This window comes from Thermobacillus sp. ZCTH02-B1, from assembly GCF_002159085.1.
Lineage (GTDB): Bacteria > Bacillota > Bacilli > Paenibacillales > Paenibacillaceae > Thermobacillus.
The window spans coordinates 1-57,671 of the sequence record NZ_LZRU01000021.1 but is presented as its reverse complement, the minus strand read 5'-3'; the positions used below and the strand labels follow the sequence as shown (position 1 = coordinate 57,671).

Below are 57,671 nucleotides of genomic sequence, written 5' to 3'. Positions count from 1 at the left end.
GGTATGCCTCCTTCCCGTTCAGCGCCGCCTCCAGAAACGCCGCGATGTAGCCGGCCGCCGCCTCGCGCTGCACTTCGCCGTCCAGCAGATCCCGGGTGTTGAGCAGCATGCCGGTCGGCATCGACAGGTCGAACCGGCCCCAGGTCGTGTTGAACTGTCCGTGGTTCGCGCCCTCGAGGTAGATTTCCGCTTTGAAGAGATCCGCCCGCCCGTCCAGCGCCGTCCGCACGTACTGCTGGTCGCCGTAAAAGTTCTGCAGGTCGGCGTCGCGGGAACCGTGGATCGTCAGGTAGCTGACGCCGCGGAGTTCGGCCCGCTTCCCGTCCACGCGCATGTCCGTCGGCGCGATCGCAACCACCGCGGCGATGCGGATCTCCTCCCCGATCGCCGCAAGCGACGGATCGTCCGCAAACCAGCGCGCATGGTCCGCCGCCATCGCCGCCGCCTGGCCGCCCCGCGAATGGCCGATGAGGGCGACCCTGCCGAGGTCGACGCGCGCGTGGAACGGATTGCCCGGCGTCCGGGCGAGTTCCGCGATCTCGGTCAGATGCCGCAGGAGCAGCCAGCTTCTCAGCTTCATGTCCGGCTTCGGAATGCCGCTCCAGACCGAATAGTTCAGGAAATTCTCGTCGACCGACACCGCGATGAAGCCGCGGCTCGCGAGCCGCTCGCCGAGATAGGCGTATCCCGCATCCGAGAAATCCTCCATGAGATGGTTGCCGTGCACGATCAGCACGAGCGGGAAAGGCCCGTCCCCCTCCGGCATCCACACCCGGCCGTTCAGCGGAAGCCGGTTCGTGCCGAACCCCCAGAACCGGGTGCGGATCGGCGACCATTTCGGATGGATCGACGTCGCGTCGGCCGGCCGGGTGATCACGTCCGCTTCCGCCCCGAATTCGGCGCGGTGCCGGTCCGTCCCGCTGCCATAGGTAAAGTACGCGTACCCGTACGGACCCGGCCCGGCCGAAAGCGCGCCCGGATCGGCGCCTTCGGCGGCTTCCTCCGCGTCGAAGACCCGGTCGTCCGCCGTGAGCACCGCGGCAGCCTCATCCTGCGCGAGCGGCGTGCCCGCCGCAAACAGCATCGCGGCGGCCGCCGCGGCCGCAAGAACCAGCAACGTCCGGACCGGCTTCCGCCTGAGTCCGGCCAACGCCCGGACGAGCCCGCCCGCTGCGGCGCCGATGCCCGTGACGATCGCGGCGACGACGGGCCCGGCCCAGCCCATCGCCGCATCCCGCAGCACGCATGCGATCCCGACCGTCGAGGTCACGTACATTCCGGCGAACAGCCGCGGAATCGGGAGCCCGAGCAACGAGAACAGATAGGCAAGCGCCGTTCCGCCCGCCCCGAGGCCGACAAGGGCGGCCGGGATGAGTAGCGCCGCATCGAAGCCGTAGCCCATCCCGGTCGGGATGCCGAGGACGCTTACCGCGGCGAGCGCCGTCCAGACGACGGTGATGCCGATGCTCGCCGCCCGCCAGATGCGCGTGTCGCGGCGGAACGCCCGTGCCGTACGGACCCGCGCGTAACGGGCCGCCCGTCTCAAGACGGCCGGTTTTCTCAATTCCATGCCTTCCCTCGTCCACCTCCTCGCCAGCCGGTCACATGATCGGGGACAGCAGCCTCGCCACCGATTCGCGCGCCTTGTGGACCAGCGGCCGGTTATGGTACAGGTCCGGCGTCAGCTCGACGCAATCCGCGAGATCGTCCTCGAACAGCGCCGCAAGCCGGCCCGCGACCTCCGAATCGAACAGGAACGCGTTCACCTCGAAGTTGAGCCGGAAGCTGCGGTTGTCGATGTTGGCGGTGCCGACGGTCGCGATTTTGCCGTCGGCGACGATCATTTTCGCATGCAGGAAGCCCTTCCGGTACAGATACACCTTCACGCCCGCCTTCAGCATCTCGTCCAGATGGGCGAACGTCGCGTAATGGACGATCCGGTGGTCGGGACGTTCCGGAATCATGAGCCGGACGTCAACGCCGGACAGCGACGCGATCCGGAGCGCGGTCAGGAAACTCTCGTCCGGCACGAAATACGGCGTCTGGATGTAGATGAACGACTCGGCATCGTGGATCATTTTGATGAAGCCGTGCTTGATCTGTTCCAGATCCTGGTCGGGACCGCTCGCGACGATCTGCATGCCGACGCGACCGGGGCCGGGCTCATCGGGAAAATACCGCTCGTCCGGAAGGAGCGGCTTGTCGGGCACGGCCAGATTCCAGTCATACAGAAAGCGCGCCTGCATCTGCCGCACGGCCGATCCCCGCACCCTGAGGTGCGTGTCGCGCCAGAAGCCCATCCTCGGATCGCGGCCGCGGTACTCGTCGCCGATGTTGAACCCGCCGATGTAGCCGATCCGGCCGTCGATGATCGCCAGCTTGCGGTGATTGCGATAGTTGATCCGCGGCGTGAGCTGGCCGAACCGGATCGGGAAAAAGAAGGCCGCCTGTCCGCCCGCCTCGATCAGCGGCCGGAAGAACCGGCGCGACAGCCGGTGCGAACCGACGTGATCGGCGAGAAAGCGGACTTCGACGCCGGACTTCGCCTTCCCGGCCAGCCGGTCCAGGAGCAGCCGGCCCAGCCCGTCGTCGCGGACGATGTAGTACATCAGGTGAATATGATCCCGCGCGGCATCGATGTCGGCCAGCAGCCGCTCGAATTTCGCCTCGCCGTCGCTGAAGATGTCGACTTCGTTGTCCTGCGTGTAGATCGCGTGCGCGCTCGACAGATTCATGTAGATGAAGTCGCGGTGCGGCTCCATCCGCGGATCGTTGAATGCGATCCGGTGCTGCGCAAAGACCTCACGCTGGCGGCTCACGATATTCCCGATCCGGTCCCGGTTGGCGGCGCGGATCCGGAGGAACCGGCGGCGGCGCAGGTTCTGCCCGAACACGAGGTACAGGATGAAGCCGAGGCCGGGCAGAAAAATGAGCACGAGAATCCAGGCCCAGGTCGCCGCCGCGTCGCGCCGTTCCAGGAAGACGATCGCCGCCGCGAACAGGAGGTTGCATGCGATCAGAAGCCATGAGACGTGCTGCAGGATCGTCATTGCCGCAAAACCTCCATCAGCAAAACAAGCCCTCCCGCCCGCGGGCGGGAAGGCAGCCGTTCACCGCATCAGGACCGGCCCCGCAGCGCCGCGAGACCCAGGGCGAGCGCCCCGCACAGGCCGGCGTTGTCGCCGAGGCCCGGGGGTACGATGTAGTCGTCGAGATGTTTCAGAATCGCGTCGTGCGCCACATACCCGTTCAGATTCCGCTTCACTTCTTCCCGGATCATGGGGAAGAGCTGCCGCTGGTGCATGACGCCGCCGCCGAGGATCACCTTCTTCGGCGAGAGCAGCACGATGGTCGACGCGAGGGCCTGTCCGATGTAGTACGCCTCGATCGGCCACGCCGGATGGTCCGGCGCAAGTTCGCTGCCCTTCACGCCCCAGCGCCGCTCGATCGCCGGGCCGGAGGCCATTCCTTCCAGACAGTCGCCGTGATACGGGCAGGATCCGGGGAAGGAATCGTCGGGATGGCGGCGGATCAGGACGTGGCCGCCTTCCGGGTGCACCAGGCCGTGCACGAGCCGGCCCTCCGCGAAGATGCCGACGCCGACGCCCGTGCCGAACGTGTAATAGACGCAGCTGTCGAGGCCCTTCGCCGCTCCCCACATCGCTTCGCCGTACGCCGCGGCGTTCACGTCGGTGTCCCAGCCGAACGGCACGTCGAACGCCCGCTTCATCGTGCCGAGGAAATCGAATCCCGACCAGCCGGGCTTCGGCGTCGTCGTCACATGGCCGTAGGTCGGGCTGTCCGGATCGATGTCGATCGGACCGAACGAACCGATGCCGATCGCCTCGACTTCCTTGTCCCGGAAATACGCGATGACCCGTTCCAGCGTCGGTTCGGGCTGTCCCGTCGGGAACGAGATGCGGTCGAGAATGTTGCCGTGTTCATCGCCGACGCCGCATACAAACTTCGTGCCGCCGGCTTCAATCGCTCCGATGCGCAATCGCGGTTCCCCCTCGCATGTCTCGTTCTGCTTGGTCTACAGCATTATAGCACAGCGTCCGCCTTTCCGGCACGATGGCCTCAACGGGATCGAAGGGGATATGACCGAAATGCGCCGCAGGGATGGCCCGGATGTCCGGTCCGGCGTCCCGACCCCTCCGGGGGCGGCGCGATGACCGGCACACGAACCGGCCGTCGCGGCAACATCACGGGGCGGAAGCGAAATATTCGCGCGCGCGCCGCGACCGGAGAAGGTACGCGATCCAGCCGGCGCCGGCCGCCGCTTCGGCCAGCGCGATCTCCCACCAGACGCTCTCCGGGCCGAACAGGAGCGCCTGCGCCGCGAGGACGGCAAGCACCGACGCCTCCCGGATCACGGCGGCCCACCGCGCGATCCGGACGCGGCGCCAGAACAGGATCAGCACGGCCAGGGACATCAGTTCCAGCAGCACCGACGTCCAAAAATGAAAGAGGAAATCGCCGCCTCCCGCCAAGATGCCGATATCGCCGGTCAGGACGAACCAGAGCGACAATCCCCGCAGCGCAAGCACCAGAATCGTGTAATCCACATAGGCGAGCAGCCAGCCGGCAAGCGCCGGTTTCGGCGTGGGCATGTCCCGTCTTCCCCCTTCGCTTTCGTCCGGTTGACCTCTGGTTCCTCTTCCCGCGCCCCGTCCGCCGCGCGTTTCCGCCCGACGGCCCGGGCACGGCGCCGGGAGGAGGCCTTGTCCGGGCGGCGCCTTGCAGCCGGATTCCCCGCGGACCATGCGAGTTCCTTCCCCGATTCCGGGACTTCGGATCAGCCTGACCAGCCTGACAACGGATGACCTTTTGATCGGTCAGCCAGCGCATTCAGCCAGCGCATTGATTCCATCTTGTAACAATCTTATAACAGCAGAAATGAAGCTCACAAGGGAACAACAACACAACCGAAGGTCAGGCGTCTTACAGGTTGACCGGAGAACAAAAAATCAGCGGGCCGCAGCCCGGGCGAACGCATCACGAGCCGGCCCGCCCGAAACGCCCGACCGTCTGCCGGAACGGCTTCCGATGCCGGCGAAGCGCTCCTTTCGCCGCTCAACCGGGTTGTGTTATGATGCCCGTAAGACGTGTCATGCGGGGGATTCGGATTTGGAGTATCGCCATGCATCGGATGAATCCCGGGCGCACTTCGCAAGCGGCCGGGTGCTCTACAACGCGAAGGGAGCCGCGCCGTTCCCGGTCCGGCTCGCGGACGAAATCGCGCAGCGTTGCTTCGCGCTGCTGGAAACACGGGGACAGCCCGGGCCGTACACGATCTATGATCCCTGCTGCGGCAGCGGATATCTGCTGACGGTCATCGGCCTTCTGCACGGGCCGCGGATCCGCGCCGTCCTCGCCTCCGACATCGATGAAGCGATGCTGGATGCGGCGCGGCGCAATCTGTCGCTGCTGACCGAACCGGGCATGCGGGCGCGCACGGAACAGCTGCGGGCACTGTACGCGAAATACGGCAAGCCGTCCCACCGGGAAGCGCTCGCGAGCGCGGCGGTCCTCGAGGGGTATCGCTCGCGCGGAGCCATCCATGCCATCGAGGTGTTTCCGGCGGACATTACGGCCGGCGCGCCGGATGCGGTCCGGGAAAGCGCCTTTCGTCCCGTCCATATCGTCATCGCCGATCTTCCCTACGGCAACCTGACCGGGTGGCGCTGCGAGGGCGGCGATCCGGCCGGCCGGATGCTGGACAGCCTCCTCCCCCTGATTCAGCCCGGCGCGTCGGTCGTCGCGCTGATCGCGGATAAATCGCTGAAGCTCCGGCACGGGGGCTATCGCCGCCTGGAGCTGCTCAACGCCGGCAAGCGGCGGATCGCCCTGCTGGAACCGCTGAAGGAGACCGGTCGGGGCTGACGGACCGCAACGGCATCTCCCGAATCGGACCGGTCTCGTCAAAAAGAAAGACTGCCGGACCGCGGGTGATGAACCGCACCCCGTCATGCTTGACGGGGTGCAGTGCAGACGGTCGACAGTCTGAACGTTACCCGATCACTCGTTCCAGAGCTTGATGCGCGCCCGGACGAGTTTCTCGTACTCGTCTTCCATCTTTTCGACGCCGGCCTTCAGCAGCTCCTGCTGATACTCGTCCCAGATGCGGTCGAAGTCTTCCGGCGGTGCCAGGATCGCTTCCGGAATCCGGCGCCACGTGATCTCCTTCATCCGCTCCTGCAGGACGGCCAGCTCGCTGTCGGCCGGAACCTGGATGTTCCACGCCGCGCCCCACGGCTTGACCGGGAACTCCTCCTCGCTCGGGAACAGGTCCTTCCAAGTCTTCGCGCCGTAGGCGGCCAGCACTTCCTTCTCGACGTCGTTGTAGGACGCGATGATCTGTTCCGGGAAGTTCGTCGTGTAATAGTTGCCCGTCGAGTCGAGCACGCCGTCGCCGTAGTGGGCGCCCAGGTTGTGGTACAGGCCGATGCCCGTCTCGCGCTGGAAGCCGGAAGGATCGTTCTTCCTGCGCTCCACGAGTTCGTCCGGAATGACGCGCTTGCCGTTCTCGTCATAGTAATAGTGCTCGCCCTCGATCCCCCAGTTGTCGAGGATCTGGCCTTCCTCGGAAGCGAGGAAGTCGAGGAATTTGATCGCGCGCACCGGATCCGGGCAGTCGACCGTGATGCCGACGCCCCAACCCGGGCTGAAGCCGACCGGCCAGAACGACGTCTCCTTGAACTCCTCCGTCAGCGTGACCGGATAGTGGCCGTAGCCGTATTCGAACTTGCCTTCCGCCTTGAGCGCGTTCTCGCCTTCCTGGAAGTCCCAGCGCTGGTCGATCAGGCCGAGCACGCGGCCGGATGCGATCTTCGCGAGGTACTGGTCGTACTTCTGCACGAAACTCTCCGGATCGAGCAGGCCTTCCGCGTTCATGTGGTTCAGCCAGCGGAAATATTCCTTCTCGATCGGACGGCGGAAGTGGTACGTGACCTCATAGGTGTCGATGTCGATGTAGTACTCCCCGTCGTCCGGAGCGCCCGTCGTGTAGAACGCCGGGTTCGTGACCGAGATGTACATGCGCCAGTCGTCCGCGTTGAGCGTCAGCCCGATGTTCGGGTTGCCGTTTTCATCCTTGGGATGCCGCTTCAGGTACTCCCGTATCGCGTTCTCGAAGTCCTTCACCGTCCGGATGCGAGGGAATCCGAGCTCCTTCACGACCCGGTGCTGGAGCTGGAAGCCGCCGCTCGCATCGAAGTACGTCTGGCCGACCTCCGCGTACGTCGGAATGACGTAGATCGACGGGTCTTCTTCGCTGTAGCGCAGCCGCTTGATCTGGTCGCCGAACAGCTTCTTGATGTTCGGCGCGTGCTGCTCGATCAGGTCCGTGAGATCCAGCATGGCGCCGGCCTCCACGAGCTTGCCGAGATCGCCCTTCGGGCTGATCAGGTGCGGATATTTGCCGGACGCCGCGATCAGCGCGATCTTCTGCGCCGGATCTCCGACCTCGAATTCCGCGTCGAGGATCACGCCCGTCGCCGCCGTGATCGCCTTGCCGACGGGATCCTGCATGTTCTGCCAGTTCGGATTCGGGTCCGCGCCGTAGAACGTGAAGGTGATCGGCTCGAGATCCCCGTCTCCGGCGTCCGTGGAACCGCTTCCGCCGCCGGTCGCGGATGACGCGCCGCCGGAATTGCCGCTTCCGTCGTTCTTCTTGCCGCCGCAGCCCGCGATCAGCCCGGCCAGCATGACGACGGCGAGCAGCAGGACCAGCCAATTTCTCTTGCGGTTCATGCTGTCTGATACCCCTCCCGTGATCGATGTGCAAGATGTATTGGTGATCGGGCCAGGGCCCGCCAATACCGATGCCGGATGTGGAACGTCAACGCCAACCATAGGTTTGTTCGGCGGTTTGTCCGGCGGAAGGCCCGGGCGGTCAGCTCTTGACCGCGCCGAGCGTCATGCCCTTCACGAAGTAGCGCTGCAGGAACGGATAGACGAACAGGATCGGCAGCGTGACGACCATCGTGATCGCCATTTTGACCGATTCCGGCGAAATGTGCGCCATCACCTCGTTCATGTTCCGAGCCCGGTAGTCGACGCTCGACTGCGTGCTCTGCAGCACTTTCATGAGCTCGTACTGCAGCGTCGTGAGATGCTCCGCCTGCGAGTTGAACAGGTACGTATCGAACCACGAGTTCCAGTGCCCCACCGCGACGAACAGCGCGATCGTCGCGAGCGCCGGCTTCGTGAGTGGCAGGATGATGCGCCAGTAGATCGTGAAATCGTTCGCGCCGTCGATCTTCGCCGATTCCTGCAGCGCGTAGGGCAGTCCGTCGATGAACGAGCGGACGACGAACACGTTGAAGGCGCTCACGATGCCCGGCAGGATGTAGACGGCGAACGTGTTGATCAGATTCAGCTCGCGGATCAGCAGGAAGAACGGAATGAGGCCGCCCGAGACGTACATCGTCAGGGCCAGGAAGACGGAGACGAACCGCCGTCCCTGGAAGTCCTTCCGGCTCAGCGTGTAGGCGAGCATCGACGAGCTGATGACGCCGAGCACCGTGCCGATCAGCGTGCGGAGCGCCGAATTGCGGAAGCCCGTCCCCAGATGCTGATAGGAAAAGATCATTTCATAATTCTTCAACGTGAACTTCCGCGGATAGATCGTGATGCCGCCCCGCACGGTATCGATCGAATCGTTGAGCGAGATGGCCGCGACATGCAGGAACGGATACAGCGTGATGACCAGGACGAACGCCGCGTAGGCGTACACGAACGCGTCGAACAGCCGGTCGGAGACGGTCGATGACCTGAGAAGCCTGTTTCCCATGCGCGCTCCTCCCTACATGATGCTTTCCCTGGTCACGCGCTTGAATATGCCGTTCGCCGTGAACAGCAGGATGACGCTGACGACCGAGTTGAAAATGTTGATCGCCGTCCCGAACGAGAACCGTCCCATGCCGAGGCCGTAGTTCAGCGCGTACAGATCGAGCACCTGCGAATATTCGCGCACGAGGTTGTTGCCGAGCAGGAACTGCTTCTCGAACCCGATGCTGATCAGGTGGCCGATCGACATGATGAGCAGGACGATGATCGTCGTCCGGATGCCCGGCAGCGTGATGTGCCACATCTGCTGGATGCGGTTCGCGCCGTCGACCCGCGCCGCCTCGTAGAGCTCGGGGCCGATCCCCGAGATCGCCGCGAGATAGATGATCGCGTTCCAGCCGGTCTCCTTCCAGACGTCGGCGAGCGTGACGATGATCCAGAACAGCTTGCCCTTCGCCATGAACGGGTACGGTTCGTCGAGGATGCCGAGCCCGACGAGCAGCTCGTTCACCGGGCCGCCGTCCGTCGACAGCATCTTCGTGACGATGCCGGCGACGACGACCCACGAGACGAAGTGCGGCAGATAGGACACCGTCTGCACGAAGCGCTTGTAGAACATCAGGCGGATCTCGTTCAGCATGAGCGCGAAGAAGATCGGCACGACGAAGCCCGCCACGAGCCCCATCACGCTCATCGCGAGCGTGTTGCGCAGCACCTGGTAGAACAGCTCATCCTGGAACAGCGCCCGGAAATGCTCGAGTCCGACCCACTCCTGCTCGAAGAACGGCCGGCCGGGTCGGTAGCGCTGGAACGCCATCGTCCACCCCCAGAGGGGCAGGTAGTGGAAAACGAACACCCACGCGACGAACGGCAGCGACATCGCGTACAGCCACCGGTTCCGGACCGCGTTGCGGAAGAACCGCACGGCCCGCTCCTTCCGCGTCATGTTTTTCTTGACCGTCCATGTTGCCGCTTCCATGCGACCCCTCCCGTCTTGACACCCCCATTCTATCGGAATCGCTTACACCGCAATACCCGACAGATCGGAGCGAAAATCCCTTCAAAATCCGACAGGCTGCCCCGGCGCCCTGCGGCGCCAGCGGCAGCCTGTTCCCCGTCAGCTTCCCCCCGCCCGTTTCCGGTAGGCGGCGGGTGACATCCCGACGTATTTGCGGAATTTCCCGTGAAAATAATCGACGTTCGCGTAGCCGACCCGCTCCGCCACCTCGTACACCTTCAAGCCCTGCGCCAGCAGCTTCTTCGCCTCTTCGATCCGCACCTTGTCGAGGTAGGTGTTGAAGTTCTCGCCCGTCGCCTGCTTGAACACCTTGCCGAGGTAGGCGCTGCTGTAGCCCAGCATCCCGGCGATCGTCTCGAGCTTCAGGTTCCGGTCGTAGTGGCGTTGGATGATGTCGATCATCTTCTTCACCTGCGTGGCGGGCCCGCCCTGCCCCGATTGCCGGGCGAAATCGGTCATCAGGCGCTTCATGCCCTCCATGAGCTGCGCGAAGCGGCACGCTCCGTACAGTTCGGCGAGGCCTGACCGGAGCAGGCCGTCCGCCGAACCGGGCCGCTGCGCCTCGAGGCGGGCGGCGACGGAGGAGACGAGCCGGGCGCAGGCCGCCTTGACCGCCTCCTCGCCGGCGTCCGAAGCGAGCAGGCGCGCGCCCGCTTCGCCGATCCATTCGCCGATCGAGTCTTCGCTCGCGACGTCGATCGCGATCGCGAGCCGGTCCGCCAGATCGGTGAGGTCCGGAGGCTCGGAGTCCGGCGCGGATTCCGCATCCCGCGGCCCGTCCTCCGGCGGATGGATGCGCCCCGGCTCGAGGAAGAAGGACCGGCGCAGCGTCGCCGCCGCCCGCGCGTGGGACAACGGAATGTCCGTCCAGCTCTCCGCGACGCCGCCGGAAGCGGCGGTGAACCCGGTTTCGAGGCCGTCCAGCGCTTCCCGGACCGCCCCGAGCAGCGCGCTCCGCTGCGCTTCACCCGCAAGGCCGCCCGCGACGAGCAGGCCGAGTTCGCCTTCGGCCGAGTAACAGATCCGTTCCGGCGAAGCGAGTCGGCCGGCCAACCGCCGTTCCGCTTCGGGCAGGATGTCTGCGCCGGCCCTGCCGTGGAGCCGGATCACCACCGCTTCCCAGGAGGAAGCGTCCAGTCCGACGGCGGCGGCCGGACCGGCCAGCGCGGCCGGAGGCGTGCCCGAGAGCAGCGCGCGGACGACCGTCTCCGCCGTCCAGCCGGCGGCGCGCTCCTGCTCCGCGGCCTCCCGGTCCAGCGTCTTCTTCAGCCGCTTCAGGTAATCGATCAGTTCGTCCTCGTCGACCGGCTTCAGCATGTACCCGTCGATCCGGTGCTTCATCGCCCGGCGCGCGTAATCGAACTCCGCATAGCCGCTCAGGATGAGCATGTGAAGCCGCCGGTCGCGGGTGCGCAGCCGCTCGATCGCCTCCAGGCCGTCGATGCCCGGCATCTTGATGTCGATGATCATCAGGTCGGGGCGGTGCAGCTCGTATTTCTGCAGCGCGTCCCGGCCGTTCACGGCCGTGTCGACGACCCGGTAGCCGAAGGACTCCCAGTCGACCAGCGTCCGCAGGCCTTCGCGGATCGTCGGCTCGTCATCCACCACCAGCACTTTGTACATGCAGTCGTTCACCTCCGGCCGGCAGCCGGAACGTGACGCGCGTGCCGGCGCCGGTCTTGCTCTCGATTTCCAGTCCGCTGGACCGTCCGTACATCAGAACCAGGCGTTGATGGACGTTGCGCAGGCCGATCCGGCGCTGCTCCTCTTCCTCCCGCTCGTCGAGCGACGCGGTGAGCGCGGCCAGCCGCTCTTCGTCCATGCCGATGCCGTCGTCGGCGATGTCCACCCGGACCGCGCCGCCTTCCCGGACGATGCGGACGGTGACGGTTCCGCCCTCTTCCTTGCCCTCGATGCCGTGGATGACCGCGTTCTCGACGATCGGCTGGATGATGAGCGGCGGCACGGGGAGGTGCTCCGTTCCCGGCTCGACGTCGATCCGGTAGTCCAGCCGCTCCTCGTAGCGGAATCGCTGAATGTCGAGATAGCAGCGCACGATGTCGATCTCGTCCTCAAGCCGCGCGAGCCGCCGGCTGATCTCGAGGCTCCTGCGCATCAGCTTGCCGAGCAGCCGGACGATCTGGGCGATCTCCTTCTCGCCCTTCAGGTGCGCCTTCATCCGGATCGACTCGAGCGCGTTGAACAGGAAGTGCGGGTTGATCTGGCTGGCCAGCATTTTGAGCCGGATCTCGTTCTGCTTCATCTCGAGCCGGTGTTTCTGCCGGTTCGATTCCTCGACTTCCCGCACGAGCTCCTGGATGCTCGCGACCATCGAATTGAACTGGCGGGCGAGCTGCCCGATCTCGTCCTGGCCGTCGATCTCCATGACGGTCGTGAGGTTCCCCGTCGCCACCTTCGTGATGTGCTTGCTGAGCCGGCTCATGCGCCGGGTCAGCATGCCGGAGAAGGCGTAGGTCAGCATGATGCCGAGCGCGAGCGCGGCGATGATCACGACGAGCGCCGTGAGCTGGATGCGGTCGACGTCGGCCGTGATCTCGTCGACCGCGAAGATCGTGATGATCCGGAGGCCGCTGACGCTCGCGTTCGGCGCCAGCGGCTCGATCAGGATGCGGTACGCCTCGCCGCCCATCTCCTGCTCGAACATGCCCTGCCGGGCTTCCGCGAGCTCCGGCGCGAACTCGATGTCGGCGAGCGTCCGGCCGATCCGGTCGGGCCGGTTCGCCGAGACGATCGTGCCGCTGTCGTCCACGATCATCGTCTCGAACGATTCCTGTTCGAGGATCGTCGCCAGCGTGTCCATGTTGACGTTCACGACGAGCACGCCGCTCGTCTTTGCGTTCGGAAAATAGACCCTGCGCACGAGGCTCAGGTAATGCCTGCGGTCCCGCTCGTCCTCCAGGTAGAACCAGCCCACGGTGCCGTTGTAGCTGTCCAGCGCCCACCGGTACCACCAGGAATGGCGGATCGTCTCGTCCGGCTGCATGAACTCCCAGTTGTTCAGCATCGTCGGGTTTTCCATGTAGAACCGGATGTTCGAGATCTCGTTGTACAGGTTGATGTACTGCCCGAAATCGGGATAGGACCGGTAGGCGGACACGACCTCCCAGGTCGTGTTGTACCTCCGGTTCGCGACCGTCTCCAGCCGGTCGTCGTTCGCGAGCCGATAGGCGATGTCGTTCGCCACGTTGATGACTTCCATCGTGCGCTGCTTGACGCGCTCCACGTTGGCGACCGTCTGCTCGACGGCGTTGTCGAGCGCCATGCTCCGGAGCTGGCCCGCGAGCAGCAATCCGACCGCCAGCACCGGGACGAACACGACGACGAGGAACGACAGCGCAAGCTTCGTCCTGAGCCGCAGGTTGTTCACGAATTGAAGCGCGGCCTGAAACACGGGGCGTTCACCCCCATCCGTTCGTGGCGCGGATGCATCCCGCTCCCGCTTCCCGGCGCGGGACGCCGCGCTCACGCTTCTTCGAGCAGCCGTACGCCCCTGCCGGGCACGACCGTCCGCCCCTCCGCCGCCTCGCCGGTCAGGAGATCCGTGTAGCGGCCTTCATGCAGCTCGACTTCCTTTGCTTCCGCATTGTGATTCAGCAGGAACAGGAAGCCGCGGCCGTCCTTCACCCGCCGCGAACATTCGACGCCCTCCGGCGCCGCCTTCACGAGCGGCCGGATTTTCTTCTCCGCGCACAGGGTGCCGAGGAACCGTTCGAGGAACTCCCCGTCCGGACTCGACGCGACGTACCACGCCCGGCCGGCCCCGAACCGGTTCACCGTCACGACCGGCATGCCCGCATAGAAATCGTCGCCGTAGACGGCGATCGTCTCCGCGCCTTCGGGATGGATCAGGTCGTAGAGCAGGCTGCATTCGTATTCGCCTTCCAGCTCGCCGTAAGGCTTCGTCATGACGATCCGGTTCTTCCGGTCCGGCGGCAGCGCGTCGATCTCCTCCGCCCAGATGCCGAGCAGGCGCCGCAGTTCTCCCGGATAGCCACCGGTCCGCACGATGTCGCGCTCGTCGACGATGCCGCTGAAGAACGTCGTGACGAACGTGCCGCCGCGCGCGACGAACGCCTCGAGCTTCGCCGCGTAACCCGTCTTCACCATGTAGAGCACCGGCGCAATGACGATGTCGTACCGGTCGAGGGGCTCGTCCACGCCGATCATGTCGACCTGGATGTTCCGCCTGTAAAGCGCGTCGTAATAGTTGTGCACTTCCTTCAGATAATCCAGCGCGATCGACGGCCCGCTCGAGAGGCTCACCGCCCACCGGTTCTCCCAATCGTACACAATCGCGACCTTCGCCTCGACGCGCGCGTCGAGGATGCGGTCGCCGAGCATCTTCAGTTCCCGGCCGAGCTCCGCCACCTCGCGGAACACGCGCGTATGCTCGTGGCCGACGTGTTCGATGACGGCGCCGTGGAACTTCTCGCAGGCTCCGACGGAGCGCCGGAGCTGGAAGAACATGACGGTGTCGGCGCCGCGCGCGACGGCCTGCCAGCTCCAGAGCCGCATGACGCCCGGCCGCTTCAGCGAGTTGTACGGCTGCCAGTTCTGCTGGCTCGGCGTCTGCTCCATCAGCATGAACGGCTGGCCGCTCTTCAGCCCGCGCATCAGATCGTGCGTCATCGCCGTGAAGCTGACCGGCGTGTCGATCGCCGGATAGTTGTCCCACGAGACGACGTCCATATGCTTCGCCCATTTGAAGTAGTCGAGTTCCGGATAGGTGCCCATCAGGTTCGTCGTGACGGGGATGTGCGGGGTGTGCTTTTTGATCGCGTCATATTCGAGCTTGAAGCATTCAAGCAGACTGTCGGACTGGAAGCGGCGGTAGTCGATCGAGATGCCCTGGAAGTTCGTGCGGTTGCCGTTCCATTCCTCGCTCAGCTCGTTCGGCGCGACGATCTCGTCCCAGTCGTAGAACGTGTGCCCCCAGAAGCGCGTGTTCCACGCCTTGTTCAGGTTCTCGAGGGTGCCGTAGCGCTTCTTCAGCCATTCGCGGAACGCCGCCTCGCACCGCTCGCAGTAGCAGTAGCCGCCGTACTCGTTCGAGACGTGCCACGCGACGATCGCCGGATGGTCCCGGTACCGCTCGGCCAGCTTCTCCGCGAGAAGCGGCGCGAACCTGCGGTAGGTCGGGCTGTTCGGGCACGAGTTGTGCCGGCCGCCGAATTTCCGCTTGCGTCCGTGATAATCCACGCGCAGGATGTCCGGATATTTCTTCGCCATCCAGGCGGGGTGCGCGCCCGTGGAGGTCGCAAGGCACGTGTGGATGCCGTTCTCGTACAGCCGGTTGATCGTGGCGTCGAGGAACTCGAAGTTGTACGTCGTCTCGTCCGGCTGGATCATCGCCCAGGAGAAGACGTTCAGGGTCGCCACATCGATGCCCGCCAGCTTGAACATGCGGATGTCTTCGTCCCAGATTCGCGGATCGTCCCACTGCTCCGGATTGTAATCGCCGCCATACCAGATTTTCGGAAGCTTGTCGCTCAGCACCGCGCGGAATCCTCCCGAGGTTGAAATATAAGATTTATCATCATTGTAAACGCTGTTATGCTCTCAAGAAATATAATATTATGGATGCAGAATATAAAAAAACGGAAATATAAGGAGCGGAACGGGATGAAGGTGCACCGGCGGATCGTGATGCCGTTCGAGCAGCTCCGGCGGCTGCCGCTCGCCGTCGAGAGCGTCGGGATCAATCCGGAGCAGGAACGGATCGTGCGGCCGGACGGCTATCCCTATTACCACTGGCTGCAGACGTTGTCCGGAAGCGGCCGGATCACGGCGGAAGGCAGGACCCGGACGCTACCGGCCGGCTCCGGCGTCCTGCTTTTCCCGGGCGTCAAGCATTCCTACGAGGCGGACGAGGGCGGCTGGGAGACGGCGTATCTGACGTTCGGCGGCGCCGCGGCGGAGAGCATCCTCGCGGCGGCCGGCGTGCACCGGTCGATGTTCTGCAGCTGGCCCCCGGAGGCCGAGGTCGGCCGCCTGATCACGGCAATGGTGGAACGGCTGGAGACGGGCGGCGACGTGTTCGGCATCGAGGCCTCTTCGGCCGCGTACCATTTTCTGCTCGCGCTGACCCGCTACGCCACAAATCAGCCCGGGAGAAAAAAAAGCGATCCGGACCGGCTGGAGAAGTTGCGGAAGGCCGTGGAATGGATGGAAAGCCGCATCTCCGATCCGACCGTCGGCGTGGAGCAGATCGCGGACGTCCTCCGGCTCTCCGGCCGGCGGGTGACCGGGCTGTTCCGCGAGGCGTTCGGCCAGCCGCCCTACGCCTACTTCATCCAGCTCCGGCTGCGCAAGGCGAAGGAGCTGCTGACCGGCTCTTCCCCGCTGTCCGTCCGGGAAGTCGCGCAGCGCGTGGGCTTCCGCGACGCCAGCCATTTCATCGCCACGTTCCGCCGCCACGTCGGGATGACGCCGGAACAGTTCAGGAGATTGCACTAGGGGAGGATGGCACCCGGGCGGAGGACGACGCATTCCGGAGGGATTTTTGTGCGGATTGTCGAGGTAGTCCCCGCGGACGCGGGATGATACAATGCCATGTAATCATGCATGAGAGCGCATACAAGGACGGGCGGAGAAGCCCGGACGCGAAAGGAGTACGATCATGACCGACAAACCCCGGTATCCGTTCCTCGATCCCGATCTTCCGCTCGAGACGCGGATGAACGATCTGATCGCGAGGCTGACGACCGACGAGAAGATCCGACTGATGGCCCAGTACCAGGACGGGGTGCCCCGGCTCGGCATCGCGCCGTACAAGCACGGCACCGAAGCGGCGCACGGCGTCGCCTGGCTGGGAAAATCGACGACGTTCCCGCAGCCGCAGGGGCTCGCCTGCACGTGGGACGTCGACCTGCTGCACCGCGTGGGAACCGTCATCGGCACGGAGGCGCGCGTCTGGCATCGCCGCAATCCGGCGGTGAACGGCCTCACGCTGTGGGCCCCGACGGTTGATCTCGAGCGCGACCCGCGCTGGGGACGCACCGAGGAGGCGTACGGCGAAGACCCGCATCTGGCCGGGAAACTCGCTTCCGCGCTGATCCGGGGCATCCAGGGCGACCATCCGTTCTATCTCCGGGCCGTCGCGACGCTGAAGCATTTCTTCGCCAACAACAACGAGGCCGGCCGCGCCGAGCGGTCGGTCAGCATCGATCCGCGCAACCTGCGGGAATATTACCTGAAAGTGTTCGAGACGGCGTTCCGGGAAGGCGGCGCGCTCTCGATGATGACGGCGTACAACGCGGTGAACGGCGTGCCCGCCAATCTGCTGCCGATGATCACGGATGTCGTGAAGCGCGAATGGGGGATGAACGGCTTCGTCGTGAGCGACGCGTTCGACGTGACCGGCACGGTGCGCGACCACCGCTACATGGACTCGCTGCCGGCGGCGGTCGCCGCGTCAATCCGCGCCGGCATCGACAGCATCACGGACGACGCGAAGGTCGTGCATCAGGCGATCCGCGACGCGCTGGCCGAAGGGCTGCTCCGGGAGCATGATCTGGACACCGCGCTTACGAACACGTTCCGCGTCCGCTTCCGGCTCGGCGAATTCGATCCGGCCGAGCGGAATCCGTACGCCGCGATCGACGAGTCGCACATGATGCGCCCGGAATACGAGGCGCTGTCGCTGGAGGCGGCGGTGAAGAGCGTCGTGCTGCTGAAGAACGAAGGCCTGCTGCCGTTCTCCGCGGAGCGGGTGCGCCGGATGGCGGTGATCGGACCGCTGGCGGACGTCGTGTACCGCGACTGGTACAGCGGCACGCTTCCCTACGCGGTCACGCCGCTCGCCGGCATCGCCGAGGAGCTGTCGGGCCGCGCAAAGCCGCACGGGCCGGCGGAGGCGGACGCCGTCGGGGCCGCCGGATCGCGGATCGTCCATGTCCGGGGCACCTCCCGGGTGCGGCTCAGGTCGGCCGCAACGGGCCTGTACGTGCGGATTGCGGACGGGGAAGATGCGCCGCTTGCCGCGGACGCGGGAAGTCCGGAAGAGGCGGAGCTGTTCGAACTGACCGACTGGGGCTGGGGCAGCGTGACGCTGAAGGCGGTGCGCACCGGCAAGTACGTCACGACGGACGACCGGCGCGTGCTCGCCTCGGCGGACGAGGTCTGGGGTTGGTTCACGAAGGAACTGTTCGCGATGGAGCGGTCGGCGGACGGCCTTGCGGCGCTCCGGATCTGGAACGGCCGGCCCGTGCGGATCGGACCGGACGGCCTGCTGATCGCCGGCGCCGGCGATGCGCCGGAGACGGCGAACGTCGTCAATGTCGCGGGTGCGGCGGAAGTGCGGGACGACGGGGCGGACGCGCAAGGCGAGCGGTTCATCGTCGAGGTGGCGGCGGACGGCCTGCGCGAGGCGGCCGAGGCCGCGGCGTGCGCGGATGCGGCGGTCGTCTTCGTCGGCAACCATCCGCTGATCAACGGCCGGGAGACGGCCGACCGGCCGGACATCGCGCTGCCGGAACCCCAGCAGCGGCTGATCCGCGAAGTGCTCGCCGCCAATCCGAACACGGCCGTCGTCCTCGTCGCCGGCTATCCGTACGCCCTCGGCCGGACGGCCGAAGACGCGCCCGCCATCCTGTATCTCGCGCACGCGGGCCAGGAGATCGGCCGCGCGGTCGCCGGCACGCTGTTCGGCCGTTACAATCCCGCGGGACGTCTCGCCATGACCTGGTACCGGTCCGCCGATCAACTGCCGGATATCATGGATTACGACGTCATCCGGGGCAAGCGGACGTACCTCTACTTCGACGGCGAGCCGCTCTATCCGTTCGGCCACGGGCTCTCGTATTCGCGGTTCGTCTACGGCGATTTGGAAGTGGGCGCGGACCGGATCGCGGAGGGCGAACGCGTGAAGGTCGCATTCACGGTGACGAACGCGTCCGACCGATACGGCGAGGAAGTGCCGCAGCTCTATGTCCGCTTGGAGGGCTCGCGCGTACGGCGGCCGCTCCGGCAGCTCGCGGGATTTGCGCGCATCGGCCTCGGGCCGGGGGAATCGAAACGGGTCGAGCTCGAGCTGTCCGCGGACGAACTGCGCCATTGGGATGTGACGCGCTCCCGCTGGTGCCTCGAACGCGGCGTCTGCCGCATCCTGGTCGGCGCGTCGTCGGCCGACATCCGGCTCGAAGGCGTCCTCGCGGTGGACGGCGAGGTCGTCCCGCCCCGCGACCTGCGGCGGGTGACGCGCGCGGCCGACTACGACGATTACGCCGGCGCATCCCTCGACGAATGCCGGGAAGGCGGCGACAGCGCGGCCGTTGCGGACGGCGGCTGGCTTCGCTTTGACGACGCGGCCGTGCCGGCCGGCGTCACCTTCATCGAAGTGCGCGCCTGGAGCGCGGACGGCGCCGAGGTCAAAGTCCGGCTCGAAGGCCCGGACGGCCCCGTCGCCGGAAGCTGCCCCGTTCCCCCGGGCCCGCCCCGGGATTGGCGAACGTGCCGCGGCGCGCTGGCGCTGCCGGAAGGGCAGCGCAGTCTGTGGCTCCGTGTGAAGGGCGACGCGCATCTCGCGTGGTTCCGGATCGGCTGAGGGCCGGCTTCCCGGCCGCCGCGTGCCGGCATGCCCGCACACGCGGCTCCGCCGACGCGCCGCGCGCCGACGCCGCGTCGCCGCCGCCGATTTCCGGCGCGTACCGTCCCGCGTTGCAAACTCAGGAAGCCGTATGCTCCTTGCGGGGCTGACGCGGCCAGATCGTGTAACTGAAGCTGATGAGAAAATCGATGCCCAGCACGACGGCCCAGCGCAGGATCATGAGCAAGAGCTCCCGGCTCCTCCCGAGATCGCCGATGTACAGCGCCAATCCGGCCAGAATGGCGCTGCCGATCAGCCAGGCAAGCAGATGTTTGCACCACATGATCCGCTCATAGCGCGCGTGTTCCGCGCCGTACTTCGGTTTCGGCGCGGGCGCGGGCCCGCCGGCGAACCGGTGGGCGAACTTGCCGTCCGCCCACCGGATCATCTGTTTCCCGAACACGAGGGATACGCCGATATAGACCGCCGCCAGGCCGTGGAAAAATCCGGCCGTCGCCCCCCGCTTGATGTCGATCGCCGTGAACGCGAGCAGCGCGAAATCAACCAGGATCGTGCAGGCAAGCAGCACGGCTCCGAGCAACCTTCTTCCGAACAGATATCGGGCGGCGAGACCGGCGAGCACGAACAGCCAGAAACCGATCTCGCACGCAATGATCATCGCCGCGATCACGCCGCCGCCCCCCCCTCCCTTGGCTTTCGTCAGATTTTTGTGATACACTTGTATTAAATTAAGTCAACGCGTATTTTAGCACGGATGGATCACAAAATCAAATGCACGAGGTCGCAACGGCACCATGCCCAAAATCGTTGACCACGAGATGCGCCGCCGGGAGCTCGCGGACGCGGCATGGCGCGTCATCCGCCGCGACGGACTGGAGGCGGCGTCCGTCCGGAACATCGCAAAGGAAGCCGGCGTGTCGCTCGGCTCGCTGCGCCATTATTTCAACAGCCAGGACGAACTGCTGGCCTATGCGCTCGGCCGGGTCATCGAGCGGGTCCGGGAGCGGATCGGGAATCTGCGCCTTACGGGAGACATCCGCCGCGACATCGTGACCATCATCGAGCAGACGCTGCCGCTGGACGAGGAGCGGCAGACCGAAGCGATCATCTGGCTCGCCTATCTCGGCAAAATGCTCACAAACGCCGGGCTGGGCGCGCTGGCCGCGAAAACGCATGATGAGCTGTACCATCTGTTCCGCAGACTGCTGGACGCCATGAAGCGGCACGGCCTGCTGGACGCAAATGCGGACCCGGAGCTGGAAGCGCGCCGCATGCACGCGCTGATCGACGGTCTGGCCGTGCACGGCGTCGTGAGCCGGCACGCCGTCGATCATGACACGATCCGGGCGGTCGTCACCCGCCATCTCGAGAGCCTGTCGGCGGACAGGCCTTCCCGGACCTGACGACGCCGAGACCGGAATGCGGCCCGCAGGCCGGCCGGCAAAAAAGAACAAGCCCCGGGTTACCGGGGCTTCGAATGCCATGGGTATGAAAGCGGGGCATCCCGCTTGTTCGCGGCAATGGTCGGGACGACACGATTCGAACATGCGACCCCCTGGTCCCAAACCAGGTGCTCTACCAAGCTGAGCTACGTCCCGACGCAAAAGAAAATGGCGTGCCCAGAGAGACTCGAACTCCCGACCTTTTGATTCGTAGTCAAACGCTCTATCCAGCTGAGCTATGGGCACGCGACACGAAACGGATTTGCTCCCGGAACGTTCCGGGGCACTTTACGATTATACGCATTTCTCCTCTTCCGGTCAAGAGATCACGATCACTCCGGAAGATCGGGCGTTGGTCCGAAACGGTTCGCCTTCCGCGCATTTCCGATCCCGTCCCCCGGCGTGGAGAACGTCAGGCTGAACGAATGGATGAGGCAACGGACGTCATCGCAGGACGTCCGGCACGAAGCGGTCGGTACCTTTCCCGTATTGTTTCCGGTTCGCGATCACGTATGCGGCGAGGGCGGCATGCACAAGACGCCGATGTTTATGCAAACGGGATGCTTTTGCGCAGCAAAAAACCCTTCCCGGAACGAGAAGGGCCGACGTTGTCGCAGGTATGGTGCGGTCGAGAGGACTTGAACCTCCACGGTATTGCTACCACCAGAACCTGAATCTGGCGCGTCTGCCAATTCCGCCACGACCGCGTTCGGATGGCAATCATGCAGCCGAAATGGTTGCGGGGGCAGGATTTGAACCTGCGGCCTTCGGGTTATGAGCCCGACGAGCTACCGGACTGCTCCACCCCGCGTCGTTGAATACTGGCGTCAGCGGACTTAGAGCCAACCATTGTGCGGAATGCACCTTCACCCGTTTGGGCGACATTCTATAATCTATCACAGGAAATCCGCGAAATGCAACAAGTATTTTCTGGAAACGCCAATGCTCCGTCGCGGGACCACCATGCGGCCCCCCGGGTTGACGGGCCAATGAAAAATCCGCCGCCCGGTCCGGGCGGCGGATCCGTAGCTCAAGATTCGCGATCAGATGCGAACGGTCACGCGGGATGTTCCCGGATGCGGCGTTACCTTGAGCCCTTGCGGCGTCGCTTCCGTGACGGCGCCTTCCACCGACGCCGCGGCGGCGATGCCGCGCAGCAACACATGCCACGGCTTCGCGGCGCCCTCCGCCTCCATCACGATCGTATCGCCGCTGCGGGACGCCGCGGCCTGGAGCACGGGACGTCCCCGAAGATCGTGGACGACCGCCCGGGCCGTGCCGCCGTCCGCCAATTCGAACAGATGGAACGTCACGTTGTCCGCGTAGTCGTAATCCGGCCGCCGGTTGTCCGCGCCGAATGCGATCAGCGAATTCGGGCGAACGAGCAGCGGCAGGGAGAAGTAGTCGTGCTTCTCGCGGCGCCATTTTCCGCCGATGATCGTCTCGCCGGTGATCAGGTTCGTCCAGCGCCCTTCCGGGACGTAGTAGAGCACTTCGCCCGTCTCGCTGAAGATCGGCGCCACGAGCAGCCGTTCGCCGAGCATGTACTGCCGGTCGAGGTACAGGCAGGTCGGGTCGTCCGGGAACTCGAGCAGCATCGCGCGCATCACCGGCAGACCGCGCTCCGCCGCCTCGACCGCGCAGGCGTACAGATACGGCATGAGCGAACATTTCAGCCCGGTGAAAAAGCGGAGCACGTCGACCGCCTCCTCGTCGAACAGCCACGGGACGCGGTACGACTCGTTGCCGTGCAGCCGGCTGTGCGAAGAGAGCAGCCCGAAGGCGACCCACCGCTTGTAGATGTCGGGCGGCGCCGTACGCTCGAAGCCGCTGATGTCATGGCTCCAGAAGCCGAAACCGCTGAGTCCCAGCGACAGGCCGCCGCGCAGCGTCTCGGCCATCGAGTCGTAGGTCGCCGAGCAGTCGCCGCCCCAGTGGACCGGGAACCTCTGGCCGCCGGCCGTCGCCGAGCGGGCGAACAGCACCGCCTCTCCCTTGCCGCGGCATTCCTCGAGCAGCTCGAACACCGCTTTATTATATAAGTAAGTATAATAATTGTGCATCTTCTGCGGATCGGAGCCGTCGAACCAGACGACGTCGGTCGGGATCCGTTCGCCGAAGTCCGTCTTGAAGCAGTCGACGCCCATTTCGAGCAGCCGGCGCAGCTTGCCCTGGTACCAGCGCACCGCGTCCGGGTTCGTGAAATCGACGAGGCCCATGCCCGCCTGCCACATGTCCCACTGCCACACGTCGCCGTTCGGCCGCCTGACGAGGTAACCGTTCTCCATCCCTTCCCGGAACAGCGGCGACTTCTGCGCGATGTACGGGTTGATCCAGACGCAGATGCGAAGGCCCCGCTCCTTCAGCCGCCGGAGCATCCCTTCCGGATCGGGGAACACGTCGGGGTCCCACTCGAAGTCGCACCACTGGTATTCCTTCATCCAGAAGCAGTCGAAATGGAAAACGTGCAGCGGAAGGTTCCGCCCGGCCATGCCGTCGATGAAGGAGGACACGGTCTTCTCGTCGTAGTCCGTCGTGAACGACGTCGTCAGCCACAGCCCGAACGACCACGCCGGCGGCAGCGCGGGCCGGCCGGTCAGCCTCGTGTAGTTGTCGAGCACGTCCTTCAGCGTCTCGCCGCCGACGATGAAATACTCGAGCGATTCGCCCTCGACGCTGAAGCCGACCTTCGAGACGACCTCGGACGCGATCTCGAACGAGACGCGCTCCGGATGGTTCACGAACACGCCGTAGCCGTTGCTCGAGAGATAGAACGGCACGTTCTTGTAGGCCTGCTCGCTCGCCGTGCCCCCGTCCTCGTTCCAGATGTCGACGACCTGCCCGTTCTTGATGAACGGCGTGAACCGCTCGCCGAGCCCGTAAATGTACTCGCCGACGCCGAGGTCGAGCATCTCGCGGAAGTACGGCTTTCCGTTGTCGCGGACGTAACCCGCTCCCTTCGCGCCCGTGCCGGTGAGACGGCGTCCGTCGTAAAAGAACTCGAGCCCCCACGCGGGCATGCGGACCTTCGCCGTCAGACGGCCGCTCCTGATGAGCACGTGGTCCGGGCGGCGCTCGATCTCCGCCCGGTGGTCCGGATCGGCATGCAGGACGAAATGCGGCCCCCGGTCCCGGACCCCGGCGTGATGAACCCATTTCACGCGAATGACGTCCCTGAGCGGCGAGCTGATCTCGCACGTGATGAGCGGCGCGTTCAATGTGTCGCCCTTGTGCCTCACGAACTTCGTCGCGTTGTAAATGACCGCTGTGCCGTCGCGGACCGCCGCGTCGCGCACTTCGACCGGATAGTGGATTTCGACGCCCTTGCGCAGCATCCAGTAACCGTCGGTAAACTTCACTTTGCGATCCCTCCCGTCCTGCCTATAATGATATTGTCGCACGATAACGCATTCATCCCTGATTCTTGTCCGTTTTTATCAAAATTTTGATCATTTCCCGCGAAAGTCCGCGAGGAGGACGGTTGCCCGATGGACAAGGCGCTGTTGAAGGAAGCCCGCCGGCACGGCAGTCCCGCGTTTCCGGTCAGCATGTACCATTACCATTGCCCGCCGGATCAGCCGCTTCTGGATCTCCACTGGCACGAGGAGATGGAATTTTTCATGGTGACGGCGGGACGGGCCTCCCTGCGCGTGGGCACGGAAAATTGCGAAGTATCGGCCGGCGAAGCGGTCTTCGTCCCGAGCGGCGAGCTGCATTCCGGCTCGGTGCTCGGCGGCGAAGGCGTCTCGTTCTCCGCCGTCGTCTTCCATGCGGACCTGCTGTCGGGCAGCTCCCCCGACGAGATTCGCGAGCGGTTCGTCAGACCGCTTCTCGAGGGCAAATACGAAGTCCCCGTCCTCCTCGACCGGAGGAACGGGGACAGCGCCGCCCTGCTCGATCTGCTCGGGCAGCTGTTCGAACTCGACCGGACGCGGCCGTTCGGCTACGAGCTCGCCGTCCGCGGCATGCTCCAGACGTGCGTCTCGCTGCTGCTCCGGCTCGCCGCCCGCGCGGATCAGCCCCGGCGGACGGCCGCCGCGCAGCGGACGGAGCGCATCAAAGCGGCGCTCGAATACATCGAGCGCCGATATGCCGAGCCGATCCGGCTCGGCGACCTCGCCTCGGCCGTATCGATGAGCGAGGCGTATTTCTGCCGCCTGTTCAAACGGATCACGGCGGCGACGCCGGTCGAGTACATCAACCTGTACCGCGTCCGGCAGGCCGCGATCCTGCTTCGCTCCACGGACCGGAAGATCACGGACATCGCCCTGGAGGTCGGGTTCCGCAATCTGAGCTACTTCAACACGGTGTTCCGGCAACGGTTCGGCTGCACGCCGACGGAATACCGGCGGCGCGGTGCGGCCGGCGGCTGAACCTTGCGGCCCGCCGGTTCCCGCATCAGGCCCGGTCGCGGTCCTGTCCCTTGTCCGCCGCGGCCGCGTTCCGCTTCGCCGCCTCGCGGTCCCGGGCCATCTCCTCGACGGTGCGGACCTTGAGCCTCGCCGCGCCCTGATAGTCGCGGTGCGGGATGAGCGTGCCCGCCGTCCGGCCGGTCTCAAGCCTCGCCTTCGCCGCCGCGACCGCCTCCCGGTACTGCGGCAGCCACGCTTCCTGCGCGACGAGCATCTCGTCGACCATCTGCCAGATCTCCTTCGGATTGCACACCGCGCCGACCAGCGGGTCCATCAGGAACGCCTGGCGCAGCAGCAGATCGTCGCCGCGCACCGCCGCTTCGACGGCAAGCCGCTGCACGCTGATGCTGGCGTTGCAGACGGCGGCCGGTCCGAGCGGCAGATCGCCGACGTGCGGGATGTTGATGCCGTTGCCGTCCACGTATCCCGGCACTTCCACGACCGCGTCATGCGGCAGGTTGGAGATCACGCCGTTGTTCACGACGTTGAAATGCCCGCGGTACAGGCGTCCCGTCTCCAGGCTCTCGATGATGTACGAGCCGTGCTCTTCGCTGCGGTGCTCCGGTTTGAATGCAAGCGGCGGCTCCTTCATCCAGTTCGGAAAATCCGTCTCGAACCAGTTCCGTCCTTCGATGCAGACGCGCAGATATCCGCCCGTCTCGCCGTTGATCCAGCTTCCGAGATCGATCCACTCGGGAATCTCCTCGGGCCGCTTCCGGTACCAGGGCACGTACTCGCTCAGGTGGCCGTTCGATTCCGTGCTGTAATAGCCGAAGCGGCGCAGCATGTCGATCCGCACCTTCTCCGTCCGGCTGTAGACCGGATGGCGCTCGAACGCCTCCAGAAGCTCGCCCGTCAGATCCCGCCCCTTGTGCCGGATTTGGATGTACCAGGTCTGGTGGTTGATGCCGGCGCAGACGATGTCGACCTCTTCTTTTTTCAATCCGAAGACGTCCGCGATCTGCCGGTGCCCGTGCTGCACGCCGTGGCAGAGGCCGATCGTGCGGACGCCGCCGTACTTGTTGCACGCCCACGTCAGCATCGCCATCGGGTTCGCGTAGTTGAGCAGCAGCGCGTCCTTCGCCGCCACCTCGCGGATGTCCCGGCAGATATCCAGCATGACGGGAATGCCCCGCTGGCCGTACATGATGCCGCCCGCGCACAGCGTATCGCCGACGCACTGGTCGACGCCGTAGCGGAGCGGAATCTCGATGTCCGTCCGGAACGCTTCCAGCCCGCCGACGCGGATCGTGCAGAATACATATTTCGCGTCCTTCAGCGCCTCCCGCCGGTCGGTCGTCGCCTCGATCCGGATCGGCAGTCCGTTCGCGTCGATGTCCCGCTGACAGAGCTGCCGCACCATCTCCAGATTGCGCTCGCTGATGTCCGTAAACGCAACGCGGATGTCCCGGAATTCGGGCACCGACAGCAGGTCGCGCAGCAGGTTGCGCGTGAAGCCGATGCTGCCCGCGCCGATGAAGGTTACTTTGAATGACATGTCCTCCCGCCTCCTTCCGTGACACCCATTGTACCAGCGGAAGGAGCGAAAGCGTTATCACGATTGCAACCAGTTCGCCTCCCGATTGTCCGGAATCGCAACCTGTTCGGGCGAAAGGCGGTGCGTTCCGAACGATCGGCGGTAAGCCGCGGGCGTCAGGCCGGTATGCTTTTTGAACAGATCATGGAAGTATTGCCGGCTGCCGATGCCGACATAGTCCGCGATGTCGCCCGCCGGGATGTCGGTCTGGCGCAGCAGCATCTTCGCCTTCTCGATCCGGAACGCCGTCAGATACGCCATGACGGAACGTCCGGTCGACCGCTTGAAAATCCGCTGCAGATAGACCGGATGAAGGTTCACGCTCGCCGCAATGTCCGCGACGCGCAGCGGACGGTCGTAATGCTCGCGCATGAACGCGGCGGCCTGCCGCACGTAGCGTTCCGCGCCGGATGCGACCGCATCCGCCGACTCCCGGTACAGAGCCGCGATGCGAAGCAGGAGCTCCGCGAACAGGATCCGGATCATCGGCTCGCGGCGTTCCGGGTTGTCCAGCTCGAGCACGAGCGCCTTGAGCGCGTGATAGACGTCATGCGGTTCACGCAGCACGAGATGGTCGCGCGGACAGGCGAACAGCGCGGCCAGCGCCGGGTCTTCCGCCGCCAGCTCGCCGATCGAAGGCGAACCTCCCCCGCCCTCGGCAAAACGGAATTCCACGTTCAGCATCCGGCATGTCTCCGGCACGACCAGCCGGTGCGGAACGGCGGCATCGAGGAAGATGAACTCGCCCTTCTTGAGCTCGTACGCGTGCCGAGGCCCGGTACCAGGACCGATCTCGACCCGGCACCGCCCGCTGATCACGTACATGATCTCCAGCGAAGGATGCGTGTGGTCGGCCATCTCGTAGGCGCGCCATTCCTTGAAATAATAAGCGGTGGCGACCGGCTGGCATCGTCCGGCCGTCAGCCGCTCCGGAAACAGACCCATGACGGATGCACGCTCCCGTACCGCCGATGCGCGCTTTCGGATCGCAGCGTCGTCCGCCGCTTCAGGGCAGCCGTTCCATCCTCGACCAGTCGAAGCCGACGGCGTTCAGGAACGCCCGCGCGAGGATCATGTGGCCGGCCTGCGTCGGATGGACGCGGTCCCAGGCCAGCGCGGCGGGATACAGCGTCTCCAGCACCCGGTTGAACGCCGCCTGCGTGTCGACGAAGAGCGTCCCCTCTTCCGCGGCGATCCGCTTTACGGCGGCGCCGTAGCGGTCCATCATCGCGCGCATCGCGTCCGCCCCGTTCGGCTCGATATAGAACGGCGTCATCAGCACGATGCCCTCGACGAGCGGCTTCGTCCGCCGCACCAGTTCGCGCAGCGTCGCCTCGTATTCATCGAGGCGGACGTGCCGTTCCGGCATGAACGGCAGGTCGAACTGGCGCCACACGTCGTTGATGCCGATCATGATCGCGACCCAGTCGGGCTTCTCCTCGATGACGTCCGTCTCCCAACGCGCCTTGAGGTCGCGCACCGTGTTGCCGCTGATCCCCTTGTTGACGATGCGGATGCCGAGCTCCGGATAGACGGACGTGAGCAGCGCGTTGACGATCGTCACGTAGCCGCGGCCGGTCGCGTCGAACAGCCCCTCGCCGTCCGGCTTCGCGCGGTCGCAGTCCGTGATCGAGTCGCCGATGAAGAGCAGTTTCTGCCCCTGCTTCAGCTTCATGATGCGATCACCCGTCTTGTCCCATGGTATCGGTCTTACCCGCCCCGGATGCGGTGGTCGCCCCGGGCGGCGCTTCCCGGCCGGCCCCGCGGCGGTTGACCGCGGCCCGGTCGAGCTGCGGTTGCCCAAGTAACGGCAGCACCCCGGCTATTCGATCTCGCCGCGGCAGAACGCGACGACGTCGCGGTATTTCAAATCGCCGCCGAACAGATCGAGCGCGCTGCCGACCGTGATGTCGAGCCGGCCTTGCGTCACCCGCCGGAACAGCCGCAGGTCCTCGAGCGAGCGCGCCCCGCCCGCGTACGTCGTCGGAATCGTCGTCCATTCGGCGAGCCGCTCCGCGAGGTCGGCGAGGATGCCCGCCCGCTTCCCCTCCACGTCGACGGCGTGCACGAGAAATTCCGCGCAATGCCGTTCGAGCGCGCGGATGTTCGCTTCGTTCACCTCGAAGTCGCTGAACACGGTCCAGCGGTCGGTGACGACGTACCAGCGGCCGTCCCTGCGCTTGCAGCTCAGGTCGATCACGAGCCGCTCCCGGCCGACCGCGCGCACGATCCGCTCGAGGTTGTCCTCCTGCAGCCGGCCGTTCCGAAACAGGTACGACGTGACGATGACGTGCGATGCGCCGCGCTCGAGCCATTCGGCCGCGTTGTCCGCCGTGATGCCGCCGCCGATCTGGAATCCGCCCGGCCAGGCGGCCAGCGCCTCCGCCGCGGCTTGCTCGTTGCCGGGGCCGAGCATGATGACGTGTCCGCCGGTCAGGCCGTCCCTGCGGAACAGCTCCGCGTACCAGGCCGGGCTGCGGTCGGAGACGAAGTGCTCGACGAGGCCGCGGCCGCTGTCCGTGAGCGTCTCGCCGACGATCTGCTTGACCTTCCCCTGATGCAGGTCGATGCAGGGCCTGAATTTCATGGGTTGCGTCAGCCTTTCCGTCGCCGGCCGCGTCAAGCGCGCACCGGCGTGATCGTATTGCCAGTATCGTATTGCCAGTACAAGGTTAACGCATCCGGCCGCGGTTTGTCCATCGTCCGGCGCGATGCGGGCCGGGACGGCCGGCGTTCCGCCCGGATTTCGCTCCCTCCGCCCGTGCCGGCGTCTCGAATCCGCCCGTATTTCCCGCGGATTATTTCCCGGGCGAGCGCACGAATCGACGGTTCGCATCCGTTTTCCGGTTCTTCAGGGTAAAAAAATTGCGAACGAAGGCGCTTCCGCGTCCCTTCCGACACCGGAGCCCGCCGTTTTCGACAAACTGCGGCGACGGCCCGGCTCCGTCACGGACGCCCGGCCTGACCCGCGCATCCCGGCGGCGCCGACTTTGCCCGCGAGGATGCCCATGTCTTCATGGACGATGAAGTCCGGCTTCTCCCCCGCTGTCCAAATCCGTCCGGTCGGATTGGCGATGCCCTTGCCGGCGATGCCGGGTGCGGAGCCGTGGACGGGCCCGACCATTACCAATCCCGGCCCGATGCACCGAATGCAGCCGTTCAGACGTTCCAGATCCGCCCGTCGATCTCCACTTCCCGCTTCGCCTCCGCCGAGCGGAGGATCGCATCGATGATCGCCTGCTGGATCAGGATCTGCTCGCCCGGAATCGGCGCCGGCCCGCCGTCCCGCACCGCTTCGGCGAAATCCCTCACCTTCTCGAAGAACAGGTTCAGATCGTGCTCGATGAGCGGAATTTCCGTCTGCGTGTGCCGGCCGAACTCGTCGTGGTACAGCGTGATCCCGCCGATCCGGCCGTCCCAGGCGCCCGACCAGGGGCCCGTGCCGTACGGCGTCACCTTGAGCCCCGCCTCCGTGCCGAGGAACAGCGTCGGGCCGAGCGTGTCCATGTGCATCGCCCACGAGATTTTGAGCTGCATCACGAGATCGTTCTCGAACCGGATCATCGCGACGCCGAAGTCTTCCACTTCGAACCGGTCCGCTTCGGGATGATATTTCGGATTCCGCCCGAACCGGTTCGACGCGTAGGCCGACACCGTCACCGGTCGCGGATGGCCGAGCGCGTTCAGCGCCAGGTCGAGCGAATAGCAGCCGAGATCGGCCAGCACGCCGGCGCCTGCCAGCTTACGGCGGATGAACGTGCCGCCCGGCATGCCCCTCCGCCGCCCGCCGGCAACCTCGACGTAATAAAGGTCGCCGAGCCGCCCGGACCGGACGATCTCCGTCACAAGCTTCATGTTCGGATCGTACCGCGGCTGGAACCCGATCGAGAGGATCGTGCCCGCCGCCCTGCGCGCCGCCACCATGTCCAACGCTTCCTCCAGCGTCACCGACATCGGCTTTTCGAGCAGCACGTGCTTGCCCGCGCGCAGCGCATCGACCGTAGGCCGGTGGTGGGCCGCGTTCGGCGTGCAGATGCTGACCGCGTCGAGCGGAAGCCGGAGCAGCTCCTCGTGGGAATCGAACGCCGCCGCCTGTTCAAGGCCCAGCGCCTCGGCAAACTGCTTCGCACGGCCCGGCACGATATCCGCCACCGCCGCCACTTCGACGTACGGAAGCCGCTTGTACGCCTCCGCATGGAACCGCGCGATGCCGCCGCTTCCGATGATGCCGACTTTGATCGTCTTCATGCGATGCTTCTCCTCCAGGTCCGCGGACGCGTGAACAGGAAAAGCCGCTCCGCCCCCGCGGGGCGAAACGGCGTTCCGGTTCGCATCCGCCGAATCATTCACCGATGGTCACGATGGAATTCACCGACGCGAAGGCCAGCGGCAGAAACCCTTCCGAAGCTTCGCGCTGCGGCTGGTTGAACTTCAGCGCGTAGTCCGCGCCGTCGATCGTCTTCACGACGAACGTCCGGGTCAGGCCGGTCTTCTGCCCGTGCAGATACAGGGACGCGCCCCGCATCGGTTCGTAGATCCGGTCGTCCGTCCATTCCTCGACCGTCCCCGTGCCTTCCTTCACCCACGCCTCGCCTTCGGCCCGGACTTCATCCGGATTCCATCCGGCCGGCAGCCTTGCGATCTCGACGTAGTATTCCGGATCGACGTTCATGCTCATCCGGTTCGTCTCCGGATCGAAGGCAAACTGCGGGAAAACGTAGATCGCGTAACCGGAGCCGACCGCCTTGGACGCCGTCCGCGTCTCCTTCGTCCCCTCCAGCTCGACCTCGAGCTCCTTCGTCTCCGGGAGATCCCCGGCGCCGGCTTCCGCTCCTTCCGCGCGCGCGATCTCGGTGATCGTCAGCAGTTTCAGCGTGTCGTCGCCTTCCACCGGTTCTTCCGTATATCTGAATCGGACGGGATCGTTCGAATCGATGCCTTCCAGCGCCGCCGACGCGCCTTCTCCGATCCGGAACGCGATCGGCGTGCCGCCGACCTCGATCTCGACGGAATGCGCATCGATCCAGCCGACAAAGACGCCGTAGCCTTCCTTCGTCACCGGCTGAGCGCCCTCGTCCGTCCCGCCGTCCTCCGGCCGGCTGTCGTCCTGCGCGGGAGCTTCATTCCGCGCCGTCTCATCCTGCCGTCCGCCGTCCGCCGCTTTTCCTCCGTCGTCCGCGCACGCGGCCAGGGCGGCCGCCGATGCGAGCATCAGGGCCAGCAATGCGATTCGCGGGTTGACGCTTCTTCTTCTCATGGAAACACCTCCGTTCCTTCGAACGAAAGTGTGCCCGAATTTGTTGCAGGCAAGAACCGGCATGCGCAAATTTTCCGCGCGCGGCCCGTCACCTCGCCCGCAGCCGGTAGGCACGGCTCCCGAAATCACCGCGGAACTGCGGCACCGGCAGTCCGATGTTCATGAGCTCGTCGCCGCCGTACACGATGCCGTCCCCGTCCAGTTCGTAATCGAGATCCGGATCGAGCCCCTTCAACCGGAAACGGTCCTTCGGCGCGTACGGCTGCTTGAGCATCTCCACGTAGACGACGAACGCTTCCCGCTTGTCCTTCGAGACGAACATCCAGGCCGCCGCGTTGCCCTCGAACGGGCTCAGGAGCCGGTAGAAATCGCCGAACTGGACGAGGCGGCGGATTTCCTTGTACAGCCCGACCTGCGCCTTGACGATCTCCTTTTCCGCGTCGGTGAACTTCGTCAGATCGAGCTCGTAGCCGAAATTGCCGGACAGGGCGACGTGGCCGCGCGTCTCGAGCGGCGTCACCCGGCCGACCTGATGGTTCGGCACCGCGGACACGTGCGCGCCCATCGCGCTGACCGGATAGACGATGCTCGTGCCGTACTGGATCTTGAGCCGCGAGATCGCGTCCGTGTTGTCGCTCGTCCAGGTCTGCGGCATGTAGTAGAGCATCCCCGGATCAAAACGGCCCCCGCCGCCCGAGCAGCTCTCGAACAGCACGTGCGGGAACGCCGTCGTAATCCGCTCCAGCACGCGGTACAGGCCGAGCATGTACCGGTGCGCCGTCTCGCGCTGGCGCTCCGGCGGAAGAAGCGCGGAGCCGATCTCCGTCATGTTCCGGTTCATGTCCCATTTCACGTAGGCGATCGGCGCGCTCGAGAGCACGTCCGAGACGGCCTTCACGATGTAATCCTGCACGTCCTCGCGCGACAGGTCCAGCACGAGCTGCTGCCGGGCCTCGGTGCGCCGCCTCCCTTCGATGTGCAGGCACCAGTCCGGATGCCGGCGATACAGCTCGCTGTCCGGCGACACCATCTCCGGCTCGAACCAGAGGCCGAACTTGAGGCCGAGCCCATTGATGCGCCGCGCGAGCGCATCGAGGCCGTCCGGCAGCTTCCGCCGGTCGACGACCCAGTCGCCGAGCGACGAGTTGTCGCTGTCGCGCCGGCCGAACCAGCCGTCGTCGAGCACGAACAGCTCGATGCCGAGCTCGGCCGCCGTCCGCGCGATCGCCTCGATCTTCTCCGCGTTGAAGTTGAAATACGTCGCCTCCCAGTTGTTCATGAGGACCGGGCGCTCCCGGTCGCGGTGGACGCCCCGGCACAGGCGCGAACGGTACAGGTCGTGGTACTTGCGCGACATGCCGCCGAGCCCTTCGGACGAGTAGACGAGCACCGCCTCCGGCGTCTGGAACGATTCGCCGGGCTCCAGGCGCCAGCCGAAATCGAACGGATTGATGCCGATGAACAGCCGCGGCGAGTGGAACTGGTCCACTTCGACGCCGGCCGTGAAGTTGCCGCTGTACACGAGGCTGACGCCGTAGACGTCGCCGCGGTCCTCGTCCGCGTCCTTCGCGAGCAGCGCGACGAACGGATTCTGCACGTGGCTGCTCGCGCCGCGCCGGCTCTCCACCGCCTGCATCCCCGGCACGAGCGGCCGCCGGTGCACGTAGCGCTCGCGCGCCCAGGCGCCGGAGAGCTGCAGCAGATCGTACCGGTCGTGCGGAAAGTCGACGCTCATGCTGAGCGCCCGCAGCACCTCGATCGGCTGTTTCCCGGTGTTGACGATGCGGGCGGACCGGGCGATCGCGTTCCATTTTTCGAAGACCGTATAGGAGAGCACGATCTCGAGGTCCCGCGCCGGGTCCCTCATCGTGATCTCGAGCGTCTCGGCCTCGTCGTCCGATTCGACATAGGTGGCGGGGAGACCGGGCAGCTTCGGTTTGCCGGGCACGATCCGATGGCCTGCGTACACGAGTTCCGAAGCGGTCGAGCCGTCGGCGAATCTCACCTGGTACGCCGGATGCCGGAAATCCGACGTGCCGTAGCCCGGATATTCCTGCGGCAGCACGTCGAGCGACAGTCCCGGCACCTCGGGGACCGTCGCCGGGCTGAAGGACACCAGCGGCTGAAATGCGAAGAACCTGTCCGGCCCGAGCCCCCTCACGCGCGCTCCCCAGTACAGATGGGCCAGATAGCCGCCCTGAACGATGCACATCGCATAGCTCGTGTCATTCGTCTGCAGATGGAACAGGCGGCGGGATGCGTCATAATGTACGGCCATGGTTGCACCCTCCTCCATGTGCGGCTTTTGCCGGGCATTGCCCTGCCACCATTATGGCATGTCCGGCCGGACGCCGACATGGAAGGTTGCCAGACGCACATGGACAAATGTAGGATCTACGCCATGAGCCCGATGAGGCGCCGCGCGAGATCGCGGAAATCCCCGGCCAGGAGGTCCGCCTCCGGCAGCGGCCCGGCCGCGCCTCCGCGAGGTGTGCCTCCGCGGGGATTGAACCAGACGGCGCGCCACCCCGCCCGCGCGGCGCCGCCGACGTCGTTCTCCGGCGAGTCGCCCACCAGCGCGCAGTGTTCCGGCCGCGTCCCCGTCGCCCGGTTCACGTGGGCGAACAGCGCCGGATCGGGCTTCGCCGCGCCGATCTCGCCGGAGATGAACCAGCGGTCCCGCGGGATGTAACGCCCGATCCCGAGCGCCTCGATCTTCCTCGCCTGATGCGGGCCGGGCCCGTTCGTCACGACGCCGAGCAGAAAGCCCGCCTCCGCAAGTTCGGCGAGGCAGCTCTCCGCACCGGGCCGAAGCCGGATCCGGTACTGCCCTTCCTGATACCTTTCCTGAAACTTCGCGCAATCGGCCTCTTCCGCTTCGATCCCGCAATCCGCCAGCGCGCGCCGGATCCGCTCGACCCGCATCCGCTCCAATGTCATCCGCCCCGAGCGGTACGGCTCCCAGAGCGCTTCGCTGTGGTGACGGAAACGGCGGTACAGCTCCTCCGCCGCAAGCCCGACGACGGCGCCGCCGAACGCCTCCAGCGCCGCCCGGAACGGCTCCATTTGATCGTACAGCGTATCGTCCAGATCGAAAAAGACGGCCTTCGGCCAACCGTTATCGCGTGTCATCCGGTTTCCGCTCCCTGAAGCTCCGTTTCGATTGCCTGCAACCTTGCACATGGTTGACCGCCGCCCGGACATCGACGGCAAGCGCTTGCGCGCCCGGACAAGACGGCGCGCGAAGGCGTTTGCTCTCCCGCGCCATCCGGTCCGTCAGACCGAAGCCTCCGCGCGGCTCGACCGCCTTCGCCGCCACCGGCGGATGAGCAGTGCGAGCACCGTCAGCTCCGCCGCGACGCCGCAGGAATGCGCGAGTGCGCCGACCTTCCCGTTCCATTCGGGGACGACGGCGGTCAGCACGGCGAGCATCGTGACGGTGGCCGCGAGATTCCCCGCCTGCGACCCCATCATGAAGCGCGTCTGCTTGTGCAGCATCGCCAACCCGTTGCAATAATCGACCCAGGGATAGACGAGCGCGAACAGCAGAAACACGCGCAGCACCCCGATGCTCGCGTCCAGAAGCTGCCCCTCCGCCCCGACGATCGCGCCGAACACGGCCCTGCCAGCGGGCGTCCAGGCCAGCAGCGCCACCAGCGCGGCGGGGATCGTATTCGCGGCGAGCACGAACCGCCGCACGGCCGCCGCGTCCAGACGATGGAAATTCAGCACGATCTGGTGCACGTAGGTAAAGAAACTGTTCACGAGGTTCAGCACGCCGAGCGCGACCGAATAGGAGGCGATCGCAAGCTCGATGTCCGCCGTCTTGCCGAGCATCGCGTTGATCGACGGCGCGAGCATGACCGAAATGAACGACGTGACGACGAGCGGCCGGTAAAACGGGATCACGTCGCGCGCCCGGCGGATCTGCGATTCCCCGCTCCGCTCGGGCATGAGCTTCAGGATGCGCCGGCCTTCCCACGCGCTCACGGCGGCTTCGACGCACATCCCGGTCAGGAAAATGACCGCGCCCGTCCGGCCGTCGATCGTCCACCCGGCGTGAATCCAGGCGAGCGACAGCCCGTACATCGCGACCAGCCGGATGACCATGCCGATCGTCAGCCATTTCGTCTGCATGTTCCGGATGATGATGCCGTGGAACAGGCAGCGGATCGCCGAGAACACCGTCACGAGGAACAGGATCCGGTAGCTCGCGATCGTGCCGCCGACGAGCTCCGCTTCGGCGTTGAACAGCATCCCGAACACCAGCGGCCCGGCCGGCGTGTACGAGAGCAGCGAGCCGAAGCCGAGCGTGAACAGGAGCACGTACGCCATCACGACGGCCACGGAGCGGAACCCCGTCCGGTCGGCCGCAAGCGCGGAGCAGGTCTGCCGCAGGTATATGGCCGGCCGCTCCGTGATCGTGAAGATGCTCATCGCGATTGTGTATGCGGCGATCGTCGACTCGGGGTCCGGCGCCCGCGCCAGCGTGCCGTTGATGATGACGTGCGACAGCGAGACGAGGCCCGCGGACAGGCCCAGCGGCACGAAGAAGCGGAAAATGGCGCCCGCCGTCACGCTTCCGGCGCCGGTCGCAACCTTCGCGTCGCCCGGAACCGCCGGGGGGCTTGCGTCATTCGCGCCGTCTGTCGCCCCCCGACCCGCGGTGACCGCCGCGCATCCCGCTCCGGCCGCCATATCCGGTTTCCCATTCGCCCGATGCTCCGGACGGCCTCCGGATTCTGTCCGATTCATGCCGCATCCGCCTTTCCCTGTGTTGGCCGTCCTTCATGCCCATGCCCCATCATAACACAGCCGCATCCGCGCATGCATGAACCCGTTGAATCCGCCCGCGAACGAGCCCGTATCCATGGCCGGACGAATCCCGCCCCGTCACGTGAGCGGCCGGAGCCGCGCCTTCTTCACGCGCATCGGCTCCGTGATCCGGATCCGTTCGATCCCCCGCTCGCGGCAGGCGGCGAACAGCCGCGTCCGCGACATCTTCATCCCGGATGCCGGTCAACCGCCCGATCGGCTCCGGAATCGGAACCGGCGGCCGAACCAGCGTGACGAACGTCCGGCCGTCGGGACGGCCGCCCGCATCGAGCCGCACCGCGCCGATCTGGATGGCGCGGTCGCGGTCCGGCTCCGGCCCCGTCCCCTCCGGGTCGAACACGCAGCAGCATAGCTCTTGCAGCCGCCCGACCACGAGATCGGACCCTTCGTATCCGGCATCGGACACGCGGCGGATGCGCACGCGCCCCCCAACCGCGCAAATTAATTGCGGTATAAATATTTAATCTCATTAAAAAATCATCCGTTGCGTTGCTCCGTTCCGGCACGAAAAGACCGGCCGACGGCTTCCGGATTCCGTCAGCCGGCCGATGCCGGCCGATTCAGGCGGGTTCCCCGTCCGCGGCACCCTGGATGCAGAACACGATCGCATCCCGGTCGCAGCGGCCTTCCGCCAGCGCCTTCGCCAGTTCGTCCCGGTCCCACACCGCGTATTCTTCGGAACCGGTTTTGACGACATAATGCGTTCTGCGGGTTTCCCGGCAATACCTTTTCGCCGTGTCCACCGCCTGTTGTCTGTTCATGTCTTTCTCTCCCCTCCCGCGAAAGCCCCCGGACGGCCGTCCCGTCCGGAGCCGCGACGCTTGAGGCGTCTTCCGAAACAGACATTCGCCATGATCCCGAAAAATCCTTCGCGCCGCCCTAGCGCACCGTGAACCGGACCGCCCCGGTTTCCGGCGGCTGCCCGTTGTAGTCGGAGAGCCCCTGTACGCCGTCGGGCGAGATCCGGATCGAGCCTTCGGCGCCCTGCCGGGTTTCCGCAATCCGCAGCGTCACGACCTCGCCCTCGATCGAACCGCTCAGCGGCACGATCGACACGCCGCCGATCACCAGCTCGAAGTAATGGACCTGTCCGGAGAAGCCGAGCACCGGCTCGCTGAAGACGACCCGCACTTCCCTCGCGGTCGCCTCGACCGCCTGGATGCGCGGCGCGGGATTGACCCGGTCCGAGCCGTAGAAACGGACCTCGCCCCCGCCGTCGGACGGATCGAGCCGCTTGCCCTCCAGGTCGGCAATATAGTTGCCGCCCGACTCCCGATAGGACAGCTTATACACATGGTCGGACCGCAGCGGTCCGGTCTTCGTCGCGTTCAGATGCAGCGTCACGCTGCGCCTGTCCGCGGACACGGCGTAGTAGGCGTACTCGCCCTTCGCGATCGGCACTTCGCGCCCGTCCGTCTCGTCGTGGAGCCGGTAGACGTTCAGATCCGAGCCGTTCACCGGTTCCGTGAACCGGAGCTCGATCGTGTGCCGGTCGACCGCGTGCGCCGCTTCGAAGCGCGGGGCGGCGTTGACCGGTTCGACCCCCTCGAAGGTGACGGTGTACGGACGCCCGTTTTCCTCCGTCTTCCAGCCGTTCCATCCCGGCGCGTCCGTGACCCCGGACCGGAACGACAGCGTGTAGACGGTTCCCGCTTTCACGCTTGCGCCGAGCCGCAGCGTGACGCTCGTGACGATCGCGCCGGTTCCGCCCGCGTCGTTCGAGACGATCGGAATCGTGTTCCCGTCCGGTCCGGTCAGGCGGAAGACGGAATTCGTCACGCCGCGCACCGGCTCGCTGAAATGGACGACGATCGCCGTCGCGTTCACGACCGACACATGCGTGACGCGGGGCGCCGGATTGGCCGCTCCATTGCCCGCAAACGAACGACGGTTCGCGCCGCCGGATGCGAGCATGCCCGGAAGGCCGGTCACCTCGGCGACGTAGACGCGTCCGGAGCGGAACAGCCCGGGATTGGCATTGGTTCGCGTCCGGAACTGCACGGTCAGCGTCAGGTCGTCACCCGGTTTGCGGTAGACGTAATACTGGACGCCGGACATGTCGTAGGAAACGCCGTTCTCGGACAGGATCGCGATCTTGAAGCCGCTCAGGTTCACGTTTTTCATCGATTTCGTGAACAGCAGATCGAGCGTGTTCACGTTCACCGCCCGGATGTCCGCGAGCGCGTATTCCGCCGGCGCGAGGCCCGCTCCGCCGAACACGACGGTCGTATCGGGCGCGATGAGGTTGCCCGCCAGGTCGCGGACGCCGAAGATGCGCAGCGTGTACCGCTGGCCCGGCGTCTGGTCCGCCGTGAACAGCTTGACGGTCAGCCGGCTCTCGTCGTACACCGCGCGCAGCGGCATCCCGAGGCCGCCGTCGATGACGTAATAATGAACCTGCTCGACGTGATCCGGATCAAGCTTCTCGCTGAACGTCAGCTCGACCGTGTTCTTCGTCGAGACGACCTTCACGACCGTCGGCGGCGTCGTGTCGACCACCGATACGAAATAGAGATCGCTCCGCTCCTCCATCACGTTGCCCGCCCGGTCCTTCACACCGCGCACCGTCAGGCGGTAGACCGTGTTCGGCTTCTGCCGCTCCGTCACGATCGTCACGGTACGCCCGTCCTGCGACAGCGTGACGGACACGATGCCGAGCCCCTGATCGAAGGTGTAATTCGCCCGGTTCACAGCCGAGGCTTTGTCCAGCGGCTCGCTGAACTTCAGCGTCACGGTCGCGTCCGGATTGATGCCGTACGAGACGATGCGCGGCTTCTCGCTGTCCCGGCTCTCCGGATGCAAATCCGCATAGACCGCGTACGCCGCTTCCACGAGCAGGCTGCGCCGCGCGGGGACCGTATAGTCGCGCTGCGCGGGGATCCAGCCTTTCCGCAGCGCGATGCCGACGGCCCGCTCGGCCCAGGGCGACACGGCGCCCGTCACCCGGCTGGCCGCCTCTCCTTGCGCTCCGTATCCGCGCACGAGCACGACGGCGAGCTGCTCGACCGTCACGGGGAGCGTCGGCCCGAACCGTCGGACGCCGACCCCCCGCATCAGCCCCGCCCGGGTCACGGCCTCGATCTCGTCGAACGACCAGCGCGTCTTCAGCACATCGTCGTACGTGGGCTGCGTTTCGATCGTGCCGAGTTCCCACAGGCGGAACAGGACGGCGGCGAATTGCTCGCGCGTCATCGTCTCGTTGAGGCGCGCGCTGCCGTCGGCGAAGCCGGTGAAAATCCCTCTCCGGACAAGAAATTGGTACTTCTCCTCCACGGTCCGTCCGTCGGCCGCCGCCGTTCCGGCCGCAGGCCCCGCCACCAGCGATATCACCGCGCACAACAACAGCGTCCGCATCCACCCTCGCATCGAAGCACCTCCAGGTTTATCCATGCCCGGAAACATCCGGGATTTCCGTATAGAAAGACGCGGATGGATACGATTTGTTTCGTTGGATGATACAAAATGTTTCAAACGCGGAGACGGACGGGCTTCGATCCCGCAGCTGTCGTCGTCTGCCGTCGTTTTCTGTCATTGAGGACGAGGACATCTTTGATATACTTTTGAAATAATCGAAAACGTTTTCCCGTCCCCCATGGGGAACATGCATCCGGAGAGCTGCCCATGAATCGGACGCCTGCGGGAGAAGCCGGAAGGCCGACGATCGGTCTGCTCGGCGTCAATACGGGCTATCCGTCGGAAGTTTCCATGAACATCGGGCTCCAGGGCCCGATCTTTTTTTCATCCGCGTTCCGAACATGCTACAATAATCGTGGCATTCACGGTCATCGGAGGGATCCATGCATTACGTCATTCTCGACATCGAATTCAACGGCCGCAAATTCGCGAGCGACCTGCCGATGGAAGTGATCGAGATCGGCGCCGTCCGGCTGGATCGGGAACTTCGCGAGAACGGCACGTTCACGTCGCTGATCCGGCCGATCTATTTTCCGAAGCTGAACCGGTTCATCCGGGAGAAGACCGGCATTACCCAGGAGGAGATTGACCGGGCCGGACGCTTCCCCGCCGTCATCGCATCGTTCATCCGCTGGCTCGGACCGCCGGACTCCTACCTGCTCGTCACCTGGGGCGGCGAGGATCTGAAGCGGATCGTGCTCGACACGCGCATGCACAAGCTGGACGATTCGTATTGGCTCTCCGTCCGCTATTACGATCTATTGAAGGGCTTCCTGCGCGTTCACGACCTGAAAAGCGATGTGAGCGTCGAGCGGGCGCTCGAGATGCTCGGGCTCCCGAACCGGGGGAAGGCCCACCGGGCGCTGGAGGACGCGATCATGACGGCCGGGATTTTCCGGGCGCTCCATCCGCGGCTCGATCTCGACCGGGTGCGGCAATACCGGGACACGTTCACGAACGCGAAGGAGCGGCGGATGGTGAAGAGCGCGATCCGCATCATGCGGATGCGCGGCGCCGAGCCGGATTGGGATACGGTCGAAGAGCAGTTCCTGAAGAACAAGATCGATCTGGCGAACGAGCGAAAGCGTGAAGAGCTTCGGGCCTATTTTGAGGAAGAGCTTCGCAAGGCGGGGCAATCCGAACCGCAATGACCGGAAGCCGGCCTCCCTGACCGGGAGGACCGGCTTCGTTCGTTCGGCGCGTATTCGCCTCGCTTACCTTACAGATCTATTACATACTACATTGCACAATTCATGCCAGATATGGTAATGTGGAATCAGTCATGTTCCCAAATTCCTAAATTCCTATGAAGAAAGGATGGAATTCATGAACGCAGCCGAAACCCTGCACAGACGGAACAAACTGCTCGTCAACATCATCTGGGGCATGCTGATTCTCGGCATCATCGTCGATTTCCTGACGGACGCGCCGCCCGTGGCGATCCTCGTGCTGGCGGTTGTCGGGGTCATTTCCTGCGGCGTGGCGACGATCATGACGTACAAGCGCTGGTACCCCGAATCTGTCATGTATTTCATTCCCGTCATCATGACCGGTCTGACGCTGATGCTTGCCGTCACCGATCCCATCATCACGACCTATTTCCTCGTCTTCGTGAACCTGGCGGTCATGACCCTGTACAACAATTTCCGCGCACTCATCTTCACCGGCGCGCTCGGCCTCGCGCTTACCGTCTATCTGTTCCTCAGCCCGTACCGGAATGCATTGTTCATGGACAACTCGCCGATCACGATCACGCTCTATCTGTTCATGATCGCGGTGCCGCTCATCGCGTCCACCCGCTTCAGCGAAGGGCTGCAGCGGGAGGCCGACCGGCAGCGCGAACAGGCGATCGAGGAACGCAACCGGATAGGTCAATCTCGGCCAGCGGATGATCGTCGAGAGCCATCACGCCGCGAAACGGATGGCCGACACGATCGGAGCGCTGGCCGGCGACGTGGAGCACCTCGCGGAGCAGTCGATCCGGGTTCAGGCCTCGTCCGACGACGTCTTCCGGCAATACCGGCACATCGCCGAGCGCATCAGATTCATCGCGGAGGCGACCGAATCGAACCTGGCGGCCGTCGAGGAAATGGCGGCCAGCATGACCACGCAGGACGAACGGATCAACAACGTGAAGGAGAGCTATCTCCAGCTCGACAGCCTCGCGTCCGAACTGGAGAAAATGAGCGGCGGGGCGTGAGCCCCGCCGGTTTGTCCAACCGCTTTGGAAGCCAATGTCAATCTTTGTCCCCCTTGATCTTCTGCATGCGTTCCCGCTTGCCGCTCTCCACACGCTTTCAGACCCGATCCCCTTCGCCCTCCAGGACGAGCCTGTTGACCGAGGGGGATAGATTCGCCATGAGGCGGAACGGGGAGAGCTTTTCCGTTGACCAAAGGGGACAGGTTCGAACATGTGCCGAACGAACGGCCAAGGTGGCCTTGCCGCCGCTTCCGATGCGCCGGTTCCCCCTCGCACGACGCCCTGCGCGCGTCCCCGCCTTTCAAATCGCGAGCAGCACCCGGTTCCCCGACGGATCTTCCGCCGCGTACATGTCGTCCTCCTCCTCCACGTCGACGCCCAGGGTCCGGAGCCGCTCCACGGCGCGCGTCCTCGCCGTCTCGCCGGGATAGACGAGCGTGAACGACCGGAGGCCGACGCTGTTCCGGGCCGGCCGGGGCGCGCCCACGCCGTTCCAGGTGTTGAGGCCGATATGATGATGGTAGCGGCCCGTCGACAGAAACAGCGCCTGCGGACCGTAGCGGTTCACCACTTCGAAGCCGAGCCCGTCCACATAGAAGCGTTCGGCCGCCCCCAGCTCCGACACGTGCAGATGAATGTGGCCCATCAGCGTGCCGGCGGGCAGCCCGTCCCAGGGTCTGTCCTCCGTCGCCGCCAACAGATCGCGGAAGTCGATCGGATCGACGGCCATTTCCACTTCGCCGTTGTTCCAGGTCCATTCCGACGGGTCCCGGTCCCGGTAAATCTCGATCCCGTTCCCGTCCGGATCCGACAGATACAGCGCCTCGCTGACCAGATGGTCGGAATGGCCGAACCGAAGCCCGATGCGGGCGAAATGCCTGACGATCCGCGCAAGATCCGTCCGGCTCGGCAGCAGCAACGCAACATGATACAGCCCGGTCGTCCCGGCCTGCTTCGGAACCACATCGTCCGGCCGCTCGAGCGCAAGCAGCACCGTCTTCCCGTCCGCGGTCAGCAACGCGGTGCTGCCGGTTTGCGCCAGCACCCGGAATCCGATCACGTCCCGGTAGAACCGGAGGGCGCGTTCGAGATCGCACACCTTCAGATTTACCCGGCCGACATAGGTGCACGGCGCCCGATGAAAACCGGTCAACGTTCCCACCCCGCATCAAGTTACTTACATATTGTAAGTGATTATACGCGGCGCACCCCCTTTTGTCAAACCCGCACCCGCGTCCCGCCTGACCATATATAAAAGTAGAAAAAGACAGGAAAGCGACCGTCCGGAGAGACGAACGAACCGTCTTCCGGAGGTCGCCCTTTCAACCCCGCCTGATCCTTCCGCTTCACCCGCAACGGCTGTAGCCGCAGTTCGTGCACGTCTTGCAGCCTTCGATGTTCAGCAGCGAAGCCGAGCCGCAGGACGGGCACAGGTCGCGCGATTCGACGGGACCGTCCTTGCCGCCGGGCAGCGTGACGGCCGGTTCCGCGGCCGCCGCGATCGGCGGCACTTCCGTCGCCGCCTCGCCTGCGGACGGCTTGCCCGCCGCAACGTGCATCTCGAGCGCCTTCGCGACGGCGTCGGCGATCGATTCGACGCGGTTCGCGCCGAAGCCGATCGCGCCGCTGCCGCCGATTCCCTTCAGGTGCTTGATCAGCAGCTTCACCTTGTTGCCGTGGTCGCCGTAGCGCAGGAACAGCGAGCAGACGCGGCCGAGCGCCTCGGCCATCGCGAACACGTCGGAGCCGGCCTTGCCGACGTTGAGGAAGATTTCGCCCGGCGTGCCGTCGATGTCGTTGATCGTGATGTACGCGACGCCGAGCGGCGTGTTCAGCTTGTACGTCGCCCCGCGCAGCACCTGCGGACGGCGCTTGTACTGCCGGTCGAACTCCTGCTCTTCCTGCTTCGAGACGTTCGCGTTGAGCGCGGCGTTGAGCTTGCCGATCGCCTCCGCGTCGCCCGCCGGCGAAGCCGCGGCGGATTCATTCTTCGCCTCCGCGTCCTTCTTGTCGTCCTTCGCCGTCGAGAGCACCTGCGTGTCGCGGCTGCCGTCGCGGTAGATCGTAACGCCCTTGCAGCCAAGCTCGAACGCGAGCTCGTACAGCTTCTTCGTCTCCTCGATCGTGAAATCATGCGGCGCGTTCGCCGTCTTCGAGATCGAGCTGTCGACCCAGCGCTGGATCGCCGCCTGCACGCGGATGTGGTCCTCCGCGGTCAGGTCCATCGCCGTCACGAAATAGTCCGGCAGCTCCTCGCCCGGATGCGCGTCCATCCATTCCTTGGCGATCGGCACATACTGCTTGTCGAGTCCGAGCCGGCTTTGCCGATAATATTCGAAGGCGTAGTACGGTTCGATGCCCGTTGACGTCCCGACCATCGTCCCCGTGCTGCCCGTCGGCGCCTGCGTGAGGACGGTGACATTGCGCATGCCGCGCTTCCGGATCGCCTCGCCCACCTCCGGATAGACGCTGACCATGTGGCGCATGAAGCCGCTCTGCAGGAACTTCTCGCAGTCGAACGCCTCGAACGAGCCCTTCTCCGCGGCGATCTCCGTCGAGGCCAGGTACGCCTCGCGCGCGATGAAGCCGTAGAGCTTGTCGAGGAACTCCAGCGATTCCGGGCTGCCGTAGCGGATCTTCAGCCGGATCATGAGCTCCGCAAGCCCCATCGTGCCGAGGCCGATGCGGCGCTCGCGCTTCTGGTTCCGCTCGTTCTCCTTGAAATGGTACGGCGTCTTGTCGATGACGTTGTCGAGGAAGCGGACCGACCAGCGCGTCACCTTCGCGAGCTCGTCCCAGTCGACGTCGTCCTTTTCCTCGTCATAGAACTTCGACAGGTTGATCGCCGACAGGTTGCAGACGCCCCACGCCGGCAGCCCCTGCTCGCCGCACGGATTCGTGCAGATGATCGGGTTGAAGTACCAGCTGTTGGACATCTGATTGTAATATTCCATGAACACGACGCCCGGCTCGGCCGACTTCCAGGCCGATTCGATGATCGTGTGCCAGATGTCGCGCGCCTTGAGCGTCCGGTAGAGCACGACCTTCTTGCCGAGGGAACGCCATTTCTGCAGGTCGCCGTCCCACACCTCGTCGTAATCGGGGTCGCGCGTGTCCGGGAAGACGAGCTCCCAGTCCAGGTCCTCCTTCACGGCTTTCATGAACGCGTTGCTGATGCAGACCGACAGGTTCGCGTTCGTGAGCTGCCCCATCGTCTGCTTCACCGTAATAAAGTCCAGGAGGTCCGGATGCCAGTCGTTCATCATGAGCATGAGCGCGCCGCGCCGGCTGCCGCCCTGCTCGATCAGGCCGGTCGTGTAGCTGAACAGGCCGCCCCAGGAGACGGCGCCGCTCGACGAGCCGTTCACGCCCGCCACGACCGCGCGCCGCGGCCGCAGGCTGGACAGGTTGATGCCGACGCCGCCGCCCCGCGCCATGATCTCCGTCATCTCGGTCAGCGTCTTCATGATGCCGCCCCGGCTGTCCTTCGGCGAAGGGATGACGTAGCAGTTGAACAGCGTCAGCTCATCGCTTGTCCCCGCGCCGGCCGCAATCCGGCCGCCCGGCACGAGCTTCCAGTCGTCCAGGATGTAACGGAACCGCTCCTCCCACAGCTTCCGCTTCTCGGGCGTATCCTCCACCGACGCCATCGCCTTCGCGAGCCGGTTCCACATTTCCTCCGGCGTCTTCTCGATCGTCAGCGTCAGCTTCTCGATTTCCGTCTCGACGATCTGGCCGGCGCGCGTCCGCACGGTTACGCGGCTCCCCTGGCGCGCGATCACTTCCCCGACTTCCTTCGCCGGAAACTTCGGATCGTCCTTCGTCAGCACGAGCACGACGTCGCCGACCTTCGCGCCGGACGGATCGGGATTCTTCCACGCATAGCGATCCAGAAAAATCTTTTCGCTCAAGCCTTCCAGCTTGCTGCCCTTCGTCACTTTCATTCGCTGCTCCTCCAAGCAAAGGATTTGCCGTTTGCGGCATCGGACCGGATTCGCGGCATGTACACAATATATAGAGTTCGCAACCCATTTTACACCACAACATATAGTATTCCAAGTCCCATTTTCGGCAACAAAACGTATCCTCCGACGCCCGGCGTTCCGATGCCGCTTTGATACAAATCGTTGCATCATCCGCCCGTTCCGGGGGGGGGCTTTCGTCGCATCTCCCGCCCCCGGCGCGCACCCTCCAAGCGCATGCCCTCCTTATGAATCGACCGCCGGACGGCCATACTAACGGATAACATCACCAGCGGAGGAAGATCAGCGATGCATCCGATCCCGAGAACGGACCGCTCCGCGGCCGGAACCGGCAAGACGCCCCACACGAGCGTGGAGTTCTCCTTCGACCGGTCCTGGGTCGACGAGCTGGCGGAACGCGCGGCACGCAACGGCCCGTGGGACGACTGGACGCTTTTTCAGCTCGCGGTCGAAGCCGAACGCGCGAAGCTGGTGACGAGCTTCGACGAGCTGCAGGCGCTCCGCTGCCTGCCGGCGGCGTTCGAGCCGATGCCGCACCAGATCGCGACGGCGCGCAAGGTGCTGGCCGAAATGGGCGGCCGCGCGATTCTCGCCGACGAAGTCGGGCTCGGCAAGACGATCGAAGCCGGACTGATTCTGAAGGAATACATCGTGCGCGGTCTCGTCCGCCGGGCGCTGATCCTCGTCCCCGCGTCGCTCGTGCTGCAGTGGGTGCGCGAGCTTAACCAGAAATTCGGCATCCCGGCGATCGCGCAGAAAAAAGCGCACTCCTGGCATGCTGACTTCGTCGTCGCCTCGATCGACACCGCGAAGCGCGAGCCGCACCGTGAATTGCTGCTCTCCCGCGACTACGACATGCTGATCGTCGACGAAGCGCACAAGCTCAAGAACAAGAAGACGTCGAACTATCAGTTCATCCAGCAGCTGCGTAAAAAATACTGCCTCCTCCTCACCGCGACGCCCGTGCAGAACGACATGGACGAGCTGTACAACCTGATCACGCTGCTCAAACCCGGCCAGCTCGGAGGGCAAAGTGAATTTTCCGCCAACTTCGTCGCGGACAAGCGGCTGCCGAAGAACGAGGACCGGCTGCAGGAGGCGCTGTCCGCCGTCATGATCCGCAACCGGCGCAGCGACGGCGGCATCCGCTTCACGAAGCGGTTCGTGCGCAACATCGAAGTCCGGCTGTCGCCGGAGGAGAAGGCGCTCTACGACGCGGTGACCGGCTTCGTCCGGCAGCGGTACGACGAGGGCGGACGGGATCTCGCGAGCGCGCTGTCCCTCATCACGCTGCAGCGCGAAGTGTGCAGCAGCCGGGACGCCGTATTTCTGACGCTGTTCAACCTGTTCAAGAAAACCGCGGAAGATTCGCCGCTGCGCGCGAAGCTCTGGGAGCTGATCGAATGCATCCGGCGCGTCCGCGCGAATTCGAAGGCGGAGAAGGCGCTCGAGCTGATCCGCGGGACGGACGGCAAGATGATCATCTTCACCGAATATCGCGCGACGCAGGAATATTTGCTCCAGTTCCTGAAGCAGCACGGCATCATCGCCGTGCCGTACCGCGGCGGCATGAACCGGGGCAAGAAGGACTGGATGATGGACCTGTTCCGCGGCCGCGCCCGGGTGCTCGTCGCGACCGAGGCGGGAGGCGAAGGCATCAACCTGCAGTTCTGCCACCACGTGATCAACTTCGACCTGCCGTGGAACCCGATGCGCGTCGAACAGCGGATCGGGCGGGTGCACCGGCTCGGGCAGACGAACGACGTGAACATCTACAACCTGTACACGACCGGCACGATTGAAGAGCACATCCTCCGCCTGCTGCACGAGAAAATCAACCTGTTCGAGATGGTCGTCGGCGAGCTGGACGACATCCTCGGGCGGCTTGAGCGGGAGGACCAGCCGCTGGAGCAGCGGCTGGCGCGCCTCGTCCTCGAGGCGAAGGGCGACGCCGACATCCGGCGCGGCATCGACGCCCTCGGCCGTTCGATCAACCGGCTGCGCGCGGACGCGAAGCGTCCGGCGAAACCCTCGCTCGACCGCGTCCTGCCGGTCTTCTCCGTCGTGCCGGACGGCGCGGACGCCGCGGAGGCGCGGCCATGAACGCGAAGCAGATCCATCGCTTCGTCGAGCGGTATCTCGAGGCGACCGGCTGCACGATCCTCGAAAAATCGCCCGCCCACTTCAAGGTGAAACTGTCGCCCGCGGCAGACCGCGAGCTGACGAACCGTCCCTATTACTGGAGCTTCGTCGACCGCACCGGCATCGAGCCGGAGACGATGACGCTGCTGCTCGTGACGGATCCGGCGAAGTACGACGCGATGAACGGGGCGGACAGCGCGGCGGCGCAAGGCGGGCGGACCGAAGGCCGGACGGAAGGCGGCGCGGCGGGTGCGACGGCGAATGCGGCGGACGCGCCGAAGGGCGACCAATCGGGCGCCGGCGACGGTGCGCCGTCCGCGCAGGCGAACGCCGCGCCGGAGCAGGCCGGCATGGCCGTCTTGAGCCGCGCGTTCGGCCTTGCGCCGATGAATCCCGGCGTGCGGACGCCGCGCGACGATCTGTACTTCGGCTCGCGGCGGCTCGAGCAGATTTTCGCGGCGGCGCGGCGCGGCGGCCGGTTCGTCTGCCTTTTCCAGCAGCCGGACGAGCGGGCGCTGCACCCGTACGATTCCCACCCCTGCACGCCCTGGCTCGGCGTCAACGTCAAGGTGGGGTTCGTATGCGACCTGAAGCGCGAGGAAATGCACGCCTTCGGCGTCTCGCTCGCCACCGGAACCGTCGTCGAGCAATTTTTCGACCGGTTGCAGGGGCTCAGGCTCACCCCCCGCCTGCCTGCGAACGTGCACATCACCGGCGCCTCCCTGTCGATCCGGAAGGCGGCCGATCTGATCGAGCAGGCGCTGATGCGCAAACTCCGGGCCTGCGATTACGGCTGGGCGGCCGCGGCGAACGAGCGGCTCAAGGAGGAACTCGCGCAGCTCGCCCACTATTACGAACCGCTGATCGAAGCGGCCGACGACGAGCGAAAGGCGGAAATCGCCGCGCAGTACGAAGCGCGCAAGGAGGAGATCCGGTGGCAGCTCAAACCGCGCGTCACGGCGGAAATCGTCAACGCCGGGCTGTTCCATCTCACCGGTCTCGCGTAAGGCCCCGAAATCGGGCCCGTTCCCCGCATCTCGGCAAAAATAGAACGAACGCGCGCGACACGTTGCAACAGCCTTCTTGGGGCTTGTCCGCTATGATGGCTATGCGTCCGCACGGTGACACACACGGGAAGGAGCGATGCCGAGGATGCACCGCAAAATGATCAGCCTGCTCGCCTGCCTGCTGGCCGCGGCGCTGGCCGCGCCCTGCGCGGCGGAGGGCGAGCACGCCGACAAGCCGGCGGAGCGCCGGCTTCTCGAACGACAGATCGACCAATGGGCGCACGGGCTCGCCGCCCGGCCCGGATTCGAACGGTTCGCCGCCGCAAAGGCGAAGATCGAACCGCTCGGCCCGGGCACGCACGGATGGCTCGTGCGCTTCGAGGACAAGGGAGATACGGTCGGATACATGGTCGTGCACGCGCTGAAGGGCGGCGGTTTCGCCCTCACCGAATACGGGATCGGCGAGGCGCCGCTCTATTCGGCGGAAAGGCTCAGGGAAGGACTCGAACGGCTCGGACTGGCCGGAGAGGAGGGAAACCAGCAGGGGGAACGGCCGGGCGGGATCGACGTCGAGCGCCGGTATGTCCATCCGCTCGGCGCGGCATGGCGGGTCGAGACCGTCGACGGCATCTTCTACCTGGACGCGAAGACCGGCGAGGAGCTGCCGGCCGACGACCGCCTCTGGAACGGCGAGGAACCGGAAGCGGCCGCCTGCCTCGAAGAGCGGCTGTCCGGAGGCGCGCGGCCTTCCGGAAGCCTCGCGCATCTCGCGGAGTCGCCGCCCTTCGACCCTTACGGCCGCCTGCCCTGGATCACGCGCCAACCGCTCGAATGGGCCGGGGCGGACATCGCCGCGCTGCTCGCCGGCGGCGCCGAGCTCAGGCTCGTCGCCGAGCGGTTCGGGGGCGCGTTCCTGTACGTGCTGCCGGTTGTCGCCTGGCACGAATGGGAAGACGGCACCGGTTACATCGGCGTCGATCAGGACGGCCTCCGCTTCATCCCGAAGGCCTGCCTCGAACCCGTCGCCCGGCTGTATGATTGAAACCGCTTCAGGATTCCGCGGCCGGTTCCGCAACCCGTTCCACGGCCGGTTCCGCAACCCGTTCCGCGTCCGGCTCCCCGGCCCTTTCCGCCGCTTCCTCCGCGACGGCCGGACCGAAGATGCGCCTTGCGCGCCGCTGCATCAGCCAGCCGTACAGCGGCCAGCCGAACCAGCGCGCGAGGAACGGCTCGCGGCTTCTGCGCGCCTCCCGGCGCAGGCGCCGGCGCTCGGCCGCCGGCGTCTCGATATAGCGGATGAACCGGTCCGCCACGAACGCGACGTATTCCTTCCCCTCTTTCGCCATCGGACTCCCTCCGGATTGCAGGTTGTGGCTTGATTCGGGTCGGCGACGGACAAGGCGCCTTGCCGTTACATGTTCATTATGGCCGGACCCTGCGCGGTCCAAACCCGCCCGCCCGGATCCCGCATAAGCCGGCACCCGGTCCGGCAACACTATCCCGCATCCGCAACCTGATCGTACCGGAGGTTGACCGAACCCATGCGACCTACGGCGTTTCGCCGCCCGGCATGGTGGGCCGCCGCGGCGCTGGCCCTGTGGCTGGCGGCGCCGTCCGCGGCCTTCTCATCCCCGCTGCCTGCCGCGGCCGACCCGCCGCGCTACGAGCGTGCGCTGCCGACGGCCGTCGTGCTGATCGACGTCGGCCACGGCGGCATCGACGGCGGCGCCCATTACGGCGGCGTGCTCGAGAAGGACATCAACCTGCAGGTGGCAAAGCGCCTCTACCTCGTGCTGCGCAGCAAGGGCATCCCCGCGGTGCTGAACCGGACCGGCGACTACGCGCTGAGCGACGAGAACCGGTGGCACATGACGCGCTCGCGTCACCGGCGGGACCTGTCGCAGCGCCGGGGACTTGCGGAGACGATCGACGTGCGGCTGCTCGTCAGCCTGCACGTGAACTGGTCCCGCTCGCCCGCCGCCCGGGGTCCGCTCGTGCTGCACCAGGACGAAGGAAGAAGCGCTTTGCTGGCCTTTTTTCTCCAGGACGCGCTGAATCGGGAATACGGCGTACGCCGGATTCCGAAAACCGGCAAGCCGTACTATCTGCTGAACGCCGTGAAACTCCCGTCGGTCATCGTCGAGCTGGGATTCCTGAGCAACCCGTCCGATCGCGCGAAGCTGACCGATCCGAGGTGGCAGCAGCGGCTCGCCGAGGCGGTTGCGTCCGGCATCCGGCAATATTTGTGGACCGCAGGATGAACCCTCTTCCCCGCGGTCCTTTTTTGACTGAAAATTTGAACTTTGCGCGCCCGCTTGACTTGCCCTGCCTGCGCATGCTAAGATGTACATCGTCAGTCCCCTGTGAGATGCGCGGTCGTGGCGGAATTGGCAGACGCGCCAGATTCAGGTTCTGGTGGTAGCAATACCGTGGAGGTTCAAGTCCTCTCGACCGCACCATATGCACGAAGAAAGCTCCGGAAATCCGGAGCTTTTCTGCTGCGCGGACGGGCGCTTCAGGCCAGCGGGTCAAGGCGCGGTTCATCCGCCGGCTGGATCCGGTAGCTGCGGCTCACCTTCACGACCCTGCGGTTCGGCTTGCGGATCAAGACGTCCTTGTCGTCCCAGGCGACGACAAGGCCGATCACATCGTTCTCCTCCAGCGCGTCGCGCACGATTCTCACCGTTGTGCCGGCGATGCGCCAGGCGTCCAGTTCTTCATCCGTCATCACGGTCCACCATCTCCTTCATCCGGTCACGGTTACAAAGAAGGACCTCGGCGGTTGAGGCACCGCTTCGGTCCGACGCTGGTTCCCATCCTATGACAAGACCCTTGAAAATCCGATCATTCCGGCTGATGCCCGACATGCTCGGGCGATTCGTTCGTCTCGTACCATTCGTCAAGCACCCGGGAGGACATGACGCGTTTCTCGATGTAACCGGCCTGCCGTTCGGTGAAAGCCTCACGCCACGGGATGCCGAGCTCCTCGCACAGCTTCACGATCGTCAGCAGTTCCGACCAGGCGACATAGCGCTTGTACCAGAAAAACTGCGGATGCTCGATCATGTACGGATACAGATCGTCGAATTCCGTGTGCTTGCAGTCAAGGGCGCGTTCAAAATGCGTCTTGGCTTCGGACAGCTTCGATCTGAAGAATGACACGGGCAGCTCCAGCTTCTCCATATCCTTCGCCTCCCTTCGCTCGCTTTCGTCTATTATAAAATAATTCGTCCGGGAGGAAAAGGGACGGCCGGAACGCACGGCTTGCCAACTTGCGTCACTCGAACGCGATCTTTCCGTCCGCCAGCGAGGCGATGCGAACGAGCGACTCGACGCGGATGCCCCGCTCGCGGAGCAGCCGGCCGCCGGACTGGAACGTCTTCTCGACCGCGATGCCGACCCCCGCCAGCTTCGCACCCGATTGCCCGATGATGCGGATGAGCCCCCTCGCCGCGTCGCCGTTCGCGATGATGTCATCGATATAGAGCAGCGTATCGTCCGGTGAAAGCAGATGCCGCGAGACCACCAGATCCGTCACGATGCCCTTCGTGAACGCGGGGACCCGCTCGGTCCAGGCATCCGGTTCGGCGAGCAACGTCTTCCTGCGCCGCGCGAACACGAGCGGCACGCCCAGCGTGTAGGCCGTTGCGAACGCGATCGGGATGCCGGACGATTCGATCGTGATCACCTTCGTGATGCGTTCGCCCCCGAAGCGGCGCGCGAACTCGCGCCCCATCTCCATCGCGAGCGCCGTATCGACCTGATGGTTGAGCAGCCGGTCCAGCTTGAGCACGTCTGCAGACAGAACGGAAGCTTCTTCGAGGATCCGTCGCTTCAGCAGCTCCATGGCAACCCATTCCTTCTGTCCGTAAGATTTATGTCAATAAAATTATCATACGGATTGAAGGTTTTGCAACAGAATCGCGCGCGCACCGCCTGTCGGGATGAAACTTTCTCCGAGTATTCCGCGTCTATATGTACAGGATGGGGAAAGGTGTTGAGTGCCATGCGCAACGGCCGGATCCGTATGCTCGCAAAATCGGCGGCGCTGCTGACGCTGTGCATTGCGTCCGCTTCCGTCCTCGCCGGATGCGGCGGCCAGGGCGCGTCCGACCGGACGGAGCGCCCGTCCGGAGCCGCCGCGGAGGATCCGTCCGGCGGTTCGGACCGGACGGAGACCGGACAGCCGGATAAGGCCGCGCAGACGCCGCGGGAATCGGACGGCGCGAAGTCCCCGATCGGCGGGACCGGCGGCGCGGCATCTGCGGCCGACGGCACCGGCGGCTCCGGCGTGGAGCCCACCGCCGCCGGCGATCCCCCCGATGCCCGCCCGGCGGAGGACGGCGGTTGGTTCACCGATCCGCCCGCGCTGCTGGGCTTGTCCGTCGGGGCATCCGAAGCGGAGGCGAAGGAACGCTTCGGCGAACCGTCCGACATCTACCGGCTGTACGATCCGCCGGTCACGGTGCTGGAATATGAAGGCTTTGCGGTCGGCATCGGCTCCGACGGCCGCGTGCGATATCTTGCGATCGACGGCGAAGGCGTGTCGGCCGGCATCGGCGATCTCGCGGTCGGCGACGCGGCGGACGAGGCGATCGCGGCGCTCGGCGAACCGGACCAGGCGTCGGACACGGTGCTCTTGTACCGGAGGGACGACGTCTCGCTCAAATTCGACATCGATCCGGAGACGAAGCGGATTGCGTCGATCATCCTGTTCGGGGAACCATGAACCGTGATTCCGATTCGGAAGAAAACTCCCGCGTGCGATCCGTCGCAGCGGGAGTTTTTTTTCGTCTGTCGCGGGCGCGGGCTTGTCATGCCCGTCCCTCCGCGCGCATACACATGAGGAGGCGGCAACCGATGCGGGCGGGAGCGGGACGGTGGGCCTTGCCGGCATTGCCTCCCCATGCGATCTTGCCGCCCGCCGGACGCCGGTCCGGAAGCGGCGGTATTTCCCGGCCGGCGGCCCGCCGGTCCGGCGGCGAAGCCCGCGCTTCCGACCCGCTTCCGCCCGCGGCGCAGCGCCGTCTGCCCGACGTGCGTCCGCCGGCCGGCCGTTCGGCCTGCTTCCGGTTGTCCGAAGCGTTCTGCCGGTTGTTCCGCGGACACCGGCCGGCTGACCCGCGCCGGACGCCGGACGGGCGCCTCACCGCGCGGTTGCCGCAATTCATCCGCGGACGGGGGCTTCCGCATGAAACCGATCCAAGCCATTCAGATCGCCTTCACGTTCATCGGCACCGTCGTCGGCGCCGGTTTCGCCACGGGCCAGGAAGTGCTGCAGTTTTTTACCCGATTCGGCGCCTGGGGAACGGCGGGCATCCTGTTCGCGTCCGCCCTGTTCGTCTGGATCGGCGCCCGGATGATGCTGGCGGCCGCCCGCATCCGCGCGCGCTCCTACGAGAACCTCAACCAGGCGTTGTTCGGCGAACGCTGGGGAACGTTGGCCAGCCGCTTCATGCTCGTCGTGCTGGTCGGCGTCAACGCGGTGATGCTGGCCGGCGCGGGGGCCATTTTCAGGGAGCACTTCGGCATTTCCTACCAGACCGGGCTGCTCGTCACCGTCTTCCTCGTCTTCCTCCTGCTCAGGCGGGGCATGGGCGCGGTGCTGGCCGTCAACTCGATCGTCGTGCCGGCGATGCTCGTCTTCACGCTCATCATTCTGTGGACGACCGCGCACGGTCCGGGAGCGGACCGGTGGCTGACGTTGCACACCGACGCACCGCGGCTTGCCGCCTGGGCGTCCCCGCTGCTGTACGCGGCTTTCAACCTGTCGATGGCGCAGGCGGTGCTCGTGCCGGTCGGCAGCCGCGTGGGCGACCGGCGCACGATCATCGCGGGCGCCTGGCTCGGCGGCATCGGAATCGGCGCGATGCTGCTCGTCGGCCACATCGCGCTGGCCTCCCGGATGCCGGGCATCGCCCAGTTCGAGATTCCGATGGGCGGCATCGCCCGCGAGCTCGGCGCAGCGCTGCACTGGATCTACCTTTTCCTGATCTTCGCGGAGATCTTCACGACGCTGATGTGCGACATTTACGGCCTCACGCTGCAGCTCAGTTCCCGGTTCGGCTGGCCGGAACGGGCGGTCACCGCCGGCCTGCTCGCCGTCTGCTGGGCGGGAAGCCAGATCGGCTTCGGTCCGCTGCTCTCGACGCTCTATCCGCTGTTCGGCGCCCTCAGCCTCGGATGGCTCCTCCGGATGATGCAACGGCCGCAATGGTCCGTTTCGGGGACGTAATCCGGGACGCCCCGCCGCTTTCGGCCCGGCCGATCGGAACAAGCTGCTCCCGCGTCCCGTCTTCCCGTCCCGTTGCGGAACCGAATGAAAATCCGCTTGTAAGCGCGGAAGCCGGTGATGCCCGGTCCCCGGGGCTTCCGTTCGTCACGGCTGTCCGATCCGCACGCGCTTCGCGAACGGCATGCGCTCCGCGAGCCGCTCCGCCGTATGCGCGTGGCACGTCAGGAAAATGATCTGGCGGCGCCGTTCCCGGACGATGCGGGTGATGAGTCCGGCGGCCGCTTCGAGGCGCGCGTCATCGAAGTTGACGAACAGATCGTCCAGCAGCATCGGCAGCGGCTCGTCCGTCTCGACCTCGTCGGCCAGGGCGAGCCGGATGGCCAGATAGATCTGCTCGGCGGCGCCGCGGCTGAGAAAAGCGGCGTCGATCATGCGGCCGTCCTCCGCCGCTTCCAGTTCGATCGACGTCCGGCCGAACGGCGCGGCGATGCGCCGGTACTTTCCGTTCGTCAGCACCGAGGCGTATGCCGACGCGCGCCGGAGCACGGCGGGTTGGCGCTCCCGCTCGAACGTCTCGCGCGTCCGGCGGATGAGCGCCAGCGCGACGGCGAATTCCGCGTAGCGCTCCGCGTCATCCGCCAGCTGCGCGACGAGCATTTCGCGCTCCTCGAGGAGCGGGCGGCGCGCATCCTCCGCCGCCAGCCGCTCCAGCGTCTCCCGCAGCCTGCCGCGCCGCTCGAGCAGGCTCGCCCGCTCCTCTTCCGCCGCACGGCATGCCTCCTCCCTCGCTTCCGCAAGGTTCCGCAGCGCGTCCCCGTCATGGCTTTCGAGCAGCGCTTCCATCCGCGCCCGCTGTTCTTCCGACAGCCCCGATGCCAGCTCCACGCCGATCCGGATCCGTTCCTCGTCGATCCGGCGCGCTTCGCTTGCGGCGGCCAGCAGCTTTTCGTATTCCGTTGCGTCCGCCGCGCCCGCCGCCTCGAACCAGGCGCGGGCCTCCTGCTCGTGGGCGGCGAGCAGCTCGTTCGTCTCCCGCAGCCCGGAGGCGAGCTCCCGCATGCGCGCCTCGAGCGCGGCCGCCGCTGCCGCCGCCTCCGCCTCGCGGCGGACGACGGCGCGGAGCCGTTCCAGCGCGGCGGCGGGATCGTCTTCCGCGAGGCGCGCGGCCGCCTCGTCGGCGGCGCACAGTCCGCGCACCGCCGCGCGGTGCGCCTCGAGCCGCTCCGCCGCGGCGGCCAGCTTCGCATCGAGGCGGTCGACGGCCGCAAGGTGGCCTGCCGCCTGCTCGAGGCGATCGAGCGTCTCGAGCGCCGCCTCGGGCGACAGGCCGCCGGGCAGGCCGATCGTCGCAAGCCAGCCCCGCCATTCGGCGCGCAGCGCCTCGAGCCGGGCGGCGGCCTCCTCCGCTTCCGCCCGGCGCTCCGCGCGCAGCGCGCGGATCCGCTCGAGCCGACGGGCGTGCTCGAGCGCGCGTTCGGCCGCAAGGCTCCGCTCGCGCAGGGCTTCGAGACGCGCCTGCACCGCGCGATGCAGCCGGCCGCGCTCCGCGGCCGCTGCGGCGAGCTGCGCCTCGTCCGGCAGCGCGCCGTGCGCCGGGGGCGCGAACGGAGCGGCCGACGCCTGCGGCCGCCTGAGCAGCGCCCCGAGCGCGTCAACCGCGCGCTGCCCGAGCGCGTGGAGCTGCCGCGCGGCCGCAAGCTCCGCCTCCGCTTGCGGCCCGGCGGCGCGCCCGCGTCCGAAGCCGCGCCGCACAATCGCCGGCGCGGCGAGAGCGGCAAGCGCCGCGCCGACGGCGCCGGCCGCCCAGGCCGCGACGCCGTCCAGGCC

General features: G+C 65.8%; 44 protein-coding genes, 5 tRNA genes and 1 pseudogene (1 of these 50 running past the window's edge). 14 read left to right on the top strand and 36 right to left on the bottom strand.

Going from position 1 to position 57,671, the window contains the following annotated elements; translation table 11 throughout:
• The 4 genes from A9Z00_RS09905 to A9Z00_RS09890 all read right to left on the bottom strand — a co-directional run.
• Window positions 1-1,570 carry the 5' portion of an alpha/beta hydrolase family protein gene (locus tag A9Z00_RS09905; protein WP_296976557.1) on the bottom strand. The gene continues 674 nt to the left of window position 1, outside the view, so only the first 1,570 of its 2,244 coding nucleotides appear in the window; it begins with the start codon at window positions 1,568-1,570; its stop codon lies beyond the left edge, outside the window.
• A 31-nt stretch (window positions 1,571-1,601) separates the two neighbouring features.
• Complete coding sequence (gene cls / locus A9Z00_RS09900; RefSeq protein ID WP_296976554.1) at window positions 1,602-3,050, bottom strand: cardiolipin synthase; 1,449 nt, start codon at window positions 3,048-3,050, stop codon at window positions 1,602-1,604.
• A gap of 68 nt (window positions 3,051-3,118) precedes the next feature.
• A complete protein-coding gene (locus A9Z00_RS09895) occupies window positions 3,119-4,000 on the bottom strand; it encodes an ROK family protein (protein ID WP_296976551.1) in 882 nt (293 codons plus the stop codon).
• A gap of 205 nt (window positions 4,001-4,205) precedes the next feature.
• On the bottom strand, window positions 4,206-4,613 hold the full coding sequence (locus A9Z00_RS09890; RefSeq protein ID WP_296976550.1) for a hypothetical protein: 408 nt from the start codon (window positions 4,611-4,613) through the stop codon (window positions 4,206-4,208).
• A gap of 517 nt (window positions 4,614-5,130) precedes the next feature.
• Between A9Z00_RS09890 and A9Z00_RS09885 the strand changes: the two genes are divergently transcribed.
• Window positions 5,131-5,886: a hypothetical protein gene (locus A9Z00_RS09885; RefSeq protein ID WP_296976547.1), complete on the top strand. Its 756-nt coding sequence runs from the start codon at window positions 5,131-5,133 to the stop codon at window positions 5,884-5,886.
• Window positions 5,887-6,021: 135 nt separating this feature from the next.
• On the opposite strand, the gene A9Z00_RS09880 is transcribed toward A9Z00_RS09885, so the two are convergent.
• The 6 genes from A9Z00_RS09880 to A9Z00_RS09855 form a co-directional block, all read right to left on the bottom strand.
• Window positions 6,022-7,755 (bottom strand): ABC transporter substrate-binding protein, encoded by a 1,734-nt coding sequence (locus A9Z00_RS09880; RefSeq protein WP_296976544.1) that lies wholly within the window; start codon window positions 7,753-7,755, stop codon window positions 6,022-6,024.
• Window positions 7,756-7,897: 142 nt separating this feature from the next.
• Window positions 7,898-8,797, bottom strand: a complete 900-nt coding sequence (locus A9Z00_RS09875; RefSeq protein WP_296976542.1) for a carbohydrate ABC transporter permease — start codon at window positions 8,795-8,797, stop codon at window positions 7,898-7,900.
• 12 nt (window positions 8,798-8,809) lie between these two features.
• Window positions 8,810-9,739 (bottom strand): ABC transporter permease, encoded by a 930-nt coding sequence (locus A9Z00_RS09870; protein ID WP_483316292.1) that lies wholly within the window; start codon window positions 9,737-9,739, stop codon window positions 8,810-8,812.
• A gap of 171 nt (window positions 9,740-9,910) precedes the next feature.
• On the bottom strand, window positions 9,911-11,434 hold the full coding sequence (locus A9Z00_RS09865; protein ID WP_296976536.1) for a response regulator transcription factor: 1,524 nt from the start codon (window positions 11,432-11,434) through the stop codon (window positions 9,911-9,913).
• Complete coding sequence (locus A9Z00_RS09860; RefSeq protein WP_296976534.1) at window positions 11,409-13,223, bottom strand: sensor histidine kinase; 1,815 nt, start codon at window positions 13,221-13,223, stop codon at window positions 11,409-11,411. Before A9Z00_RS09860 ends, A9Z00_RS09865 begins: the two co-directional genes overlap by 26 nt.
• 71 nt (window positions 13,224-13,294) lie before the next feature.
• Complete coding sequence (locus A9Z00_RS09855) at window positions 13,295-15,328, bottom strand: beta-galactosidase (protein ID WP_296976532.1); 2,034 nt, start codon at window positions 15,326-15,328, stop codon at window positions 13,295-13,297.
• Between the two features lie 126 nt (window positions 15,329-15,454).
• Between A9Z00_RS09855 and A9Z00_RS09850 the strand changes: the two genes are divergently transcribed.
• Together A9Z00_RS09850 and A9Z00_RS09845 are read left to right on the top strand one after the other, a co-directional pair.
• A complete protein-coding gene (locus A9Z00_RS09850) occupies window positions 15,455-16,288 on the top strand; it encodes an AraC family transcriptional regulator (RefSeq protein WP_296976529.1) in 834 nt (277 codons plus the stop codon).
• Window positions 16,289-16,451: 163 nt separating this feature from the next.
• Window positions 16,452-19,376: a glycoside hydrolase family 3 protein gene (locus tag A9Z00_RS09845; protein ID WP_296976527.1), complete on the top strand. Its 2,925-nt coding sequence runs from the start codon at window positions 16,452-16,454 to the stop codon at window positions 19,374-19,376.
• A gap of 121 nt (window positions 19,377-19,497) precedes the next feature.
• Here the strand turns inward: A9Z00_RS09845 and A9Z00_RS09840 are convergent, their stop codons facing one another.
• A complete protein-coding gene (locus A9Z00_RS09840) occupies window positions 19,498-20,049 on the bottom strand; it encodes a hypothetical protein (RefSeq protein WP_296976523.1) in 552 nt (183 codons plus the stop codon).
• Between the two features lie 124 nt (window positions 20,050-20,173).
• Here A9Z00_RS09840 and A9Z00_RS09835 point away from each other — a divergent pair, with 124 nt between their 5' ends.
• Window positions 20,174-20,782 (top strand): TetR/AcrR family transcriptional regulator, encoded by a 609-nt coding sequence (locus tag A9Z00_RS09835; protein WP_296976520.1) that lies wholly within the window; start codon window positions 20,174-20,176, stop codon window positions 20,780-20,782.
• Window positions 20,783-20,900: 118 nt separating this feature from the next.
• Here A9Z00_RS09835 and A9Z00_RS09830 read toward each other — a convergent pair.
• The 5 genes from A9Z00_RS09830 to yicI form a co-directional block, all read right to left on the bottom strand.
• Window positions 20,901-20,977, bottom strand: a tRNA-Pro gene (locus A9Z00_RS09830).
• A 13-nt stretch (window positions 20,978-20,990) separates the two neighbouring features.
• Window positions 20,991-21,067: transfer RNA gene (locus A9Z00_RS09825), tRNA-Arg, on the bottom strand.
• A gap of 374 nt (window positions 21,068-21,441) precedes the next feature.
• A tRNA-Leu gene (locus A9Z00_RS09820) sits at window positions 21,442-21,528 on the bottom strand.
• Between the two features lie 27 nt (window positions 21,529-21,555).
• Window positions 21,556-21,632 (bottom strand) — tRNA-Met (locus A9Z00_RS09815).
• Between the two features lie 232 nt (window positions 21,633-21,864).
• Entirely contained in the window at window positions 21,865-24,180 is a 2,316-nt protein-coding gene (yicI, locus tag A9Z00_RS09810; RefSeq protein WP_296976518.1) for an alpha-xylosidase, read from the bottom strand.
• A gap of 129 nt (window positions 24,181-24,309) precedes the next feature.
• Between yicI and A9Z00_RS09805 the strand changes: the two genes are divergently transcribed.
• Window positions 24,310-25,194, top strand: a complete 885-nt coding sequence (locus tag A9Z00_RS09805; RefSeq protein WP_296976515.1) for a helix-turn-helix transcriptional regulator — start codon at window positions 24,310-24,312, stop codon at window positions 25,192-25,194.
• A gap of 25 nt (window positions 25,195-25,219) precedes the next feature.
• On the opposite strand, the gene melA is transcribed toward A9Z00_RS09805, so the two are convergent.
• The 12 genes and pseudogenes from melA to A9Z00_RS09745 form a co-directional block, all read right to left on the bottom strand.
• A complete protein-coding gene (melA, locus tag A9Z00_RS09800) occupies window positions 25,220-26,731 on the bottom strand; it encodes an alpha-glucosidase/alpha-galactosidase (protein ID WP_296976513.1) in 1,512 nt (503 codons plus the stop codon).
• Window positions 26,732-26,788: 57 nt separating this feature from the next.
• Window positions 26,789-27,715 (bottom strand): AraC family transcriptional regulator, encoded by a 927-nt coding sequence (locus A9Z00_RS09795; RefSeq protein ID WP_296976506.1) that lies wholly within the window; start codon window positions 27,713-27,715, stop codon window positions 26,789-26,791.
• A gap of 61 nt (window positions 27,716-27,776) precedes the next feature.
• On the bottom strand, window positions 27,777-28,445 hold the full coding sequence (locus A9Z00_RS09790; protein ID WP_296976503.1) for an SGNH/GDSL hydrolase family protein: 669 nt from the start codon (window positions 28,443-28,445) through the stop codon (window positions 27,777-27,779).
• A 147-nt stretch (window positions 28,446-28,592) separates the two neighbouring features.
• A complete protein-coding gene (gene hisA / locus A9Z00_RS09785; protein WP_296976500.1) occupies window positions 28,593-29,357 on the bottom strand; it encodes a phosphoribosylformimino-5-aminoimidazole carboxamide ribotide isomerase in 765 nt (254 codons plus the stop codon).
• Window positions 29,358-29,929: 572 nt separating this feature from the next.
• A complete protein-coding gene (locus tag A9Z00_RS09775; RefSeq protein WP_296976496.1) occupies window positions 29,930-31,018 on the bottom strand; it encodes a Gfo/Idh/MocA family protein in 1,089 nt (362 codons plus the stop codon).
• Window positions 31,019-31,112: 94 nt separating this feature from the next.
• Window positions 31,113-32,027 (bottom strand): hypothetical protein, encoded by a 915-nt coding sequence (locus A9Z00_RS09770; RefSeq protein ID WP_296976494.1) that lies wholly within the window; start codon window positions 32,025-32,027, stop codon window positions 31,113-31,115.
• 88 nt (window positions 32,028-32,115) lie between these two features.
• The gene (locus A9Z00_RS09765; RefSeq protein ID WP_296976492.1) at window positions 32,116-34,305 is read right to left on the bottom strand and encodes an alpha-galactosidase; all 2,190 of its coding nucleotides are present in this window, start codon (window positions 34,303-34,305) and stop codon (window positions 32,116-32,118) included.
• 116 nt (window positions 34,306-34,421) lie between these two features.
• Window positions 34,422-35,159, bottom strand: a complete 738-nt coding sequence (locus A9Z00_RS09760) for an HAD family hydrolase (protein ID WP_296976490.1) — start codon at window positions 35,157-35,159, stop codon at window positions 34,422-34,424.
• Window positions 35,160-35,303: 144 nt separating this feature from the next.
• A complete protein-coding gene (locus tag A9Z00_RS09755; protein ID WP_296976488.1) occupies window positions 35,304-36,605 on the bottom strand; it encodes a multi antimicrobial extrusion protein MatE in 1,302 nt (433 codons plus the stop codon).
• Between the two features lie 469 nt (window positions 36,606-37,074).
• Window positions 37,075-37,203: pseudogene (locus A9Z00_RS15820) on the bottom strand (exonuclease domain-containing protein); the annotation flags it as partial.
• 220 nt (window positions 37,204-37,423) lie between these two features.
• Complete coding sequence (locus tag A9Z00_RS09750) at window positions 37,424-37,624, bottom strand: hypothetical protein (protein ID WP_296976485.1); 201 nt, start codon at window positions 37,622-37,624, stop codon at window positions 37,424-37,426.
• Between the two features lie 118 nt (window positions 37,625-37,742).
• Window positions 37,743-40,229 (bottom strand): Ig-like domain-containing protein, encoded by a 2,487-nt coding sequence (locus A9Z00_RS09745; RefSeq protein WP_296976482.1) that lies wholly within the window; start codon window positions 40,227-40,229, stop codon window positions 37,743-37,745.
• A 431-nt stretch (window positions 40,230-40,660) separates the two neighbouring features.
• Between A9Z00_RS09745 and A9Z00_RS09740 the strand changes: the two genes are divergently transcribed.
• Window positions 40,661-41,428 carry a 3'-5' exonuclease gene (locus A9Z00_RS09740; protein ID WP_296976480.1) on the top strand — a complete coding sequence of 256 codons (768 nt, stop codon included), beginning with the start codon at window positions 40,661-40,663 and terminating at the stop codon, window positions 41,426-41,428.
• 145 nt (window positions 41,429-41,573) lie between these two features.
• Here the strand turns inward: A9Z00_RS09740 and A9Z00_RS09735 are convergent, their stop codons facing one another.
• Complete coding sequence (locus A9Z00_RS09735; protein WP_296976477.1) at window positions 41,574-42,152, bottom strand: hypothetical protein; 579 nt, start codon at window positions 42,150-42,152, stop codon at window positions 41,574-41,576.
• A gap of 13 nt (window positions 42,153-42,165) precedes the next feature.
• Here A9Z00_RS09735 and A9Z00_RS09730 point away from each other — a divergent pair, with 13 nt between their 5' ends.
• On the top strand, window positions 42,166-42,477 hold the full coding sequence (locus tag A9Z00_RS09730) for a hypothetical protein (protein ID WP_296976475.1): 312 nt from the start codon (window positions 42,166-42,168) through the stop codon (window positions 42,475-42,477).
• Between the two features lie 301 nt (window positions 42,478-42,778).
• Here A9Z00_RS09730 and A9Z00_RS09725 read toward each other — a convergent pair whose 3' ends face one another.
• Window positions 42,779-43,630, bottom strand: a complete 852-nt coding sequence (locus A9Z00_RS09725) for a VOC family protein (protein ID WP_296976473.1) — start codon at window positions 43,628-43,630, stop codon at window positions 42,779-42,781.
• A gap of 193 nt (window positions 43,631-43,823) precedes the next feature.
• Window positions 43,824-46,421 (bottom strand): adenosylcobalamin-dependent ribonucleoside-diphosphate reductase, encoded by a 2,598-nt coding sequence (locus tag A9Z00_RS09720; protein ID WP_296976468.1) that lies wholly within the window; start codon window positions 46,419-46,421, stop codon window positions 43,824-43,826.
• A 327-nt stretch (window positions 46,422-46,748) separates the two neighbouring features.
• Between A9Z00_RS09720 and A9Z00_RS09715 the strand changes: the two genes are divergently transcribed.
• The 3 genes from A9Z00_RS09715 (at window position 46,749) to A9Z00_RS09705 (ending at window position 50,651) form a co-directional block, all read left to right on the top strand.
• Window positions 46,749-48,563 (top strand): DEAD/DEAH box helicase, encoded by a 1,815-nt coding sequence (locus tag A9Z00_RS09715; RefSeq protein ID WP_296976465.1) that lies wholly within the window; start codon window positions 46,749-46,751, stop codon window positions 48,561-48,563.
• Complete coding sequence (locus tag A9Z00_RS09710; RefSeq protein ID WP_296976462.1) at window positions 48,560-49,609, top strand: YqhG family protein; 1,050 nt, start codon at window positions 48,560-48,562, stop codon at window positions 49,607-49,609. The genes A9Z00_RS09715 and A9Z00_RS09710 overlap by 4 nt, the downstream gene beginning before the upstream one ends.
• A gap of 145 nt (window positions 49,610-49,754) precedes the next feature.
• Window positions 49,755-50,651 carry a hypothetical protein gene (locus A9Z00_RS09705; RefSeq protein ID WP_296976459.1) on the top strand — a complete coding sequence of 299 codons (897 nt, stop codon included), beginning with the start codon at window positions 49,755-49,757 and terminating at the stop codon, window positions 50,649-50,651.
• Window positions 50,652-50,658: 7 nt separating this feature from the next.
• Here A9Z00_RS09705 and A9Z00_RS09700 read toward each other — a convergent pair whose 3' ends face one another.
• Window positions 50,659-50,955, bottom strand: coding sequence for a YqzE family protein (locus tag A9Z00_RS09700; RefSeq protein WP_296976455.1), 297 nt, complete (start codon window positions 50,953-50,955; stop codon window positions 50,659-50,661).
• A gap of 195 nt (window positions 50,956-51,150) precedes the next feature.
• Between A9Z00_RS09700 and A9Z00_RS09695 the strand changes: the two genes are divergently transcribed.
• Both A9Z00_RS09695 and A9Z00_RS09690 read left to right on the top strand, forming a co-directional pair.
• A complete protein-coding gene (locus tag A9Z00_RS09695) occupies window positions 51,151-51,870 on the top strand; it encodes an N-acetylmuramoyl-L-alanine amidase family protein (protein WP_296976452.1) in 720 nt (239 codons plus the stop codon).
• A gap of 111 nt (window positions 51,871-51,981) precedes the next feature.
• A tRNA-Leu gene (locus A9Z00_RS09690) sits at window positions 51,982-52,068 on the top strand.
• Window positions 52,069-52,124: 56 nt separating this feature from the next.
• Here the strand turns inward: A9Z00_RS09690 and A9Z00_RS09685 are convergent.
• The 3 genes from A9Z00_RS09685 to A9Z00_RS09675 form a co-directional block, all read right to left on the bottom strand.
• Entirely contained in the window at window positions 52,125-52,340 is a 216-nt protein-coding gene (locus tag A9Z00_RS09685; protein ID WP_296976449.1) for a hypothetical protein, read from the bottom strand.
• Window positions 52,341-52,453: 113 nt separating this feature from the next.
• Complete coding sequence (locus A9Z00_RS09680; protein WP_296976448.1) at window positions 52,454-52,792, bottom strand: hypothetical protein; 339 nt, start codon at window positions 52,790-52,792, stop codon at window positions 52,454-52,456.
• Between the two features lie 94 nt (window positions 52,793-52,886).
• Window positions 52,887-53,456, bottom strand: coding sequence for a xanthine phosphoribosyltransferase (locus A9Z00_RS09675; protein ID WP_296976445.1), 570 nt, complete (start codon window positions 53,454-53,456; stop codon window positions 52,887-52,889).
• Window positions 53,457-53,606: 150 nt separating this feature from the next.
• Here A9Z00_RS09675 and A9Z00_RS09670 point away from each other — a divergent pair, with 150 nt between their 5' ends.
• Window positions 53,607-54,338 (top strand): hypothetical protein, encoded by a 732-nt coding sequence (locus tag A9Z00_RS09670; protein ID WP_296976442.1) that lies wholly within the window; start codon window positions 53,607-53,609, stop codon window positions 54,336-54,338.
• A gap of 462 nt (window positions 54,339-54,800) precedes the next feature.
• Window positions 54,801-55,844, top strand: a complete 1,044-nt coding sequence (locus tag A9Z00_RS09665; protein ID WP_296976439.1) for a YkvI family membrane protein — start codon at window positions 54,801-54,803, stop codon at window positions 55,842-55,844.
• A 144-nt stretch (window positions 55,845-55,988) separates the two neighbouring features.
• On the opposite strand, the gene A9Z00_RS09660 is transcribed toward A9Z00_RS09665, so the two are convergent.
• The coding region (locus A9Z00_RS09660; protein ID WP_367189391.1) for an ATP-binding protein at window positions 55,989-57,671 on the bottom strand (1,683 nt) is incomplete at its 5' end.

Coding starts and splice junctions, on each gene's coding strand:
- A9Z00_RS09675 (WP_296976445.1), bottom strand. CDS start 53,456: ATGGAGCTGCTGAAGCGACGGATCCTCGAAGAAGCTTCCGTTCTGTCT.
- A9Z00_RS09775 (WP_296976496.1), bottom strand. CDS start 31,018: ATGAAGACGATCAAAGTCGGCATCATCGGAAGCGGCGGCATCGCGCGG.
- A9Z00_RS09705 (WP_296976459.1), top strand. CDS start 49,755: ATGCACCGCAAAATGATCAGCCTGCTCGCCTGCCTGCTGGCCGCGGCG.
- A9Z00_RS09720 (WP_296976468.1), bottom strand. CDS start 46,421: ATGAAAGTGACGAAGGGCAGCAAGCTGGAAGGCTTGAGCGAAAAGATT.
- A9Z00_RS09730 (WP_296976475.1), top strand. CDS start 42,166: ATGATCGTCGAGAGCCATCACGCCGCGAAACGGATGGCCGACACGATC.
- A9Z00_RS09710 (WP_296976462.1), top strand. CDS start 48,560: ATGAACGCGAAGCAGATCCATCGCTTCGTCGAGCGGTATCTCGAGGCG.
- A9Z00_RS09875 (WP_296976542.1), bottom strand. CDS start 8,797: ATGGGAAACAGGCTTCTCAGGTCATCGACCGTCTCCGACCGGCTGTTC.
- A9Z00_RS09870 (WP_483316292.1), bottom strand. CDS start 9,739: ATGACGCGGAAGGAGCGGGCCGTGCGGTTCTTCCGCAACGCGGTCCGG.
- A9Z00_RS09695 (WP_296976452.1), top strand. CDS start 51,151: ATGCGACCTACGGCGTTTCGCCGCCCGGCATGGTGGGCCGCCGCGGCG.
- A9Z00_RS09680 (WP_296976448.1), bottom strand. CDS start 52,792: ATGGAGAAGCTGGAGCTGCCCGTGTCATTCTTCAGATCGAAGCTGTCC.
- A9Z00_RS09805 (WP_296976515.1), top strand. CDS start 24,310: ATGGACAAGGCGCTGTTGAAGGAAGCCCGCCGGCACGGCAGTCCCGCG.
- A9Z00_RS09890 (WP_296976550.1), bottom strand. CDS start 4,613: ATGCCCACGCCGAAACCGGCGCTTGCCGGCTGGCTGCTCGCCTATGTG.
- A9Z00_RS09770 (WP_296976494.1), bottom strand. CDS start 32,027: ATGAGAAGAAGAAGCGTCAACCCGCGAATCGCATTGCTGGCCCTGATG.
- A9Z00_RS09835 (WP_296976520.1), top strand. CDS start 20,174: ATGCCCAAAATCGTTGACCACGAGATGCGCCGCCGGGAGCTCGCGGAC.
- A9Z00_RS09715 (WP_296976465.1), top strand. CDS start 46,749: ATGCATCCGATCCCGAGAACGGACCGCTCCGCGGCCGGAACCGGCAAG.
- A9Z00_RS09795 (WP_296976506.1), bottom strand. CDS start 27,715: ATGGGTCTGTTTCCGGAGCGGCTGACGGCCGGACGATGCCAGCCGGTC.
- A9Z00_RS09740 (WP_296976480.1), top strand. CDS start 40,661: ATGCATTACGTCATTCTCGACATCGAATTCAACGGCCGCAAATTCGCG.
- A9Z00_RS09700 (WP_296976455.1), bottom strand. CDS start 50,955: ATGGCGAAAGAGGGGAAGGAATACGTCGCGTTCGTGGCGGACCGGTTC.
- A9Z00_RS09745 (WP_296976482.1), bottom strand. CDS start 40,229: ATGCGAGGGTGGATGCGGACGCTGTTGTTGTGCGCGGTGATATCGCTG.
- A9Z00_RS09845 (WP_296976527.1), top strand. CDS start 16,452: ATGACCGACAAACCCCGGTATCCGTTCCTCGATCCCGATCTTCCGCTC.
- A9Z00_RS09880 (WP_296976544.1), bottom strand. CDS start 7,755: ATGAACCGCAAGAGAAATTGGCTGGTCCTGCTGCTCGCCGTCGTCATG.
- A9Z00_RS09760 (WP_296976490.1), bottom strand. CDS start 35,159: ATGACACGCGATAACGGTTGGCCGAAGGCCGTCTTTTTCGATCTGGAC.
- A9Z00_RS09665 (WP_296976439.1), top strand. CDS start 54,801: ATGAAACCGATCCAAGCCATTCAGATCGCCTTCACGTTCATCGGCACC.
- melA (WP_296976513.1), bottom strand. CDS start 26,731: ATGTCATTCAAAGTAACCTTCATCGGCGCGGGCAGCATCGGCTTCACG.
- A9Z00_RS09790 (WP_296976503.1), bottom strand. CDS start 28,445: ATGAAGCTGAAGCAGGGGCAGAAACTGCTCTTCATCGGCGACTCGATC.
- hisA (WP_296976500.1), bottom strand. CDS start 29,357: ATGAAATTCAGGCCCTGCATCGACCTGCATCAGGGGAAGGTCAAGCAG.
- A9Z00_RS09850 (WP_296976529.1), top strand. CDS start 15,455: ATGAAGGTGCACCGGCGGATCGTGATGCCGTTCGAGCAGCTCCGGCGG.
- A9Z00_RS09865 (WP_296976536.1), bottom strand. CDS start 11,434: ATGTACAAAGTGCTGGTGGTGGATGACGAGCCGACGATCCGCGAAGGC.
- A9Z00_RS09750 (WP_296976485.1), bottom strand. CDS start 37,624: ATGAACAGACAACAGGCGGTGGACACGGCGAAAAGGTATTGCCGGGAA.
- A9Z00_RS09765 (WP_296976492.1), bottom strand. CDS start 34,305: ATGGCCGTACATTATGACGCATCCCGCCGCCTGTTCCATCTGCAGACG.
- cls (WP_296976554.1), bottom strand. CDS start 3,050: ATGACGATCCTGCAGCACGTCTCATGGCTTCTGATCGCATGCAACCTC.